The organism is Liquorilactobacillus capillatus DSM 19910, assembly GCF_001434915.1.
Taxonomy (GTDB): Bacteria; Bacillota; Bacilli; order Lactobacillales; family Lactobacillaceae; genus Liquorilactobacillus; species Liquorilactobacillus capillatus.
This window is the reverse complement of record NZ_AZEF01000042.1, coordinates 76,717-118,029: the sequence shown is the minus strand read 5'-3', so window position 1 is coordinate 118,029 and position 41,313 is coordinate 76,717. Positions and strand designations below refer to the sequence as shown.

33 protein-coding genes and 1 CRISPR repeat array are annotated in these 41,313 nt (G+C 39.4%); of the genes, 25 read left to right on the top strand and 8 right to left on the bottom strand.

Going from position 1 to position 41,313, the window contains the following annotated elements:
• Window positions 1–143: 143 nt before the first annotated feature.
• The 3 genes from FC81_RS09385 to FC81_RS09375 all read right to left on the bottom strand — a co-directional run bounded on the left by FC81_RS09385 (window position 144) and on the right by FC81_RS09375 (window position 5,123).
• Window positions 144–1,049 (bottom strand): proline-specific peptidase family protein, encoded by a 906-nt coding sequence (locus FC81_RS09385; RefSeq protein WP_057746178.1) that lies wholly within the window; start codon window positions 1,047–1,049, stop codon window positions 144–146.
• 90 nt (window positions 1,050–1,139) lie between these two features.
• A complete protein-coding gene (locus tag FC81_RS09380; RefSeq protein ID WP_057746175.1) occupies window positions 1,140–3,563 on the bottom strand; it encodes a Xaa-Pro dipeptidyl-peptidase in 2,424 nt (807 codons plus the stop codon).
• Between the two features lie 165 nt (window positions 3,564–3,728).
• Window positions 3,729–5,123: an APC family permease gene (locus FC81_RS09375; protein WP_057746173.1), complete on the bottom strand. Its 1,395-nt coding sequence runs from the start codon at window positions 5,121–5,123 to the stop codon at window positions 3,729–3,731.
• 337 nt (window positions 5,124–5,460) lie between these two features.
• On the opposite strand from FC81_RS09375, the gene FC81_RS09370 reads away from it, so the two are divergent.
• The 8 genes from FC81_RS09370 (at window position 5,461) to FC81_RS09335 (ending at window position 11,184) form a co-directional block, all read left to right on the top strand.
• Window positions 5,461–5,997 (top strand): nucleoside/nucleotide kinase family protein, encoded by a 537-nt coding sequence (locus FC81_RS09370; RefSeq protein ID WP_057746170.1) that lies wholly within the window; start codon window positions 5,461–5,463, stop codon window positions 5,995–5,997.
• Window positions 5,998–6,087: 90 nt separating this feature from the next.
• Entirely contained in the window at window positions 6,088–6,516 is a 429-nt protein-coding gene (locus FC81_RS09365; protein ID WP_057746167.1) for a Fur family transcriptional regulator, read from the top strand.
• A 75-nt stretch (window positions 6,517–6,591) separates the two neighbouring features.
• On the top strand, window positions 6,592–7,122 hold the full coding sequence (locus tag FC81_RS09360; RefSeq protein ID WP_057746164.1) for a hypothetical protein: 531 nt from the start codon (window positions 6,592–6,594) through the stop codon (window positions 7,120–7,122).
• Window positions 7,123–7,133: 11 nt separating this feature from the next.
• Entirely contained in the window at window positions 7,134–7,955 is an 822-nt protein-coding gene (locus FC81_RS09355) for a DUF6681 family protein (RefSeq protein WP_057746161.1), read from the top strand.
• A gap of 342 nt (window positions 7,956–8,297) precedes the next feature.
• A complete protein-coding gene (locus tag FC81_RS09350) occupies window positions 8,298–9,032 on the top strand; it encodes an amino acid ABC transporter ATP-binding protein (RefSeq protein WP_057746158.1) in 735 nt (244 codons plus the stop codon).
• A gap of 15 nt (window positions 9,033–9,047) precedes the next feature.
• On the top strand, window positions 9,048–9,878 hold the full coding sequence (locus tag FC81_RS09345) for a transporter substrate-binding domain-containing protein (protein WP_057746156.1): 831 nt from the start codon (window positions 9,048–9,050) through the stop codon (window positions 9,876–9,878).
• Complete coding sequence (locus FC81_RS09340) at window positions 9,875–10,513, top strand: amino acid ABC transporter permease (RefSeq protein WP_057746153.1); 639 nt, start codon at window positions 9,875–9,877, stop codon at window positions 10,511–10,513. The genes FC81_RS09345 and FC81_RS09340 overlap by 4 nt, the downstream gene beginning before the upstream one ends.
• A 17-nt stretch (window positions 10,514–10,530) precedes the next feature.
• The gene (locus tag FC81_RS09335; protein WP_057746151.1) at window positions 10,531–11,184 is read left to right on the top strand and encodes an amino acid ABC transporter permease; all 654 of its coding nucleotides are present in this window, start codon (window positions 10,531–10,533) and stop codon (window positions 11,182–11,184) included.
• A gap of 344 nt (window positions 11,185–11,528) precedes the next feature.
• On the opposite strand, the gene FC81_RS09330 is transcribed toward FC81_RS09335, so the two are convergent.
• Together FC81_RS09330 and hflX are read right to left on the bottom strand one after the other, a co-directional pair.
• A complete protein-coding gene (locus tag FC81_RS09330) occupies window positions 11,529–12,860 on the bottom strand; it encodes an APC family permease (protein ID WP_057746148.1) in 1,332 nt (443 codons plus the stop codon).
• 46 nt (window positions 12,861–12,906) lie between these two features.
• Window positions 12,907–14,166: a GTPase HflX gene (hflX, locus tag FC81_RS09325; RefSeq protein WP_057746145.1), complete on the bottom strand. Its 1,260-nt coding sequence runs from the start codon at window positions 14,164–14,166 to the stop codon at window positions 12,907–12,909.
• A 428-nt stretch (window positions 14,167–14,594) separates the two neighbouring features.
• Here hflX and FC81_RS09320 point away from each other — a divergent pair, with 428 nt between their 5' ends.
• The 6 genes from FC81_RS09320 to FC81_RS09295 all read left to right on the top strand — a co-directional run bounded on the left by FC81_RS09320 (window position 14,595) and on the right by FC81_RS09295 (window position 21,884).
• Entirely contained in the window at window positions 14,595–16,211 is a 1,617-nt protein-coding gene (locus FC81_RS09320) for a peptide ABC transporter substrate-binding protein (RefSeq protein ID WP_057746142.1), read from the top strand.
• Window positions 16,212–16,358: 147 nt separating this feature from the next.
• Window positions 16,359–17,288: an oligopeptide ABC transporter permease gene (opp3b, locus tag FC81_RS09315; protein ID WP_057746138.1), complete on the top strand. Its 930-nt coding sequence runs from the start codon at window positions 16,359–16,361 to the stop codon at window positions 17,286–17,288.
• A gap of 5 nt (window positions 17,289–17,293) precedes the next feature.
• Entirely contained in the window at window positions 17,294–18,319 is a 1,026-nt protein-coding gene (locus tag FC81_RS09310; protein ID WP_057746135.1) for an ABC transporter permease, read from the top strand.
• A gap of 8 nt (window positions 18,320–18,327) precedes the next feature.
• Window positions 18,328–19,371 carry an ABC transporter ATP-binding protein gene (locus tag FC81_RS09305; RefSeq protein ID WP_057746132.1) on the top strand — a complete coding sequence of 348 codons (1,044 nt, stop codon included), beginning with the start codon at window positions 18,328–18,330 and terminating at the stop codon, window positions 19,369–19,371.
• A 25-nt stretch (window positions 19,372–19,396) separates the two neighbouring features.
• A complete protein-coding gene (locus FC81_RS09300; protein WP_057746129.1) occupies window positions 19,397–20,347 on the top strand; it encodes an ABC transporter ATP-binding protein in 951 nt (316 codons plus the stop codon).
• Window positions 20,348–20,783: 436 nt separating this feature from the next.
• A complete protein-coding gene (locus FC81_RS09295; protein ID WP_057746126.1) occupies window positions 20,784–21,884 on the top strand; it encodes a glycosyltransferase in 1,101 nt (366 codons plus the stop codon).
• A gap of 176 nt (window positions 21,885–22,060) precedes the next feature.
• On the opposite strand, the gene FC81_RS09290 is transcribed toward FC81_RS09295, so the two are convergent.
• Window positions 22,061–22,732, bottom strand: a complete 672-nt coding sequence (locus FC81_RS09290) for a histidine phosphatase family protein (protein WP_057746123.1) — start codon at window positions 22,730–22,732, stop codon at window positions 22,061–22,063.
• 199 nt (window positions 22,733–22,931) lie between these two features.
• Window positions 22,932–23,534, bottom strand: a complete 603-nt coding sequence (locus FC81_RS09285; protein ID WP_420806356.1) for a VTT domain-containing protein — start codon at window positions 23,532–23,534, stop codon at window positions 22,932–22,934.
• 216 nt (window positions 23,535–23,750) lie between these two features.
• Here FC81_RS09285 and helD point away from each other — a divergent pair, with 216 nt between their 5' ends.
• The 3 genes from helD (at window position 23,751) to guaA (ending at window position 28,764) form a co-directional block, all read left to right on the top strand.
• On the top strand, window positions 23,751–26,045 hold the full coding sequence (gene helD / locus FC81_RS09280; protein WP_157054787.1) for an RNA polymerase recycling motor HelD: 2,295 nt from the start codon (window positions 23,751–23,753) through the stop codon (window positions 26,043–26,045).
• 134 nt (window positions 26,046–26,179) lie between these two features.
• On the top strand, window positions 26,180–27,100 hold the full coding sequence (gene coaA, locus FC81_RS09275; RefSeq protein ID WP_057746118.1) for a type I pantothenate kinase: 921 nt from the start codon (window positions 26,180–26,182) through the stop codon (window positions 27,098–27,100).
• Window positions 27,101–27,207: 107 nt separating this feature from the next.
• On the top strand, window positions 27,208–28,764 hold the full coding sequence (guaA, locus tag FC81_RS09270) for a glutamine-hydrolyzing GMP synthase (protein ID WP_157054785.1): 1,557 nt from the start codon (window positions 27,208–27,210) through the stop codon (window positions 28,762–28,764).
• A 468-nt stretch (window positions 28,765–29,232) separates the two neighbouring features.
• Here the strand turns inward: guaA and FC81_RS11285 are convergent, their stop codons facing one another.
• Complete coding sequence (locus tag FC81_RS11285; RefSeq protein WP_420806355.1) at window positions 29,233–29,436, bottom strand: transposase; 204 nt, start codon at window positions 29,434–29,436, stop codon at window positions 29,233–29,235.
• A 321-nt stretch (window positions 29,437–29,757) separates the two neighbouring features.
• On the opposite strand from FC81_RS11285, the gene FC81_RS09265 reads away from it, so the two are divergent.
• The 8 genes from FC81_RS09265 to cas2e are packed head-to-tail and all read left to right on the top strand — an operon-like array spanning window position 29,758 to window position 39,148.
• Window positions 29,758–32,532: a CRISPR-associated helicase/endonuclease Cas3 gene (locus tag FC81_RS09265; RefSeq protein ID WP_057746115.1), complete on the top strand. Its 2,775-nt coding sequence runs from the start codon at window positions 29,758–29,760 to the stop codon at window positions 32,530–32,532.
• Window positions 32,525–34,222: a type I-E CRISPR-associated protein Cse1/CasA gene (locus tag FC81_RS09260; protein WP_057746113.1), complete on the top strand. Its 1,698-nt coding sequence runs from the start codon at window positions 32,525–32,527 to the stop codon at window positions 34,220–34,222. Before FC81_RS09265 ends, FC81_RS09260 begins: the two co-directional genes overlap by 8 nt.
• A 17-nt stretch (window positions 34,223–34,239) precedes the next feature.
• Window positions 34,240–34,857 carry a type I-E CRISPR-associated protein Cse2/CasB gene (gene casB, locus FC81_RS09255; RefSeq protein WP_057746110.1) on the top strand — a complete coding sequence of 206 codons (618 nt, stop codon included), beginning with the start codon at window positions 34,240–34,242 and terminating at the stop codon, window positions 34,855–34,857.
• Window positions 34,858–34,859: 2 nt separating this feature from the next.
• Entirely contained in the window at window positions 34,860–35,933 is a 1,074-nt protein-coding gene (gene cas7e / locus FC81_RS09250) for a type I-E CRISPR-associated protein Cas7/Cse4/CasC (protein ID WP_083478810.1), read from the top strand.
• Window positions 35,914–36,627 (top strand): type I-E CRISPR-associated protein Cas5/CasD, encoded by a 714-nt coding sequence (gene cas5e, locus FC81_RS09245; protein WP_057746104.1) that lies wholly within the window; start codon window positions 35,914–35,916, stop codon window positions 36,625–36,627. Before cas7e ends, cas5e begins: the two co-directional genes overlap by 20 nt.
• 14 nt (window positions 36,628–36,641) lie before the next feature.
• Window positions 36,642–37,310 (top strand): type I-E CRISPR-associated protein Cas6/Cse3/CasE, encoded by a 669-nt coding sequence (cas6e, locus tag FC81_RS09240; RefSeq protein WP_057746101.1) that lies wholly within the window; start codon window positions 36,642–36,644, stop codon window positions 37,308–37,310.
• Window positions 37,311–37,313: 3 nt separating this feature from the next.
• Window positions 37,314–38,267 (top strand): type I-E CRISPR-associated endonuclease Cas1e, encoded by a 954-nt coding sequence (gene cas1e / locus FC81_RS09235; RefSeq protein WP_057746098.1) that lies wholly within the window; start codon window positions 37,314–37,316, stop codon window positions 38,265–38,267.
• Window positions 38,264–39,148: a type I-E CRISPR-associated endoribonuclease Cas2e gene (gene cas2e / locus FC81_RS09230; RefSeq protein ID WP_057746094.1), complete on the top strand. Its 885-nt coding sequence runs from the start codon at window positions 38,264–38,266 to the stop codon at window positions 39,146–39,148. The genes cas1e and cas2e overlap by 4 nt, the downstream gene beginning before the upstream one ends.
• Before the next feature lie 29 nt (window positions 39,149–39,177).
• Window positions 39,178–41,280: direct repeats of the CRISPR family, unit length 28 nt; unit sequence GTATTCCCCGCGCATGCGGGGGTGATCC.
• Window positions 41,281–41,313: the final 33 nt, after the last annotated feature.

Below are 41,313 nucleotides of genomic sequence, written 5' to 3'. Positions count from 1 at the left end.
TTACAAAAAAATCTGGCATTGATGATTTCCATCAATACCAGAAAGTTTAGACCCATATTTTTTAGCCAGGTACTCTTTTGAAGCTTGTTAGTTACTACTAAAGTGTAACTGATATTTTTATTTAGTTATACGTATTGCTGTTCTTAGTCGGTAAAAGTTTGGTTTTCAACATCCTGTAAAAACTGTTTCAAATGAGCAAAATAAACAGGAGCATTATCAATCATGTGATGGTGTCCACCGTTAGGAGTTGTTGCCAAGCGAGCATGTGGAATTACTTGGGCCATTCTTTTAGCTGTTGCAAGTGGCATAGTTTCGTGTTCACCATAAGTGATCAATGTTGGCATATTAATTTTATGGATGTCTTCACGACGATCCCACCCCTGCATTTTACCAGTAACAACAAATTCGTTATCGCCTTGGAAATAGTTGTAAACAGGAGTAGCCATAGTATCGATCAGATGCGAAATTGCTGGCGGCTGTTTCCGATCAACGTATCCACGGTTCAATGTATCGATCAGTTTTTGATAACGTTCATTGGCATAATCATTCTTGGCTTCACAATCTTTCATAAAGGCAAGATCGTCAGCTGAAAATTCTTTTTCGCGAATAGCATTAACATTAGCAACATATTCTTCAATATTATCTGTCATGCTGGAGATGATGATTCCTTTAAGATGATCAGGATACTTAAGTGCATATTCCTGTGTTAAGATTCCGCCCCATGACTGACCGATAAGGTAGAAGTTGTCTAGGCCGAGTTTCTGGCGTACTTCTTCAACTTCGTCAATAAAATAATCCATATTTAAAAACTTGTCGATATTTTCTTGTTTCGTAAAATCAGGCTGGTCTGAATACCAAGAGCCTAGTTGATCATACATTGAGACTTGGACACCGAGATCTGCAAGTTTTTCTGCAAAATTCTCGTAGTATTCATGATTTCCTCCAGGACCACCATGCAGACAAAGTAGTTGGATATCGCCTTGTCCCTCTGTATGTGTCCATAAATGATAGCCATTATCTAAAGTGAGAATGGTTGTACCTTGCTTCATAATTAAACACCTAGTTTCTTTAAAGATAATTTTATAATAGCACTTTAAGTGCATTAAACGGAATAAATATAGTAAAGAATAATAAAATTACTACAGTTCAGCAAAATTTAGTTTTAGATAACTAGCGCCAAGACTGATGGAGTAAGCCAAATCTTCATTTCCACGGACAGTCATTCCCATATCAGTTGCATAAATTACGAGTCCCAAGTGATGACCTTGTGGTAAGTGGTAAAAGGTCGGCTGCAACTTGGTTTTAACAGTGTAGAAACAGTTCGGCTGTAAGACATCATTTTGCCAGTTAGAAAGCCTATTTTGAAGATTGATATGACCCTTAGAAATTATTTTCCAAGGAGTCTGAGGAGCTAATGTAAATTCGACTAGATCGTCTTCACGCCATTGGAAACCGCAAGCAAGACTTTTTCGTCCCAATATTGTGGGACTAGTACCTAATCTCTTGGCGTTTCCATAATCAACAAGCATAAAACTCAGCATACCATGATCCTTATTGGTGGCAACGCTCATGCTTACTGTTGGTTCGCCTTGTATCAAGGTATCTTGCGTCATTGCTGCTGTTCTGAAGAGTAGGCGATTATGTTTGAGCGGCGAATGTTCTGGCATCAGTAAGTCCTTTGTCCAATCCGCTAAATGTTTTTGGTAATATTCGAAATCAGTAGTGGTTAATTTATCTTGGAAATTAGCTGCACCTGCTGCCGGGGCAAGTTTGGCTGAGACTAATTCATGTGGACGCAAACGAAGTTTTTCAACCGTATATTTTGGATCGATCCAGTCGGTAAAAGTATTCCACGTTTCTGGGGCAGTATTATCTTGCACGAGAACGTCAGGTAAAACTTCAGCAGCATGATTATCGACTGCATAAAGTTTGAAGGAAAGCCAGAGATTCATCATGTCGTTGAAGTCAAGTGAGCGCATATTATTGATATAGATATGCTGACCTTGGTGAAGAATAAGTTTACGTGTTACAGGTATCTGCGCCAATGATTGCCATAGATTATAGACATTTCGTAATTTTACATTCCAGTCATTCAGACCATGAACCATGATAATATCAGCCTTTATGTGGGCAGCATTTTTTAAATAGTTGCGTGCATCCCAAAAAGAATTATAGTTACCGCTCGCACGGTCTTGACCAGCAGTGATGTCAGCTAGTTGCTGAGCAAAGCGTTCCTTGACTTTTAGATAATCAGCTGGTTGTTTTTTACGGCTAAAACATTCCATTGCTAAAACATCAGCATCTTCACCGGGAAAGCCACCGGGAGCAACAACTAATCCGCCATCACGATAGTAATCATACCAGCTGGAAATAGCTGCTTCTGAAATAATCGTTTTTAAACCGGTAACACCGGTGGTTGCGGCAGCGGTTGCCAAAGTCCCTAGATATGATTTACCAGTCATTGCAATTTTGTTGTTGCACCACCAAGCCGTGATCGCCACTTGCTCAGTCTTATTTGTAAAAGCGATACGTTGACCATTTAACCATTCGATCACGGCAACGGCAGCGGCTGTTTCAGCAGGTGAACCGCACGTTTTAAGACCATCTGATTCTAAGGTCCCGATCCCAGCAGAATATACTGCAGCAAACCCCCGTGCCAATAAATAGTCATTCAGTGTATATGAGAACTCTCTTCCAAATGACTCCTCTGCTGTCTGTGTATGGTGGTTAACCTTACGTGGGGCAGGAATCGTTTGTTCATTATTTGAATGGTATTCGATGTCTGTATAAGTCATATCAGTGGGTTCTTTGTGTTCTAATGGAACGTTCATGCAATGCATCATTTTCTTGCCATCGTCATCATTTGTTCCCTGATTGTAGGGACTGGCTGTAAAAACTGCTGGGACTTTTAGACCGGCGGCTGTTTCAGCGGGGCGAATGATTTCTGTTTTTAGCAAATCACGTTGACCATCATGATCGGTATCTAAGTCAGCTTCGACATAGACGACTTCACGAATTAATTTGTGAGTATCAAAGACGGGTTGGGCTTTACCGTTAAAGAAGATAGGGTTAGAGATCGTTCCCCAAAAAGGCTTGAAGTAACCTTGTGCGGCTAAAGCATCTAATAGAGTTTGCCCATTTACCGTGTAAGTGCAGAGTAAGTCATACCAAGCACTTAAGACATCATCTCTTGATAAGACCTGTTTTTGATAAGGTAAATTACTTTTACGCATAGTTTTGAAAGGATCCGCAAGACTAAAGTCTTTTCCGGGTTCAAAGCCCAGTAATTGCAAGGCTACGTTATAGAAGACTTGTTCGTTAACAGTCCTTTTAGCTGCATAAGCGGGGAGCGATGTCTGAGTATCTGCCAAGAAGCCAGCTATTTTTTGCTGTTGGACAGCTGTTGAATGAGCTTGTGGGAAGGCCTTTTTGATCAAATATAGCCATAGAACGGTAGGGTCTGTAACTGAGGCTGAATTATGATCAAGGTAATGTATTTCTTTCAGTTCTTTGATTTTGGTACTTAAAGACATTTTGAGATGTGCAAATTGATTGTAACGCATAAGTTAATATCCTCCAGAAGTTATCTTTAGTTCCTAATTATAACGTAAAAGCCGATCAGTGAATAAAAAAAGAGTGTCTTTAAGAAAAGAAAAAAGTACAGTCTTGCGCTAGGAATGACCTAACAGCAAGACCGTACCTTTAGGAAATAGTTAGTTTCTTGAGTATTAGTTAATTTTAGTTATCTGACTGTGTTTAACTCCATAAGTAAAGTAAATAATCATACCGATGATGAACCAGATAATTGAAGCAATCCAGGTTTCTTTTGATAACTGTGTCAGCATTAAGATGCAGAGAAGTGTTGATACGATTGGCAAAACAGGGTAGAAGGGTACTTTAAAACCATCATTTGAGATATCTTTGCGTTTACGCAAAGGAATAATTCCAATTGAAACAAATGTAAAAGCAATTAGAGTTCCGATATTAACTAAATTGGTTAGCTGAGTTAGGGAGACAAAACCACCCATGAAGCTGATGATAATCGTAACGAATAACATACTTTTATTTGGAGTATGGTGTTTAGGATTGACTTCACCCAGAAACTTAGGCAGTAGACCATCACGTCCAATAGAATAAATCAAGCGTGAACTACTATAAATCATCGTCACCATCATAGTAAACATTCCAGCTAACGCACCAATTGAAATAATCCCCGCAACCCAGTTCAGATGGACAAGTTCTAATGCAAATGAAACAGGGTTAGCAACATTTAATTTTGTATAGGAAGTCATCCCTGTCAAAACAACTGAAACTAGGATGTATAAGACTGTACAAATTAATAAAGTGCCAATGATTCCAATCGGCATATTCTTACGAGGATTCTTAACTTCAGCTGCGGTTGAAGAAACAACATCAAAACCCAGATAGGCAAAGAAGACTAAGGAGGCACCCTTTAGTACGCCGTCATATCCAAATGGAAAGAAAGGTTGCCAGTTAGCAGGTTTAACGTAGAACATCCCCACCAGCAAGAAGAGGAAGATAATAACGATTTTAATAACAACGATAATATTATTGATGCGAATAGAGGTTTTTACACCCTTGGAGAGGATAAAAGATATAAAAAGGACAATTAAAATAGCAACGATATTAACATAGGTACCATGTGCCGGATCAAAATTACTACTAAGAGCTTTCGGAATATGAAGCCCGAAACCGGCGATAAAAGAATTAAAGTAGGCCGCCCAGCCGGTTGAAACGGCAGCGACGGCTAGCATATATTCTAGGATCAACGCCCAACCGAGAAACCAGCCGACAATTTCGCCAAAAACGATGTTACCAAAGGAATAAGCACTACCGGCAATAGGAAGTGCGGATGAGAATTCCGCGTAGCACATGGCTGCCGTTGAACAGATGATAGCGGCTACAACGAATGATAAAATAATACTCGGCCCACTGTGCAACGCAGCAACTGTTCCAGGCAGGATAAAAATTCCGGTCCCAATAACAGCGCCAATTCCTAAGGCGATTAGGTCGCCAGCCCCTAGAGTTTTAGCAAGTCGGTTGTCTTTATCAAGGTAACGTGATAGACTTTCTTTTTTGAAGATCCTTTGTTTTAAACTCAATGAATATTCCCTCCATTTCTTTCTAAAAAATAAAACATACAGTCTTGATAATATACAACATTAGAGTAAGATGTCAATTATATTTGAAAAAAAAGACTTTTTTAATAAAAGCTGAATGTTTAAAACCCGTCATAAAGTACAAAACAGAGCTAAATGTTAATGATAGGACATGTTAATTATCTTTTAAATAATTGGCCGTTGGTATCTATTATGAGTAAAGTTAATTATCTGATTGAAAAAATCTAAATTCATAGTCAAACAGTATTTTTAAAACTATAATAGCAGTGTAAAAGATGAAGGATCTTTGAAATTGACTACTAAAGTGGGGAATAAATACATGAAACACCTATTAGTTATTTGTGGTGCATCCGGAGTAGGCAAGACGACTATTCAAGATTACTTAGTAAAAAACTATGGCTTTAAACGTGTGCTGACACATACAACGCGCTTGCCACGCAAACATGAGGTAGACGGTCGCGATTATTACTTTGAGACGCGGTCCTCATTTTTTAAGAATAACTACTTGGAATACGTTGAGTACGATCACTGTTTATATGGTTCTTCAGCTGAAGGGCTTAACCGCGCATGGCAAACTAGTGATTGGGCGGTAATTGTGTTAGATACTGAAGGGGCAGCTGCCTATAAGCAGAAAGTAACTGCTGATTTGAAATGCTGGTATATTTATGTTTCTAGTGAAAGCACATTAGCAGCACGGTTAGAAGAACGAGATACTAATGCAGCTGCAAGGCTAGCAAGTTCTGAAGCCCAGAGGGATCTGCATGTTCCACCTAAACTCAAAGATTTTTGCAATCTTATTCGTAATGATGAGTGGCAGGAAACTAAAAAAATAATTGCAAAACTACTGTCAAAATAAGGCTACAGCAATTGATTTTTATTACTAAGCAGCTATGGTATACTGTGCTTAATAGTAATAATTATTATTTTCCGGAGGGATAGAAAAACTATGATAGATGTTGCCGTTAAACTATTGCAGAAAAACAACTATAAAATCACTAAGCAGCGCCTCAGTCTATTAGAATATTTAAGTCACTTCCAGGAGCAGTATATTAATGTTGTAGCTGTTGATAAATATATGCACAGTATTTACCCAGGAATGAGTCATAATACGATCTATAGAAACATAAAAGAATTTGAAGAAGTTGGAATCGTGGAGCAGCGGATAAAAGATGGTAATGCCAGTGTTAAATACCAATGTGACTTTGTTCACCAGCATCATCACCATTTCATTTGTACACATTGCGGTAAGGTTCAAGAAGTCGAGATGTGTCCGTTAGATTATTTTGAAAAACAGCTGCCAGGCTGTCGGATCGAGGAGCACCACTTTGAACTATACGGCCTATGTGCAGATTGTATAAAATTAAGCAAAGATTAGCCTAACTTATATCTTTTTAGGGCTTATTTTGGTTTAATAGTGTTAAGTTAAAGAGCAAGAAATGGAGAGATTTTAATGGCTTATCGAACACCGCCTTTTATTACACCGTTTGCTATTATGTCAGTTGTCTTGGCGTTAGGTGCAACCAATGTCGCGGTGAATAAAGCGACAAACACTTCTGAAGGTCGACCAGTGACCCAGAATGTTGAAAATACTAGCTCTGTTTCAAACGGAGCTGGCAGTTCATCTACATCAAGTAATGACGATAGTAAAAAGGATAGTTCAGACGAGGATAGTAAAGAAACATCTGCTAAGTCGACCAGTGAGACCAGTAGTTCAACCTCATCTGAGGAGAGCCAAACTGATGAAAATGATACTTCAGAAGGAAGAGATCAAAGTTCAGCGGAAGATGCAACATCAGCCTCACAAACAAGCAGTTCTACAAATGATGATGACTCAGCTACAAGTTCAGAGAACTCGAGTTCACAAACAAGTACTAGAAGTAGACAGTCTGAAAGCTCATCTACAAGTAGTCAGAATCAGACTAACCAGACTAACCAAACTAATCAGACTAATCAAAATACACAGAATAATACCGCGGAATAGGAGGAGACGACTTGTTCAGTATTATCGGGTTAATTAATAGTTACTTAGGTTACATCAATATTAATGTTAAGCTAAAGAACCGTGTTTACACGGCTTTAGGAACAGTCGGCAATTTCTATTTATTATATGTAGCCTACCGCTTTTTGGTTAACGGCTTTCTAGTTCGTGGCTTATTGTTTATCTTAGCCTTTTTTGTGATTGCCTATTTCTTATATTTGAATATTTTTTATTTCTTCACGTCTAAGAGAGCACGATTTGATTTTTCACCTTGGCTTGAAGCTAAGCTGGGAATGAAACCCAAGGAAGAGCCAGCAGATAAAAGACGGAGCGGGCCCCAAGCGGGCTTTGTTCAAACAAATGGTCTTTTTGAAGGCGAAACGACCTTACCAGCTAAATTAGAATGCAGTACAGCTGAGAAACAAGCTTTGAATGAAATCGTTGCACAGCTAGAAACGCAGGGTTACCTTAAGCTTAACTACGGCGGCTACAGTGACCGTGAAATTTTTAAATTAGCTAAGACAAAGAAGAAGAATATTTATGCCTTAAATGATCCTGTTGCACTACCTTATTTTGAATTGGTACATGAGGATAATCATTTAGAGTTATATGGTGGAATCAACCAAATTGAAGAACGAAAGCTCGGTCGAATTCAATCAGTTGGTTTAATGCCGGTTGCAGAAGTTGAACGGAAATATAGTTTGTTTGTTGCGGCAGCAGTTATCCAAGGCGGAGCATATAAATTTGCGGGACGTTCAACAGCAATGCATGAAGAGGGTCCTTATGATTTGAAGATCCAAGTTGCATATCGAAAGAAGAATGATTCCCAAGTTTGATAGTCAAAAAGCAAATAAGGGAAAAGATAATATAATATAATCTAGTAAGACTTTAAACTCGTTAAAGTCTTGTCATTTAGGAAAATACCTAAATGACAAGAAGCAGCAAAGCTGAACCAAAATTTAATTTTGGGTTCAGCTTTTTCTTTAGTTATAGAAAAACATTTGTTAATCATAAATAATATCTTAACTTTTTAGACGTTTAACTTTGTTTAACAAAGTTAAATGGGTAAAAAATAACATTTTAAATAAAATTAATTCTAAATTCTTGCGCAAAATCAAATTAAATTTTAATATTATAGTTACCGGAAATTAATGATTGCTCTCAAGGAGGAGAAAGAAATGGCAATGATTGAGTTTAAAAATGTACAAAAATACTATGATAAGTTCCATGCTTTGAATAATATTAACCTAAAAGTTGATAAGGGTGAAGTCGTTGTTGTTGTTGGGCCTTCTGGCTCTGGAAAAAGTACATTGATCAGGACGATCAATGGACTTGAAGATTTTACGGAAGGGCAGCTACTGGTTAACGGGTATGATTTAGCGGATAAGAAAACAGATTTGAATCAAATTAGAAAAGATGTTGGGATGGTCTTCCAACATTTTAATTTATACGATAATAAGACAGTGCTTGAAAATATTATGTTAGCTCCCAAGCTAGTTTTAAAACGTGATCCTAAAGAAAATGAAGAAATGGCGATGCGCTTGTTAAAGACGGTTGGTGTAGCTGATAAAGCGGGTTCTTACCCGCGCCAATTATCAGGTGGACAAAAGCAACGTGTAGCGATCGCCCGCAGTTTAGCTATGAAACCCAAAGCATTGTTATTTGATGAACCTACTTCTGCACTTGATCCTGAAATGATTGATGATGTTTTGAATGTTATGAAAAAGATCGCAAAAGAAGGGATGACAATGGTGGTTGTTACCCATGAAATGGGCTTTGCTCGTGAAGTGGCTGATCGAGTTATTTTTATTGATAATGGTCAGATCCTTGAAGATGAGAAAGCTGATATCTTCTTTAAAGCACCTAAAGAAAAAAGAGCACAGCAATTCTTGAGTAAAATCATTAAGCATTAAGAGGGGGAAAGAAGGATGAAGAAATTAAAAGCGCTCCTCGTCTTAACGGGGATGCTGTTACTGACCCTGACACTTAGTGCTTGTTCAGCTGAAAGCACGCAGCAAAATGCTTTAAAAAGAAGTCAAGCGAATAATACTCTGACTTGGGGTGTTAAAGCTGACACACGTTTGTTTGGTTTAATGGATATCAAGTCAGGGACGATCAAAGGTTTCGATATTGACATGGGAAAAGAGATCACTAAGCGGGTCCTTGGTAAAAAAGGACACGCGAAATTTGTTCAAGTTACCAGTAAAACCAGAATTCCGTTGTTAAAAAATGGAAATATCGATGCAATTATAGCGACGATGACGATTACACCAGATCGAGCTAAGGTGGTTGATTTTTCAAAAGTTTATTTTGCTGCTGGACAATCTTTACTTGTTAAAAAGGGGAGTCCTATCAAAGATGTTAGGGATCTGAACAAAGATGGAATGACTGTTTTGGCAGTTAAGGGATCGACCTCAGCTGTTAATATCCAGAAATATGCACCTAAGGCGAAGGTCTTAGAATTAGAGGATTATGCACAAGCATTTACCGCTTTGAAGTCTGGTCAAGGCGATGCAATGACAACTGATAATGGGATCTTATTTGGGATTGCTTCGGAAAATCCAAGTTACCATGTCGTCGGTGGAGCATTTACCAACGAACCGTATGGGATTGCGGTTGATAAACAGCAAACACAGTTAAAAAATAAGATCGATCAGGCGATTGCTGAGATGAGAAAAGATGGCACTTATGAACACTTATTGCAGAAATGGTTTGGCGGAATCGCGGGATTTGATTTGAAGGAGGCGAGCCAACAATGATAAATGTCTTTACGCAACATTGGCAGGAGCTACTGGTTGGTTTTGGAAATACGCTTCTTTGCAGTGTGATCGCATTATTCTTTAGTTTAATTATTGGGTCAACTTTTGCAATTTTTGAAGTCTTGCCCTATAAGCTATTACACATTATTGGACGTATCTATATTGAAGTGTTTCGGAATATCCCGTTATTAGTGATCGGTATGTTCTTTTATATTGTTGTTCCACAATTTATCGTTACATTAGATGGTTTTACAGCAGGAACGATTGGATTAACATTATATACGTCATCTTTTATTGCAGAAACTGTACGGGCTGGGATCCAAGCCGTTGATGATGGTCAGATGGAAGGTGCTCGGGCAAACGGGCTGACATTTATGCAAGCAATGTGGCATATTATTCTTCCACAGGCATTTAGATATGTTATTCCTCCGTTAGGTAATCAGTTTATCAACTTAGTGAAGAATTCTTCTGTTCTAGCGTTTGTAGCCGGTTTTGATTTGATGTATCAGGGCGATACGATTGCTTCGACAACTTTTGATACTTTTAATACGTATATCGTAGTCGGGATATTGTACCTGATCATTACTTTACCGTTAAGTTACTATATGCGTTACTTGGAGAAAAAATTAGCTTAAGGAAGGAGAGTGCTTAAATGTCAAGTTTAGCTGAAGCTTATTCGTGGATTAACCTGCGTTATTTACTGCAAGGTTTATTGGTAACAATTGAAGTCTCGGTTATTTCAATTATCTTAAGTTTTATTCTAGGTTCAATTTTGGGAATAATTCGTTATATCCGTTTTCCTTTTGTCTCAGCCATTGTTGGTTTTATCATCGATTTGATTAGAAACCTGCCGTTGCTGCTCCTATTGTTCTTTACTTATTTCGGTCTCCCACAAGTGGGGATCAAGATGGACCCTTTGACGGCTGCGATTGCAGCGATGACGGTCTTTGAATCAGCGATGATTGCAGAAATCGTCCGCAGCGGGATTCAAGCAGTCGATCTAGGGCAAATGGAAGGTGCGCGTTCGGTCGGGATGACGTACTGGCAAGGTTTACGTGTGATCGTTTTACCACAAGCAATGAAAAAAATGATCCCACCGTTAGTTAGTCAGTTTATTTCACTGATAAAGGATACTTCACTTGCTACCATTATTGTCCTGCCTGAATTGTTATATCGGGCTCAAATTATTTACGGGCAAAATACACGTTACATGGTACCGATGTTTATTGCACTAGCAGTGATGTACTTCGTAGTTTGTTATGCCTTATCGTTGGTGGCGAGTGGTCTGGAGAGACGGACTAATTAAATTATTAAGAAGCATTCGTAATAGCTGGTCGACTTTGAACGTACTGTAGATAAGTTAAAGCAAAAGAGGGACTGTGCCAAAAGTTAAATTTTGGCACAGTCCCTCTTTTATTACGTATAAACGTGTTCCATAAGTCAAAATGCTTCGTCTAACTTCGAATTATTCAAATTTTCCCGGCTTTGTACTGCCTTAAAAAGTTGGACATGTAAATCAAGTTTTGGAAGGCACTTCACTTATGTCACACGCTCTTCTTTGCTAGAATAATTTTTTAAACTAAGAAATACTTCCAAACTTAGAGTCAGTACGTAATTCTGACGGTGAGATATGAGAGGTGCTTGTATATCTTAAAGCTTATCAAGTCGGTTGAATTTGTGTTTGTAAAAGTAAATTGGGATCCCAACAATAACGATGACAAGTGAAACGAAGACACCCTGTGTATCAAAGATAATCTCACTAATTAAAACAAAGATCGCCCCGCCAATAGCAATTAAAGGAATCCACGGATATAACGGGACTGAGAAGGGGCGTGGCAAACGCGGTCGAAGTAACCGCAGCTTGAAAAGTCCAAAGAATGCCATCACATAAAAACAATAAACTGTGAAAATACACAGTTCAGTTAGGCGATCGGCGTCAACTGTCAGGATCATTAATACGGCGATTGCAAAGATTGTCAGAATTGCAAAAACCGGGCTATGGGTCTTAGCATTCAGATAGGATAATTGTTTAGAAAACGGTAATTCATTATTTTTAGCCATCGCATACATAATCCGGGGGAAAGACATGACTTTACCGTTTAAACAACCAGCAATTGAGATGATAATACCAATATTAAGCAGTTTACCGCCTAGGTCGCCAAATGCAATTGTCGCAAAGTGTGGTGTCGTATTTTCAGCAAAATGATGGATTTGAGAAGCCGACATAACGCTAAAGACGCCCCAAGTTACAAGTACATAGGCAAGTAGGACAACTACTAAGCCCCAGATAATAGCTAATGGTAGCAGCTTTTGGGGGGTTTTAATTTCACCACCCATGTTAGCGATCAGAATCCACCCATCATAAGCGAAGAGTGTTGCTAGAATAGCAACACCAAAGTTACCACCAGCACTAGTCGATGCTTGAGAAGCGACTTGCCCTAAAGCGTTGTGATCACCGAAAAAGAGACCAAAAATAATGATGGCGATAATCGGAATGAATTTGCCGATAGTAGTTATAATTTGAAAGGCTGCACCATACCGATTCGATAAGAGGTTGAAAAGTGTAATCAGCATTACAGAAAAAATAGCTAGCGGATGCTGCCAAGAAGCCGGTAAGTCAAAGAATGCAACCAGCAAAATCGCAAGATATGAACCTAGAGCAGCAATCATTGCCGGTCCATAAATAATAATTTGCATCCAACCAGAAAGAAATCCCCATAATTTGCCATAAATCTTCTCCATATAAACATAAAGTCCGCCTGTATGCGGCATCTGAGCTCCTATTTCAGCAATAGTTAGCCCAGACGCTAAAGTAAGCAAACCTCCCAATAGCCAGGCAAATAAAGCCATTGTTGTGGAGTGTGAGTAGTCGAGGACAGATGCTTGTTTAAAAAAAATTCCAGAACCAATAACAGTTCCAATAACGAGTGCAAGCGACGACCATAAACCAAGTGTGCGTTTGAGCGTTACCTGTTTTTTCATTAGCTAAATCCTTTCATTAAAGGAGAACGTTTAAGAATTAAAAAGGTCATTCTGTTAGAAAACGTGCGAAATACTCTTCTTGTGCAGGGGAGATCTCAGCTGTAATGATTGCACCATTTTCGTTGTAGGTCGTGTCTGTTACCAACGCGAGCTGATTGATTTTCTCTAAGTAACGTCCCTGTTCAAAAGAGATAAAATACTTGTGTGTTTTATAATCTTTAAAGAGGACACGTTTTATCAGGTCGGCTAGCGCATGCAATGATTTGGCATCACGTGCACTATAGGTGATCTGTTGACCTTCTATTACAGGATAGCGGCTGTCAGTTTTATCAGCTTTATTAAAAGCATAGATCGTTGGTGTATTTTCAACCCCTAGTTCTTTAAGTGTTTCAGTAGTAACCTTGACCATTTCAGCAGAATGCTTGTCAGAAAGATCGACGACATGGAGTAGTAAGTCAGCATTTTTAACTTCAGCTAAGGTCGATTGGAAAGCTTTGACTAAATTATGTGGCAGTTTGCTGACGAAACCGACAGTATCACTTAACAAGAATTCTCTTTTATCTTGAAAGCGCAATTTACGGACTGACGTATCGAGGGTGGCAAACAACATATCTTTAGTCATAACTTGCTTAGCTGGTGGAATATCAGTATCACTCAGCAAATTGAGTAGACCGTTCATAGTCGTTGATTTACCCGAGTTAGTGTAACCGACTAGAGCAACACTTGGGAGGCCTGATTCACGTCTGGAACTACTTTGGATCTCTTGTTCCTTATCAAGATTTTTCAAATCACGGCTTAACTGAGCGATTCGTTTCTGGATCGTCCGTCGGTTAATTTCAAGCTTGGTCTCACCAGCACCACGGTTAGCAAGGGAACCACCAGAACTTTGCTGATCCAGTTTTTCATTTGAAGAAGTCCGTAAACGTGGCAACTTATATTTAAGCCGCGCGATTTCAACTTGAAGTTGAGCCTCCTTCGTTCGTGCACGAGATGAAAAAATTTCGAGAATTAGTTCTGTCCGGTCTAAGACAGCTAAGGCCGTTTCTTTTTCAAGATTACGAATCTGAGTTGGCGAGAGTTCATCATTGAGAATAAGCATCTCGGCTCCCTTAACCTCTGCAAGTCGGGAAAGTTCTTCGATCTTGCCTTTACCTAAATAAGTTGCTGCTACAGGGCGTTGTAGTCCTTGGCGGATATCTGCGACAACTTGCATGTTATTTGCATAAGCTAATTCTGCTAATTCTTGCATTAAGTAGTCAAAATTAGACTGCTGGTTTTCAATACCGGCAATAATAACCTTAATCATAAGAAAATAACCCCTCCTTTGAATACCTAAATAGTATAACATTTAAAGATACTAGTCATAGTACTAAGATGTAAACATATTTTTGCAGATAACAAGCATTGATCAACTATAAAGATAAAGAAAGTCGTTTAGGCATACAATATCTAAAAATAACTAAAAAAGCAGTGAATTTGATTATTATTTGATTAGAAACACTTTTTTGTGATTGGAAAAAAATTTAGTGTTTTACTTTAAAAAAGTAACTAAAACTAGAAAAATGTTAACAAAAATAAGTTGTAAGTGCAGATATGACGATAAAACTGAGTGAAAATTTACTTTTTAGTAAGAATATAAGAATTTTTTCTTGTATTTAATTTAAATTTCATATAAAATTTAGTCACTGTAATAAATAATGTTTCGTAAGAGACAAAAAAGGGAGTAGTTTTGCGATGAAAATAAATAAATTCGCTAAGCTTGGAGCAGTTGCAATGCTGTCAGCGGTTTTCTTGGCAGCTTGTGGATCAAAAGACAGCTCATCCAAGCAGGTTTTGAATTGGGATGAGACGGCTGAATTGCCAACAATGGACCTTTCCAAGGCAACTGACCGTGTCAGTTTTGATGCTTTGAACAATACAAATGAAGGTTTGTATCGTCTGGGCAAGGATAGTAAGATCGAACCTGGAATTGCGACTAAGACAACTGTTGCCAATGATGGGTTGAAATATACGTTTAACCTGCGTAAAGATGCTAAATGGAGCAACGGAGATAAGGTAACTGCAAAAGATTTTGTTTATTCATGGCAGAGAACCGTTAAACCTTCAACCGGCTCACAGTATGCGTATCTCTTCAGCGGAATTCAAAATGCTGATGATATCACAGCCGGAAAGAAATCAGCTTCAACTTTAGGGGTTAAGGCAGAAGGCAATTATAAATTAGTAGTTACTTTAGATAAGAGAGTTCCATATTTCAAATTGTTAATGGGTTTCCCAAGTTTCTACCCGCAAAGTCAAAAAGCTGTTGACAAATATGGCAGCAAGTACGGAACTGCTTCAAAATATATGGTTTACAATGGACCATTTGAATTAACAAAATGGACTGGATCTAACTTGAGCTGGACATTGAAGAAAAACAATGATTACTGGGATAAGAAAAATGTTAAATTGTCAGCTATTAATTATAAAGTTAACAAAAGCAACTCAACTGGTTACAACCTATATCAATCGGGTAAACTTGATATGACTTACCTTAACTCAGAACAGGCAAAACAGTTAGCTGATTCGAAAGAATTAGTTATCCGTCATGGTGCTTCAACTTTCTACTTGGAGTACAATCAAACGAAGAAAGAATTCCAAAACAAGAAGATTCGTCAGGCGTTATCCTTGGTTATCAACCGTAAACAATTCACAGGCAAAGTTTTAGGTGATGGTTCAACGGTCGCAAAAGGGTTAGTTGCTTCTGATATGGCTAAACATAACGGCAAAGACTTTGCAGATGATGCTTATGTAAAAGATGCGACTGCAAATGATGTCACTAAAGCTAAGAAACTTTGGAGTGAAGGCTTGAAAGAACTTGGCGTGAAAGAATTGAGTTTTGCTTTACTAAGTGATGATACTGATAAAGCTAAGGATTCAACTGAATTTCTCCAAAGTCAGATTGAAGAGAATTTGGCTGGAGCAAAGGTTTCTGTTTCTAACGTACCGTTTAAGACTCGTTTAGATCGTTCAGTCAAAGGAAACTTTGATGTTGTTGTTACGGCTTGGAGTGCTGATTTTGCTGACCCAATCAGTTTCTTAGACTTACTTACTTCAGATAACTCTTACAATAATGGTAAGTGGAAGAATGCCGAATATGACAAGTTGATTGAATCTTCTAAGTCAACAAATGCGGGCAATACAACCAAACGTTGGAATGATTTGGTGCAAGCACACAAAGTTCTGATGGAAGATCAAGGAATCTCACCACTCTATCAACAAGCAAATGCAACTATGCTCAAGTCTAAGGTTAAGGGTGTTATCTACAATGCTGCTGGTGTAAATTACAACTTTAAGGATGCATATATTAAGTAAATATGTTTGTCTATTTTAGAATTTAAAATCGATTGGGGGATTAACAGCAAATGTTAACCCCCAATTGCTGTTTGACGGTATATAATAGTGGAAGCTGCAAAAAAGCAGTTAGTTAATTATCTTGTTTTTAGAATGTGAGGAAATAATATGCGGAAATATCTTCTTAAGCGCGTTTTCTATATGATATTGACGTTATTCCTGGTTGCAACAATTACCTTCTTCTTGATGAAGTTAATGCCAGGGACGCCTTATTCAAATCAGCAGAAAATGACGGCACAACAGATTCAAATCATGAATGAACAATATGGTTTGAATAAACCTATGTGGATGCAGTATTTAATCTACTTAGGCGGAATGCTCCACGGTGATTTAGGAGTTTCATTCCAGTTTAGTAATCAACCCGTATCATACTTAATCGCTAGTCGGATCGGAGCTTCGGCTCAGTTGGGGATTCAAGCAATGATTTTCGGGGTAGTCTTAGGGATAGTTATTGGTTCAATTGCAGCGGTTAATAAGAATACATGGATCGATACACTGTGTACTATCTTATCGATTATTGGTAAGTCAGTCCCTAACTTTGTTTTAGCCGTTTTACTGCAGTTTTATATTGCATTAAAACTCGGTTGGTTCCCTATCGCGGATTGGGGTGGTTTCAGCTACACGGTTCTGCCGACGATTGCACTCGGAGTTGGACCGCTTGCTGAAACAGCTCGTTTTATCCGAACTGGGATGGTCGACGTGCTTAATTCTGACTATATTGAGTTGGCTAAGGCTAAGGGGATGAGCCGGTACGGTATCGTCTGGCACCATGCACTTCGTAATAGCTTGATTCCTTTAGTGACCCTGATTGGACCATATACAGTTGCGTTAATGACAGGTTCAATGGTTATTGAAAATATCTTCTCGATTCCAGGGATTGGGGAACAATTTGTTAAATCTATCCTGACCAATGATTATCCAACGATCATGGGTGTCACGATGCTGTTTTCTGCTGGATTAGTAGCTGTTATTTTATTAACAGATATCATTTATGGAATAATTGATCCGCGGATTCGACTTAGTGGAAGTGGGGATTAAATAAAATGGAAGAAAAATTGAAATTAGGTCCAGAAAACTTTGAGGCTTTGCCCAAAGCAGAAGAATTGGACAATGAAAAAATTGCTGCACCATCACTAACGTTTGTCCAAGACGCATGGCGCCGTTTAAAGATGAATAAAGGTGCGTTGATCTCATTCATCATCATTGTTTTGATGATTATCATCTCATTTGGTTCAACCCCATTTATCAACCATGATTCGTTGGTTAAGTCAGCACCAAAATACGCCAACTTGCCAGCTAAGATACCTGGTGTTCCTATTAATGGATTAAATGGCAAGCTGAAGGTTTCTGGTGAATGGGTCGATGAATACAAACAAAATAATGTTCCCGATAACAAGTATTTTGTTTTAGGAACGGATTATTTAGGGCATTCACTTGCTGAACGGATTATTTATGGGACGAAGATCTCATTGATCGTAGCGCTGGTCGCAACCTTCTTTGATCTGACCCTCGGAGTCGCGTACGGTATAGTTTCTGGCTGGCGTGGCGGGCGAGTCGATAATGTTATGCAACGGATTATTGAAATTATTTCGTCTATTCCTAGTTTGGTAATCGTTGTGTTGATGTTGATTGTTTTGAAGCCCGGAATGACTTCAATTATTGCCGCAATCGCTATTTCCAGTTGGACGACAATGGCCAGGATGATTCGAGCCGAAACGCTGCAGCTGAAGTCGCAGGAGTATGTGCTAGCAGCGAGAACGTTAGGCGAATCACCATGGAAAATCGCTTGGAAGCATTTAGTGCCTAACTTATCCAGCATTATCATTATTCAAACGATGTATACAATTCCAACAGCAATCTTCTTCGAAGCATTCTTGAGCTTTATTGGAATCGGGATCAGTGCCCCGCAGACTTCACTAGGTGTGTTGTTGAATGATGGTCAGAAGAACTTTCAGTTCTTACCATATCAGATGTGGTATCCCGCAATCGTATTGTGTGTCTTGATGATTGCCTTTAACCTGCTGGGTGATGGATTACGTGATGCATTCGATCCGAAAACTAGGAGGTAGATGAGATAATGGCTGAAAGAATTTTAGATGTAAAAAACTTAAAAATCGATTTTCACACGTATGCTGGAGATGTCAAAGCCATTCGGGATGTCAGCTTCCACTTAGATAAGGGTGAGACCTTAGCAATTGTTGGTGAATCTGGTTCAGGGAAATCTGTTACGACTAAGAGTTTAATGGGTTTGCTGGCTAATAATGCTGAAGTTACTGGCGGATCGATCATGTTCCATGATCAAGACATTTTGAAGAAGTCTGAAAAAGAAATGCAGAATATTCGTGGAAAAGATATCGCGATGATTTTTCAAGATCCAATGACGTCACTTGACCCAACGATGCGTATTGGGCAACAAATTGCTGAACCACTGATCAAACATAAACATGTTGATAAGAAAAAAGCTTGGTCGCAAGCTTTAGATTTATTAAAGTTAGTTGGGATCACGGATGCTGAAGAGCGGATCAAAAATTATCCGCATCAATTCTCAGGCGGACAAAGACAGCGGATTGTTATTGCGATCGCACTGGTTTGTTACCCAGAGATCTTGATCGCTGATGAACCAACAACCGCACTAGATGTTACTATCCAAGCTCAAATTTTAGAGTTGATGAAAGAATTGCAAGAGAAGATCGAGACTTCAATTATCTTCATCACCCATGATTTGGGTGTTGTTGCTGGAATGGCTGATCGTGTTGCTGTAATGTATGCAGGGCAAATTGTTGAATATGGAACGGTTGATGAGATTTTCTTCAACCCGCAACACCCATATACATGGGGCTTATTAAATTCAATGCCGACACTATCGAGCACAAAATTAGAGGCAATTCCGGGAACACCGCCAGATTTGTTGGATCCACCTAAGGGTGACCCATTCGTGGCGCGTAATCCGTACGCGATGAAAATAGATGCTGAACAGAGACCGCCATTCTTCAAGGTCTCAGAGACACATTATGCTGCAACTTGGTTGTTACATCCAAATGCACCAAAAGTTACACCGCCAGATGAGATCATCCGACGTAGACAAACTTTTAAAGACATAATGGCTCATAAAGCAATTTGAGAGACTGAGGAAGGAAGAAGACCATATGTCAGAAAAACAAAGAAAAATTTTGGAAGTAAAACATCTTAAACAATACTTTAATGTGGGTAAAGCCGATGAAGTCAAGGCGGTTGATGACGTTACCTTTGATGTTTACGAAGGTGAAACCTTTGGTCTTGTTGGCGAATCCGGTTCTGGAAAGACAACCACAGGTAGAAGTATTATCCACCTCTATGAACCAACAGCTGGGAATATTTTATTCGAAGGAAAAGATATCAGTAAGCTAAAAACTAAGACCGATTTTTTGAGCTTCAGAAGAGAAATGCAGATGATCTTTCAAGATCCATATGCTTCATTGAACCCGCGGATGAAGATCAAGGATATTGTTGCTGAAGGGATCGACATTCATCACCTCGCTAAGAATGATGCAGAACGTAGCAAGGTGGTTGAAGATTTATTAGAGACCGTTGGGCTTAACCGTGATCATTCAAGCCGTTATCCGCATGAATTCTCAGGCGGTCAGCGACAAAGGATTGGGATTGCGCGTGCACTAGCTGTACAGCCTAAGTTTATTATTGCTGATGAACCAATCTCAGCTTTGGATGTTTCGATTCAAGCTCAAGTCGTTAACTTGTTGAAGGATTTACAACGTGAACATGGTTTGACATATCTCTTTATTGCGCATGATCTTTCGATGGTTAAATATATCTCGGATCGTATTGGAGTTATGCATTACGGCAAACTACTTGAAGTCGGAACTGCTGATGAAGTCTATGCACACCCGCTGCATGATTATACAGCTAGTTTAATTTCAGCCGTGCCGGTTCCTGACCCAGAGTATGAGCGGACCCGTAAACAAATTCCTTATGATGCTGCAGGCGAGCAAGATCATCCAGGCAATCCACGTAAATTGCGTGAGATTGTTCCCGGCCATTTTGTTCGTTGTACAGAAGAAGAAGTTGCACTGTATAAGAAAAAGGCAGCTGCTTATAATTAGTTGAGTATTTTCTATAGACGATCCATTAGCCTACTTTAGGGGCTTTTGGGACCGTCTATTTTTTATGCGTAGGGTATTGGTATAAAAGCACATCTTTTGACAACGTTTACGTAAAAGAATATGCTAGCTACAACTTTAACCTAGAATAAGTAAACTATCATAAAGTATTCATTTAAGTATAGAACAAGACAGGAAGTCTCTTAGACACGAAATAGTTATCAAGAATTACCCACAGATGAAATCTAGATTAAGGGGGTGAAAGAAGAGATAAGCAAATTATGCTAGTTATTTTAAGGTGCTAAACTGATTAAAAAGATGGCATTCAACAATATCAGCTCAGTTGTTATTAACTATGAAAACTTGAAGAACGTTAGCTAAGTCAAAGAGGATTTATGAGAAGCTGCAGTCAGTTTTACTAGTTAAGGGGCGTAAAATTATGAATATTTTAATTGGTGTTGAGAACCTACAAATGGATGGGGTTAAAAGAGTAGCAACAGTTGTCGGAAACAAGTTATCACAGAAGTATAATTTGTATTACTATTCGCTTGCAACTACGGAATCGTTCTTTATCCTTGACGCACCACTGATCAAGGCAAAGCATCCAGTCAACACTGGAAAGAGTTTTCGTGAAGGAAAGCCGCTTCAGAAAAATAGTCAGCAGATTGAGGATCTGGTAAATATCATCAAGAAAATGGAGATTGATGTTGTTGTTCTCAATGCTGGATTATTTACTAGTTTTGCACCGCTAATTAAAAAAGAGGTACCAAAGATCAAGTTGGTTGCTTGGATGCATAATAACTATCAGACGTATTTGAAAAAATATTATAAAGATATGCGAGCTGAGTTTATTGCAGGTCTAAAAGCGGTGGATACAGTGGTGACCTTAACTGAGAATGATCGAATCGGTTTTTCAAGATATAATAAGAGCACGATAAAAATCCATAACCCCATTACACTGCAGAATAAATTAAAAAGTAAGTTAGATCATAAGAATATTGTGGCTGTTTCACGCTTAGACCTTAAACATAAAGGGTTAGATTATTTGGTTGAACTAGCCCAGTATTTACCGCAAGGGTGGTGTATCAAGCTGGCGGGTGATGGTCCAGATAAAGAGTGGCTGAAAACTGAGATCAAGAATAAAAAACTGCATACCAAGTTACATTTATTAGGAAAACTAACGGATAAGGATCTGCGAACTTTATATCGCAAAGGGGCAATCTTTGTGACCACTTCCAGATGGGAAGGTCTTCCCTTAGTGATCGGGGAAGCAATGAGTTTTGGTTTACCGGTGGCAGGAATGTGGAACACGGGAATTCAAGAGTATTTACAAGATGGAAAGTATGGGTTATTAATTAAAAACCATGATGCAAGTGATCTTGCTAAAGTGATCAATCCATTACTAAGAAAAATGGCATGGCGGCGTTATTTCAGTCATCTCTCTATTCAGCGATCGCAGGCTTTCTTACTCAACCGTGTTATCAAACAATGGTACTTACTGTTGGATGGACTAGGTAAGACTGAAGTCGAAATGGTTTGAAGAAGGCTAATATAATATGAAAGAGGAATCTGATGGAAAAGCTATTAGTAGTTAATAGTTCTATTCAAGTACACAAAAAGGCTGAGTCAAAGATAATTTGACCCAGCCGCTTGTTTTAATATCATAATAAAATATATTTTGTGAGTTACTAGCATAGCTTTTTGTCTTTTTAAAGATCAATAGGTCTGTTCATCAAGAAAATGATTGTAATAATCAATTTCAACATTATCCTGGTTGACGAGCATCTTGGTGACAGAACCATTAGCCGGCCCGTGAGAAATGATGTCAATGTCAGGCGCAAAGCGATGGACAATACTGCGAATCGTTGTACCATGACTAACCAGCAGGACTTTATCGTTATCTTTTTGCTGTGCGCGTAAGAAGTCGAAGCCAGCATCGATACGTGACCAGTATTCAGTGTTATTTTCAGCATCGTGGAAAGGGTCAGTTTCTTTCATGAAATCACGTGATTTTTCAATGGAATATTTTGTGATCAATTCTTCAAACGTTTCACAACCATGCATTGCTCCAACCATCAACCACGTTTGGCTGGAATCATTACCTTCAAAATAACCATAACTCTGTTCGCGGAAGTTGCGGAGGATCCGCGGTTGCGGCAAAGCAGCTGACGCAACATTTTCATCAATGATATAACCACAAGTCCGTTTGGCTCTGGTTGTATCACTGTGATAAACGTTAGAGAAGTTGATATGTGCAAGGTGGCGCCCCGCACGATGCCCGTCTTCAATCCCTTTCGGAGTTAACGGAGAATCACACCAACCTTGCATCCGGCGATAATGGTTTAAAAAAGTTTGCCCGTGACGTACAAAATAAATAGTAAACGACATCAATTTGCCTCCTAAAAGTTAGTTACGAAATAATTAACGCTACATCAAACAGTATACCTTGAATTGTGTTCTGACTGAAATTAATTTGTTTAAAAAATAAATTAATTTGAGAAAAGTGAGTGCAGGGGAACTATCAAAACAAAACTACATAAAAAGACTGGTACCAAAAAGCTTTTGTGCCAGTCTTGTGAAAATTAAATTAATAGTTTGGTGTAGCTCGATCTTTCATGAAACGGTAGAGGAACATTATCAAGCCAGGAACAGCAGTCAATGCCGCAAGCCCGATAAAGATCAACGAAAAGTGTTCTTGAACATAATCAATCTGCCCGAAGAAATAACCTAAGGAAGAACCGCTAGTTACCCATAAGAGAACTCCTAGTAAATTGTAGATAGAGAAACGTTTATAGTTCATCTTAGCACTACCAGAGATCAAGGGAATAAAAGTTCTGATTAATGGGATAAAGCGCCCGAAAACCACCGTTTTTCCACCGTGCTTATCAAAGAAGCGCTGGGCCTTGGCAAGTTTTTCCGCGGATATCAAACGTCTAAAAAGGGGAAGCCTATGCAAGTTGCGTCCGATTTCGAAGTTAACAGTATCACCGATCAATGCAGCAAAGAAGAATACCGGGATAAGGATGCGAATATCCAGCGTTGAGCCGGTAATCGCAGCGAGTGTACTGGCGAAGAAAATCAATGATTCTCCTGGGAGAAAGGCAAAAACAACGAGCCCGGTTTCCATGAAAACAAGCGCGAACAAGGTAAGATAAATCCAGCCACCGAGCATGTCGATCATTGGTGTCATATACAAATGAAAGTGTGAGAGAAAAAATAGAGCCTGACTGACCAAAGCAACACTCCCCTTACAATAGATTTAGTTAAATTCTAACTGGTTTCGGTAGAAATTACTAGTAATAGAGCCGTTAGTTAAACTAATTTTAAACTTTTTTAAATAGCCTTTAATTGTCGCGATACGGCAAAAATGATAGAATTATATGATTAGTAAGCGAGAGAGCGGGGGATTGATTTGACGGTCAAAAAACAAGAACAACAGCGGATGGATGATGTTATCAGTAAGATAAAGATAGCAGAGAGGGAACACCATAAAGAGATTAAGAAAGCGGAAAGTGATACCCACGCCATAAAAGATGATTTTTCAAATAATTTACGGCTGAAAACTGAAACATATTCAGGGATTTTTGAAACAGCAGCCACAGTACGGCAGCAGCAGCAAATGCTGCAAGAACGTGAGAACAGTTGGCAGCATGCGACTAAACGATTGGATATATTAAAAAAGTTAGAGAAAACACCGTATTTTGCCCGTATTGATTTTCAAGAAAAAGGTGAAAAAAAAGCCGAATCAATTTATATTGGGTTAGGTTCATTTGCTGACCGACCAGATAACTTTTTGATCTATGACTGGCGGGCTCCGATCTCAAGTATCTATTATGATGGTGGAATTGGTCAGATCACATACCAGACGCCTGACGGACCACAACAAGTAGATGTAACTTTGAAACGACAGTTCGTCGTTGAGAACGGTAAAATTAAAACCGTTTTTGATACAGATGAGGCTGTAGGCGATCAGATGTTACTGGATGTCTTAGATGAATCATCTGATACCAAGATGAAGAGTATTGTTACGACGATTCAAAAGGAGCAAAATCAGATTATTCGTGAAACAGATGCTGAGTTATTATTTGTACAAGGAGCAGCTGGTTCAGGAAAAACGTCGGCTGTTTTGCAACGAGTTGCCTACCTGCTCTATCGTTATCGGGGCAAGTTGAGTTCTAGCCAAGTCATCTTATTTTCACCCAATCAGTTGTTCAATGACTATATTGACCAAGTCTTACCTGAATTAGGTGAACATAACATGGTCCAGATGACGTACTACCAATATGCTCAACGCCGCTTACCGCGGATCAAGGTGGAAACGCTGCAGGAAAGATTTGAAGCTCAACGGACTGCGACCCAGCAGAAAATCTTGAACCTAAAAAACAGCCTGTATTTCTTCGATGCTGCAACAACATATACACAATATCTGGAGAAGAAGGGGATGCACTTCAAGAACATTATGTTCCGGGGCAAACCATTCTTTAGAAAAGAAAAAATAAGTCAGATCTACTATAATTTTAATGAAAACTACCATTTGCGTACTCGGTTGAGCGCAACCAAAGAGCGCTTGTTGAAGACACTTAACCGTAGGGTCGAAAGTGAGTCACGGACAGAGTGGGTTGAAAAGGCGATTCAAGATGCAAGCCAACAGCAATTAAATGAGTTGTATGGTGACCATCCGCGCAATTTTGAAAATGGTGATAAAGAGATGCATTACTTGGCGCGGCAGCTGGTGATGGAACAGTATAAAAAAATCCATGCAGACATTATCCATACTCGGTTTATCAATATTAATGCACAGTATGTACATTTTCTTAAAAACGTGCCAGAGCTGATTGACCTGGATAAATATGGAATATCAGAAGCTGAATGGAAGGACAGTGTGTTAGATGTGATAGCCCGGTTTAAGGCGGGAAAAATGCAACTGACAGATGTTACACCCTATCTACGTTTATATGACCGTATTACTGGTAAACGCGGTAATACAGAGATGCGCCATGTCTTTATTGATGAAATTCAGGATTACACGCCATATCAGCTGGCTTTCTTGAAAGAGAACTTTCCCCGAGCACGATTTACGGTTCTGGGAGATTTAAACCAAGCGATTTTTACTAAGATGAACAGCTATAACCTTTTAGAAGATGTAAGCACAATGTTCCCCCAAGATAAGACCAAGGTCGTTCAACTGACCAAGTCTTATCGTTCAACCAAGCAGATTACAGATTTTACTAAGCAGATCCTAGTTGACGGTACGGCTGTGGAATCGTTTGAACGTAGAGGAGATCTGCCCCAAATTATGGTGGATAAGACGACTACGGCTCTTGCCAAAGATGTGGCTTTACAGGTCAGAAAGAATAACGAAGACAAGTTAACGACGGCGATTATCTGTAAGACATTAGACGAATGTGAAAAGCTGCTGAAAGCTTTACGAGAAGATGATGTCAAAGTAACGCTGATCAAGACGGAAAACCAGCGTTTAGCAGCAGGAACGATCATTGTGCCCGCCTTCTTAGCGAAGGGGCTTGAATTCGATGCTGTAATTATGTGGAATGCGAATGATAAGAACTATGCGCTTGAGAGTGAACGACAACTAGTATACACGATCTGTTCGCGGGCAATGCACCGCTTAAATATCTATGCAGAGGGACGATTATCACCGTTATTCAACCAAGTTCCAGCGGAATTTTACCAGCTTAAATAGTAGAAATAATCTTTAGAATGACTAACTGATGATAACGAGTATTAGTTTAGGAAAAGACTGCTAATTTATAATTGGATTACTAATAAAAAATGTTATAATCGACTTAATTATTTAAGCAGATATAGGAGCCGCTAATGTATAATCAGATGAATTACTACAAGATTCCGCGTGAAGAATGGCGTGAATTTTATCAGGATCACATCTCACCATTACGTGCAGCCGAACTGGCGCGGATAAAATCATTAAATGACCGTATTTCACTCCAAGATGTACAAGATGTTTATGTTCCTCTCGTCCATCTTTTGGGATTGCATATGGATGCGCGTCGTGAGCTGTTGCAGAGACAAGCTGGCTTTCTGGGGATTAAGCCACATAAGATCCCCTTTATACTTGGGATCGCTGGCAGTGTTGCAGTTGGTAAAAGTACGATCGCACGTCTTTTACAAACGATGCTGCGTGGAATTTACCCGGACAAGAAAGTCCAGTTGATTACGACGGATGGTTTTCTTTTTCCAAATAAAGAACTGAAGCGCCGGCACCTAATGAAGCGTAAGGGATTCCCTGAGTCATATGATATGCGGCGGTTACTGCTGTTTACGAATGACGTCAAGAATGGGTTGCCTGCTAAGGCTCCAGTCTATTCGCATAAGGTCTATGATATTATTCCGGATGAATATGAAGTCGTTGATAATCCAGATATTTTAATTGTTGAAGGGATCAACGTTTTACAGCTGCCGAGTAAGCAGCAGTTATACGTTAGTGATTTCTTTGATTTCTCCATCTACGTGGACGCCCAAGAGAGCTTGATCCAAAAATGGTATTTGGAACGATTTGAGATGCTGCTGGATACAGCTTTTCAAGATCCAACAAATTATTATTACCCATATGCTATCGGTGATCGAACAACGGCATTTAGGATGGCTAAGCGTGTCTGGCGATCGATCAATCGGCCTAACCTACACGAATATATTGTTCCAACAAGAAATCGCGCAGATTTAATTGTGCGTAAGACCAAAAATCACCTAGTAAACGAACTATTTCTACGTAAATATTAAAGAACTGTCATAATGTACGGAATTACTGTAATTTGATTTGACCAGTCTCTTAACTATCTGTAAAATAAGTGAGAGAGTAGTAGTAAAAATAAGACGAGGTGAATGCTTTGACAAATATTGACATGCAGGCTTTTGATAAGATCATCGTTCTTGACTTCGGAAGTCAGTATAATCAATTGATCACACGCCGAATTCGTGAGTTCGGTGTTTATTCAGAATTACTATCACATAAAACAACAGCGGCAGAGATCAAAAAGATGGCGCCTAAGGGAATTATTTTCTCCGGTGGACCTAATAGTGTTTACGATGGCAAAGCCTTCCATGTTGACCCAGCAATCTTTGAATTAGGGATTCCGATCCTGGGGATCTGTTATGGGATGCAGTTGATGGCGACTGAATTACCAGGTGGAAAAGTTGAAGGTGCAACCAATAAAGAATACGGTAAAGCTGTCATTAAGGTAACTGATGATAAAGCCGTTCTTTTTCATGATCTACCACAAAAACAAACTGTCTGGATGAGCCATGGTGACTTGGTTACCCAAGTGCCCGATGGTTTTAAGGCAACAGCAACGAGTGAGAACTGCCCAATTTCCGCAATGGCAAACGATGACAAGAAGTTCTATGGTCTCCAATTCCATACGGAAGTTCGCAACACTGAATACGGTAATGAGATTCTGAGTCATTTCGCCTTCGATGTCTGCGGAGCCAGCGACAACTGGTCAATGGATGACTTCATTGATATGCAGATCGCTAAGATTCGTGCGACAGTCGGTGACAAGAAAGTTCTTTTGGGGCTGTCAGGCGGGGTTGATTCATCCGTTGTCGGTGTTTTGCTGCATAAGGCGATCGGTCCGCAATTAACAAGTATTTTTGTTGATCATGGTCTGCTACGCAAAGGCGAAGTCGAACAAGTGATGGCGAGTCTAGAAGGCAAGTTTGGCTTGAATATTATCCAAGTCAACGCCAAAGAACGCTTTATGAATAAACTTGCTGGTGTCTCTGATCCAGAGAAGAAACGTAAAATTATTGGTAATGAATTCATCCGTGTGTTTGATGATGAAGCTGCTAAGTTAGACGGCATCGATTATCTTGCACAGGGAACACTGTACACGGATGTAATTGAATCTGGAACAGATACAGCTCAGACGATCAAATCGCACCATAATGTTGGTGGGCTACCAGAAGATATCCAATTCCAACTGATCGAACCCTTGAATACTTTATTTAAGGATGAGGTCCGTGAACTGGGTGAAAAACTGGGGATGCCATCTGAATTGGTTTGGCGTCAGCCATTCCCAGGTCCCGGTCTAGGGATTCGCGTTATCGGCGAAATTACAGAAGAGAAACTGCAAATCGTTCGTGACAGCGACCTGATCTTACGCGAAGAGGTTGCCAATCATGGCCTTGAACGTGAAATCTGGCAATACTTTACTGTCTTACCCGGCATCAGAAGTGTTGGTGTCATGGGGGATGGTCGGACTTACGATTACACCGTCGGCATTCGTGCTGTAACCTCAATCGATGGTATGACAGCCGATTTTGCCAAGATTCCATGGGATGTCTTGCAAGCAATCTCCGTCCGTATCGTTAACGAAGTTGCACATGTTAACCGCGTAGTGTACGATATTACGTCGAAGCCACCGGCAACGATTGAGTGGGAATAAAGAGCCAACTTAACTTGAAGAGGCAATCCCAATTTATCAACGTTTTAAGAGTAATAACTAGGCAAAAAATATTCAAATAAACAGACTTGTCTACCAAAAGTCTACTTTTTTATGGCTCTTTGTCAACGGGTGTTGATGAGAAATTTTCACGGGAAAATCAATTCATTTTCGAATTGGTTTTCTTTTTTTATTCGAATCATAAATTCAATTATAATCTGGGTGTAAAAATGTGACCAGTTTCTGTAGCCGTATGCCGTGCGTTTAATTTATTTGATTTTGCGATAGCACCTTCTAGTGGACCATTCGAGTAGTTACTCGCCATTATATTCTTAATTAGCGGTAAATATTTATGATAGATTTTTATTGCCGTTTCAAGCTGTGAGCTGATGTTGTCAGCTTGATTTAATGTTTGAATGAACTTTGAATGATCATGATTTCTTAAGGTATCAACTAGAGAATGCGATATTTTTATGAGAAGTGATGTATTAATTGGACGCGTGTCTGATTCAATGCTTGGAGTCCCATTTGAACTAGATGAAAGTTATTGGCAATCATTTTTGCTTCTGGAAATATGGATTGATACTGTGCATCGAACTCAATAACTACGCGTTTAACTGTTCTGTGTTCGGACAAGGAACAGTTATTTTCAAAGTGTTTCTTTGATACTTCAATTAAGTCACTGTTTATGAATGGTTGGATGCTATCAAGAGTATGAAGTGGGTTATACTATAATTAAATGTTTACACTCTTTTTTAAGTATCTAGAACATGTGATGGGGGACGATTTTTTTAGACATCTATACGCGTGAAGTTTCTAAAAATGTTGAAGATCGTTGTGGAGAGGAGTTAGTAGCGAATTTTTTTTATTGCTAGCCTGATTTAACAGCTAGATCTGATGATTAGCGTATTTTATATAGAACGATGATTTTAACTAGGCTAATTAAGATATAATAATTACATAGAATGAAGCTATATATGGAGGTGACGATTTTTGATGTCTTTATCAAAACAGGTAACGACTCTGTGGGCCAAAAAACGTTCTGAAGAAGGAGAACATTATTGGTTACCATTAATTACACATCTACTTGATACACAAAATACTATTAACTGGCTTTTTAACCACTGGTTTAGTGAAGGCCAAAGACAATTACTCGCACAACGATTAGGCGAGGAAAATGTTGAAAAACTGGTTAAATTTCTTGGGTTTGTCCACGATATCGGTAAAGCAACACCTGCGTTTCAAGTGAAGAGATCTTTTGATGGTGATAGTGAATTAGATGTCGAACTATTGGAAAAGCTCGTTAACAACGGCTTTACAGGGTTAGATGAGTTAACTTTAGCAGCACCTCAGGAATCCCAACATGCACGCGCAGGGGAAGCTATTTTAGATCGTGAGGGTGTTCCTGAATCGGTTACTGCGATTATTGGGGCCCATCATGGTAAACCAGAGGAAAGATCACAGAACAAACAGATTGCAATTTATACTGCAAATTATCTACAAAGGGATATTGGAAAAAGTTCTACAGATAAGAAAATTCAGAAAAATTGGGAACAAGTACAGAAATCCCTTTTTAAATATGGGTTAAAATTAGCTGGCTACGAAATAGTCGATGAAATTCCAAATATTAATCAACCTGAGGCTGTTTTATTAGAAGGTCTACTCATCATGGCGGACTGGCTTGCTTCAAGTGAATATTTGGGTAAGGATACTGAAGTACCGCTATTTCCACTGATTAGCCTCGATCAAACTTTTGAAGAGATAGATATGAAAAAGCGATTTAGAAGTGCCATGATGATCTGGTATCAAACGGGAGAATGGGTACCAGCCCAGATTGCTACTAAAGGTGATCCCTATAAGAAATATTGGGGATTTGATGCACGACCAGTTCAACAGATTATGACAAAAGCGATAGCTGATACAAAAGATCCTGGTGTAGTGATTATAGAAGCTCCTATGGGGATAGGGAAAACTGAAATTGCACTTTTAGCTGCCGAGCAATTAGCATTTAAAACTGGACAGGATGGCTTATTTATGGGATTGCCAACTCAAGCAACAACGAACGCAATGTTTGCACGAGTGGAAGACTGGCTGGAATCATTGGCTAAAATGCAAGATGAAAACTTTGCTATTAAATTAATGCATGGCAAAGCTGAATTTAATGAAGATTATCGACAAATCCCTAATGCTTCTAATATAGATGACGAAGGTGCAGTAGTTATCAATAATTGGTTTTCAGGTAAAAAATCAATTTTAACTAAGTTTGCAGTTGGGACTATCGATAATTTGCTTCTAATGGGGCTTAAGCAAAAGCATCTTTTTTTAAGGCATCTGGGATTTAGCAATAAAGTTGTGATTATTGATGAAGTCCATGCATATGATAGTTATATGAATCAATATCTATATAAAGCAATCGAGTGGCTAGGTGCGTATCATGTTCCTTTGATAATTTTATCTGCAACCCTTCCCAAACTAAAGCGCAATGCACTGTTAAAAGCCTATTATAAAGGAAAGTATGGGAAACATTTTAAAAAGAACGTTATTGCTCCAACCGGATGGCAGAATCAGCAAGCGTATCCCCTGCTCAGTATTCTTGATGATAAAGAAATTAAGCAGATAACTGATTTTAATGTCCAAAGTAATCAGGAGTCTGTCGAACTTCAAGTGAAGCGACTTCAAGTTACTGATACAGAGGTAATTCAAGTCGTTTTGCGGAAAATATGTAGTGGTGGTATTGCAGGTATTATTGTTAATACTGTTAAACATGCGCAAGTATTGGCCAAATTGGTACCAGACGATGTTAAGTTAATAGTACTGCATTCAGCTTTTTTGGCAACAGACCGTGTGTCACTTGAGAAGATCCTTGAAAAGACTATTGGGAAAAACGCTAAGCGGCCATATAAAATGATTGTAATTGGGACACAGATTTTGGAGCAATCATTAGATATTGATTTTGATGTCCTGTTTACTGACGTTGCACCAATGGATCTTTTGCTTCAACGGGCAGGACGCCTACATCGACACTGTATTAAACGTCCTGAAATGCTAAAGCAACCATTGCTCTATGTTATGGGAATTAATGAATTTGGTGATTATGGTTCTGGAAATGAGGCGATATATGAAAAGTATCTTTTAATGAAGACAGACCATTTTTTAAGTGATAAAATTCAATTGCCAAATGATATTTCAAGGTTGGTGCAAAATGTTTATGATAATAACACCGATAGTGAAATTGAGCAGTTAACGGAGGCACGGGATAAGTTCAACACTGACTTTCAATGTAAAAAGAAAAAAGCTAAGATTTTTCAAATTGATAATCCAAATTTAGAGGTATCAGCGATGGATGATGACATGACGATTCATGGTTGGCTAAGTCGAGGACAGAATCACGTTGATACTGACGAACGAAAAGCTGCTGCCGCTGTACGTGATATTCAGGAGACATTAGAAGTTATCTTAGTTCAACATCTTGAAACAGGTAATTTTTTGATGGATGGACAAAATTTAAAAGATTGTTCACCTATTAAAATCGCCCAGCAAGTTATCCAAATCCCCCAAGCTATTACGCCAAATTACAAAATAGATCAAGTGATTTCTCAACTTGAAACACAAACAAGTCATTATTTTTCAGATTGGCAAGATAGTTATTGGTTAAGAGGAGAATTAGTATTGCTCCTTGATAAAAATTTCTCGGGAGAATTGGATGGCTGGAAACTACATTATTCCCCAATACTAGGCTTAAGTTATGAAAGGGAGGGTAAAGATGAGTGACAAAGTTTTTAATTTAGTTACTGATCCATGGATTAAAGTAATTGATAAGACAACAAATCAAGATAAAAAAGTGTCCCTAACTGAACTGTTTGAGAATGCACAACATTATAGACGACTGGCAGGGGAAATGCAGTCACAAGATTTAGCTGTCCTACGCTTTTTATTAGCAATCTTGACAACTGTTTATTCGAGAGTTGATGTTGGTGGCGAGGAATATGAATGGTTGGAGATTGATACAGAGACCTTAAAAGTAATCAATTTAGTTGACGAGGATGACTATGACCAAAAGGATTTGCAAAAGACTTGGCAACAACTATTTCAGCAAGGCCATTTTTCAAGAATTGTGATTCAATATTTAAAGCAACACCAAAAACGGTTTGATTTATTTGGGGAACAGCCGTTTTATCAAGTGACAGCGGATGAGTATGATGCTGTAGTATCTGAAAAAAAGAAGGTTGCAACAGGGGCTGGGACAGTTTCAGTTAAACAAATCAATCGCCTTATTTCGGAAAGTAATAATACACCAGATATTTTTACACCCAAAACGGATAACCAAAAAAATCAAGTCTCGTTAGATGAATTGGTACGCTGGCTAATTATGTATCAAAACTTCACGGGTGTAACTGACAAAACAAAGGTTGACACCAATGAAAAATTTTCGACACCATCAGGGTGGTTATATAAATTAAATCCAGTCTTTGCAAATGGGTTCACCTTATTTGAAACTCTGATGTTGAACCTTGTTTTATTTACTAAAAAAGAATATGTTATTCAAAAACCAGTTTGGGAGTACAAAAATTTCCAAGACTATGTAGCGAATCGTAAAAAGGTAATCCTACCAGATGATTTAGCAAGTCTATATACAGCATGGTCACGGGTACTACATATTGAATGGGATGAGCAAAATCAGCCGACTATTTTCAGTGCAGGATTGCCAATGTTTAGTAATAAAAACGCGTTTATTGAACCGATGACGACTTGGAAAAAAGATTCACAAGGAGGCGAAGGGGATCATAAGCCGGCTGTAAAAAGTACTCGTTCTCTGGGAATTGCAATGTGGCGTAATTTTGGTCAATATGTCAATATTGACAAGAGTAAGTCTCATGAACCTGGAATCGTTTCGTGGTTACACACACTGGAGAAAACGGGGCTGTTAGCACCAAACAAACGACTGAATCTAGCAACTGCTGTTTTAGTAAGTGATGGTAATGCTACGTCTCAGACACCTGTCGCAGAAATAGCTGATGATTTGGTTATTAAAGCGGAGGTATTATTTGATAGTAAAGAGACGCAGCGGTGGCCTGAACGAATTGAAAATATTATTGAGCTAACACAACAAGTTGGTAGAGATTATTGGCAATTTGTTGCAAGTGTAGGACAGATTAGAAATCTTGATTCTCGTCAATTTGCAAGTGAGTACAGTACCAAGTTCTATGATCGATTAAATGAACCATTTAAACAATGGCTAGCAGGATTATCAAATGATGATAATCGTGATGAAAAAGAGCTTGAATGGCAACGAACTTTGAGAAAAATTGTATTGCGGTCGGCAGAAGAATTTATGAATTCAAGTACTTCAAGAGACATTAGAGGTATTACGACTACTAGGAAGAATAAGCCAATTATTCAGAACATTTTTACGGTAAATAATGATTTGAGGTATAATTTGAAACGGCATTTAAACCTCTAGGAAGGGTGGTCAAATATATGGAAAATTCAATTGTTATCTCCGTTAATAATATCATTTATAATTTGTACAGAAATGGAAATATTAATAAAGCAGTTCTTGCAAGTGCGAGACACGCTGTATCTATGGCAAGCCCACAAGCGCAATCAGTTTGGCCAGTAATGATGGCAGAACTGCAAAAGCCGATGTTGAGTCAAAATGGTGAACCAACATACGCGGAAATAGCAACTTATGCGGTAGTTCGACTATATGCAATTCATCAACAGAGTATCGATACTTGTGTTTATTCGCCATCGGTTAATCAATACAATGAGAAGTCAGAGGGAGTTTCGTTATTCGTGGCTTTAGCTGGTTTACGACAAAATGAGGATGTTAAAGTTGCGTTAGACAGGCGGGTACAGCCACTGCTTGCGACAACGAATGTTAATAGTGTTATTAATTCACTTACACATTTAGTTGCTATCCTTAAGGGGAGTCAACGTACATGTAAAGTTGATTATGCCCGTTTGGCAAATGATCTTTTTCAATTTCAAATTAGCTACGAACAGGCCAATCGCGTTCGATTGAATTGGGGACGCCAATATTTTTATTCAAATAATAAATCCAAAAAAGAGCAAAATGAAGGGAAGAAAAATTAATGATTACTCCAAATTTATACATTGACTTACATGTTTTACAGACTGTACCTTCTGCAAACCTTAACCGTGACGATACAGGTGCACCTAAAACCGCATTGTACGGTGGCGTGACTCGAGCGAGGGTTTCTTCACAGAGTTGGAAACGAGCAGTTCGTCAAGGGTTTAAGGCCGAAAATATAACAGCTGGTATTCGGACAAAAGAAGCTGCTCAATTATTAATTGACCAGTTGATGAAATTAGATGGAGACTTAGATGAGAAAAATGCACTCGAAAAGGCAATTGAAGTTTTTAAAGCTGCAGGTATCAAAATTGATAAGAAAACAAATGAGACAGGTGCATTGCTTTTAGTGAGCCGTGGGCAAATTGAAAAATTAGCTCAGTATGCACTTAGCAATGTCGATCTAAGTAAGAAAGAAATCAAAAAAGTTTTAAAGAGTGACCAATCTCTTGATCTTGCATTGTTTGGACGTATGGTGGCCGATAATCCAGAATTAAATGTTGACGCCTCTACTCAAGTAGCGCACGCTATCTCTACGCATGAAGTTGTTCCAGAATATGATTACTTTACTGCTCTAGACGATTTACAACCAAAAAATAATGCGGGGGCTGCAATGCTTGGCAGCTTAGAATTTAACTCATCAACTTTATATCGTTACGCAAATGTGAACGTAAATGAGCTGATATATAACATGGATATCGATAGTGGCATAACAGGTGCAGTTGCTTTTATTAAAGAGTTTCTGTTGACGATGCCATCAGGAAAGCAGAATACATTTGCTAACAAAACATTACCTAGTTATGTCATGATTAATCTTCGGACTGATACGCCAGTTAATTTAGTTTCTGCTTTTGAAGAACCAGTAAGATCAAAGGATGGTTATCTTAGAAAATCTATTGAAAAATTTGAAAAGGAATTTGAAGCAAGTGGGCAGTATCTTGATATGCCAGAATTAAATGTTGTTCTGAGTAAGTTTGAGACGAATACTGGGGTAAGAGTTGCTAATTTATCAGAGCTTTTACAACGAGTTACTGCTGGACTTAAAGAGGCGATACAAAATGAAGACGTTAACGATTAGATTAAATGCACCTTTGCAATCTTTTGGCAATGAAGCTACATTTGCACGTCGGACTACTTGGAAATATCCTTCAAAAAGTGCTGTTATCGGAATGCTCTCAGCAGCAATGGGGTATCGACGTAATAATTCACGAATTGCTGATCTTAATAGATTAAAATTTGCAGTCCGCATTGATCAACCTGGACAAACAATGACTGATTATCAAACTGTTGAATGGAAATCTGATACACGAAAAATAACCTATCGTGATTATTTGCAAGATGCTATTTTTGTAGTAGCAGTTGGGAGTGAGGACGAGAGGCTGATTGACACTTTAAGGACAGCACTTCGACATCCAAAGTTCCAGTTGTTTATTGGGCGCCGTGCAAATACTCCGGCTGGGCCACTTCAACTATATTTATTTAACCATCAAAACCCGGTTCAAGTTTTGACGGATTTTAAGTGGCAGGCATCTGAATGGTTTCGTAAAAAAACAAAAAAAGAGTTTGTTAGTCTGGAAATGATTGCGGATGCTGAACTATTGTCGGATTCTAATGGAGATCCCGAACTAGTAAAAGACCGTATTATTTCTCTTGACCAGCGATATCGGCAAATTGGATTTCGAGCTGTTTCACATACACAAGTTCAACTCAACAATGATAAGTTTAAAAAACAAATAGTAGGTACTGAGCATGATGTCATGAATTTTCTTTAGAGAGGAGTTGCCCTATGTACTTAGCAAGGGTCGAAATAGCAACTAAAAATCGGCAAAAAATTAAGGATTTAACGCATTTGGGCGCTTATCATAATTGGGTTGAACAAAGTTTTCCAGATGAGATCAACCTTAGTGAACGAAAGCGCCATCTGTGGCGGCTTGATCAGTTAGCGGGTAAAAATTATTTGCTAGTATTAAGTGAAAACCGACCAGATGAAGAGTATTTGAAAAAATATGGTGTTTCAGGCACTGTTAAAGTTAAACCTTATAATCAATTTTTGGATGCAATTAGAAATGGTGAAGTAATGCAATTTAGATTAACTGCTAATCCAAGCTATTCTGTTTTGCAACCAGGAAAAAAACGAGGGCGAGTGTATCCACATGTTACTGTTAAACAACAGCGTCAATGGTTAAAAGAAAAAGCTAAAAAGGCAGGGTTTAAACTCGTTCAACAGCGATTGTTGGACAGTAAAGATGATGACGGTCTTGCTTTTGATATCGTCAGTCGTGATCATCCAGTTCTATATCGTGAAAAAGGACGAGCTATGCGATTGAGCCGCGTAACGTTTGAAGGGCTGTTACAAGTTCAGGATGTGACTGTATTTAAGGAAACACTTACCAAGGGTTTAGGTCGTGAGAAAGCTTTTGGGATGGGATTAATGACGGTAATTACCGAGGTGTGAGGAATGAGTAAGAACATAGGTGCAAAGAAACCTGAGCGGTCTGAATTAGGGCGGGTAAGAGACCGACTGACTTTTCTTTATTTAGAGCATGCAAAATTGAATCGTCAAGATAGTGCTATCAGTGTAATAGATAATAGGGGAACGGTGTATGTACCGGCAGCAGTTGTCAGTGTTTTAATGCTTGGGCCGGGTGTTGACGTAACTCACCGTGCCATGGAACTGATTGGTACATCAGGAATGGGTGTTGTTTGGGTCGGTGAATATGGTGTAAGACAGTATGCCTATGGGCGTCCGTTAAATCATGCTTCAACACTGTTAGAAGCTCAAGCAAAACTGGTGTGCAATTCAAAGACTCGAATAGCAGTTGCACGAAAAATGTATCAAATGCGTTTTAAGGGTGAAGATGTCTCAAATTTATCCATGCAAGAATTAAGAGGAAAAGAAGGTGCAAGGGTTCGTCGGGTTTATCGGGAACATTCGAAGCAGTCAAAAGTAGACTGGTCACGTAGAGAATATAACCCAGATGATTTTAATGCAGGTACACCAATTAATAAAGCTTTGACTGCAGCGCATCAGGCTCTCTATGGGTTAAGCTACAGTGTTATTTCTGCTCTAGGTGCGTCAGCAGGATTAGGATTCGTACATACGGGACACGATTTATCTTTTGTGTACGATTTTGCAGATTTATATAAAGCAAAATATTCAATTCCAATTGCTTTTAAAATGACAGCGAAGTTCGGTGATGATAAAAATATTGCCTCTAAAACACGCTTAGCAATGCGAGATGCTTTTAAAGATGGAAATCTTTTATCTCAAATGGTTGTAGATTTAAAATATCTTCTAGGTGAAGTAAATTTAGAAAAAGATGTTGATTCTCTAAGTCTTTGGGATGATAAACTTGGTTTACAAAAGATGGGCGTTCAATATCATGAGGTTGAAGAGGATGAATCGGTATGATAGTGATTACTTTAACCAAAGTTCCTAACTCTCTTCGGGGCGATTTAACCAAATGGTGTCAAGAAATTCAAACTGGTGTTTATGTTGGCAATGTTAGTGCTAAAATCCGTGATAACTTATGGGATAGAATTATGCGTGATATTGGAAATGGTCAAGCGACAATGGCTTATAATATGAACAACGAACTTGGATATACGTTTAAAACGACTCGTTCAGACCGTGATGTGATAGATTATGATGGAATTCCGTTGATGATGCACTTGAATGTGCCCAATAGGGCAGTTAAACATGGTTTTAGTGATGCAGCGAAATTTCATAAAGCTAAGGTGATGTCACATAAAAGGCTGAAAGTGAAGGATAAATTGGAGAAAGATTTAAGTGAGTCAATTGTATCGATAGACATTGAAACAACCGGTTTGGATGTTACGAAAGATCAAATAATTGCTATTGGTGCAGCTAAAAAAGATAGTTGCTTTTATTCCTTAATTAAGACAAATACCATAGTACCTAAAAAGATATCTGATTTGACGGGGCTAACTTCCACGATTTTGTTAGACGAAGGTTTGGATTTTAGAGTGGCACTAGTCCAATTGAAAGAATTTATTGGAAGTCTACCAATAGTAGGGTATAATGTTCGCTTTGATGAAGCTTTCCTGAAAAAAGGGTATAAAGATGTTCAAGAAGTTGGTCTATCGAATAAAATAGTTGACTTAATGCCTGTGGTTAAAAAGACAAATAAGTTTTTGGATAATTATCGTCTTAAGACAGTTTTAGAAGACTATAAAATTTCAAATCAGCATCCTCATCGTGCGGATTCAGATGCAAAAGCAACACTTGAATTGGCGACACAACTCATAAAAAAACAGTGTTTGAAAATCTAAAGATGCCGGTTTAATAGGATTAATTTAGTGTATTCCCCGCGCATGCGGGGGTGATCCCTTCTGTAGATTCACTTACTCAGACTGTTACTAGTATTCCCCGCGCATGCGGGGGTGATCCTACCAAGATCTTCATTGACAATTTTCCCTGTCGGTATTCCCCGCGCATGCGGGGGTGATCCTTGTATTGCTCGCGTTTCGTTTCACTGCGATTAGTATTCCCCGCGCATGCGGGGGTGATCCTATGCTTACTCCTTACGCTACTCAAACTTATACGTATTCCCCGCGCATGCGGGGGTGATCCTACGTGTTTTCAGTGCTTCATACTTATCTTTTGGTATTCCCCGCGCATGCGGGGGTGATCCTTAAGCTACTTAGTGCTAAAAATGATGAGTACAGTATTCCCCGCGCATGCGGGGGTGATCCTATATAATGTGATAGTTACCATCTTTGTCGATAGTATTCCCCGCGCATGCGGGGGTGATCCCTAGCAGTAGATGTTTGATCGGCTTTGGACACTGTATTCCCCGCGCATGCGGGGGTGATCCTACGGGTGTTACTACAACAATTAAAATTACAGCGTATTCCCCGCGCATGCGGGGGTGATCCCGGTGGGCATCTATCAAAGGACCCTCCAAAGCAGTATTCCCCGCGCATGCGGGGGTGATCCCCACTTCAAGACATGACGGGCAAAGTTATTGGAGTATTCCCCGCGCATGCGGGGGTGATCCTAAAGCACTAGATAATCCGGCCACACAAGAAGCGTATTCCCCGCGCATGCGGGGGTGATCCCGAATCGTTACGGTATTCTTATCTTCACTATCAGTATTCCCCGCGCATGCGGGGGTGATCCTAGTGACGTTGTCACCATTTGAAATTGCATTGAGTATTCCCCGCGCATGCGGGGGTGATCCTTGAGGTGATTAAAGAGTGAGAAGAGGTGCTAGGTATTCCCCGCGCATGCGGGGGTGATCCTTCTTGTTTCTTTTCATCTTCTCTAGTCTGTTTGTATTCCCCGCGCATGCGGGGGTGATCCTTGAATAGACACCATGCAATCCTGATTCTTTTAGTATTCCCCGCGCATGCGGGGGTGATCCCTTTTACTTGGCGGTTAAAGTTAATTGGACTAAGTATTCCCCGCGCATGCGGGGGTGATCCTACTTGTGACTATGCTATTTCAAGCCATTTTGGGTATTCCCCGCGCATGCGGGGGTGATCCCACTGGTAAGATGACTGAAATGATAAAAGTTCAGTATTCCCCGCGCATGCGGGGGTGATCCCTATCCCGCTCGTTGAGTCATAGGTTAGCTTGAGTATTCCCCGCGCATGCGGGGGTGATCCTCTTTGACCAGTGCATCGTGCTGATAAATTCTAGTATTCCCCGCGCATGCGGGGGTGATCCTCATTAGTTGCTCATTTGAATTAACCCCTGCAGGTATTCCCCGCGCATGCGGGGGTGATCCTATAAAGGCAGCTGCAGGCTATACTGCCTATCAGGTATTCCCCGCGCATGCGGGGGTGATCCTAGATGAGTTTGGTGTGCCGTACAACTATTTTGGTATTCCCCGCGCATGCGGGGGTGATCCTCAATCACGAAGACACGGTGGGGAGCGGCAACAGTATTCCCCGCGCATGCGGGGGTGATCCCATGCAATATCCTTTTGCTACTATGTCTTTTGTGTATTCCCCGCGCATGCGGGGGTGATCCTAAACGGACGTGCTGGAATATTCGCCGCTTTAAGTATTCCCCGCGCATGCGGGGGTGATCCTACCAAGTGACATAATACAGTCTTTGATTTCTGGTATTCCCCGCGCATGCGGGGGTGATCCTGTACTGGACTCCGTACAGTGGTTCGTGCTTGAGTATTCCCCGCGCATGCGGGGGTGATCCCCTTTGTGACAAAATAAATAATTGGCTAAAAGAGTATTCCCCGCGCATGCGGGGGTGATCCCAAATGAAGTTCTGCCAAGCATTCGAAAAAACGGTATTCCCCGCGCATGCGGGGGTGATCCCAACTGCCGATCCATCTTTTTGACCATCAATATGTATTCCCCGCGCATGCGGGGGTGATCCCTACAATTTCATGATATTTATAAATCTCTGCTCGTATTCCCCGCGCATGCGGGGGTGATCCTAGACTATCTCATGACAAGATAAAAGCTGCTGA

Bases quoted from the DNA above. Each gene is read 5' to 3' on its own strand.
- FC81_RS09260 (WP_057746113.1), top strand. From the start codon at position 32,525: ATGAGTGACAAAGTTTTTAATTTAGTTACTGATCCATGGATTAAAGTA.
- cas2e (WP_057746094.1), top strand. From the start codon at position 38,264: ATGATAGTGATTACTTTAACCAAAGTTCCTAACTCTCTTCGGGGCGAT.
- hflX (WP_057746145.1), bottom strand. From the start codon at position 14,166: ATGATTAAGGTTATTATTGCCGGTATTGAAAACCAGCAGTCTAATTTT.
- cas1e (WP_057746098.1), top strand. From the start codon at position 37,314: ATGAGTAAGAACATAGGTGCAAAGAAACCTGAGCGGTCTGAATTAGGG.
- FC81_RS09380 (WP_057746175.1), bottom strand. From the start codon at position 3,563: ATGCGTTACAATCAATTTGCACATCTCAAAATGTCTTTAAGTACCAAA.
- FC81_RS09360 (WP_057746164.1), top strand. From the start codon at position 6,592: ATGGCTTATCGAACACCGCCTTTTATTACACCGTTTGCTATTATGTCA.
- FC81_RS09265 (WP_057746115.1), top strand. From the start codon at position 29,758: ATGTCTTTATCAAAACAGGTAACGACTCTGTGGGCCAAAAAACGTTCT.
- FC81_RS09370 (WP_057746170.1), top strand. From the start codon at position 5,461: ATGAAACACCTATTAGTTATTTGTGGTGCATCCGGAGTAGGCAAGACG.
- FC81_RS09290 (WP_057746123.1), bottom strand. From the start codon at position 22,732: ATGTCGTTTACTATTTATTTTGTACGTCACGGGCAAACTTTTTTAAAC.
- FC81_RS09300 (WP_057746129.1), top strand. From the start codon at position 19,397: ATGTCAGAAAAACAAAGAAAAATTTTGGAAGTAAAACATCTTAAACAA.
- coaA (WP_057746118.1), top strand. From the start codon at position 26,180: ATGTATAATCAGATGAATTACTACAAGATTCCGCGTGAAGAATGGCGT.
- casB (WP_057746110.1), top strand. From the start codon at position 34,240: ATGGAAAATTCAATTGTTATCTCCGTTAATAATATCATTTATAATTTG.
- FC81_RS09295 (WP_057746126.1), top strand. From the start codon at position 20,784: ATGAATATTTTAATTGGTGTTGAGAACCTACAAATGGATGGGGTTAAA.
- FC81_RS09320 (WP_057746142.1), top strand. From the start codon at position 14,595: ATGAAAATAAATAAATTCGCTAAGCTTGGAGCAGTTGCAATGCTGTCA.
- cas5e (WP_057746104.1), top strand. From the start codon at position 35,914: ATGAAGACGTTAACGATTAGATTAAATGCACCTTTGCAATCTTTTGGC.
- FC81_RS09310 (WP_057746135.1), top strand. From the start codon at position 17,294: ATGGAAGAAAAATTGAAATTAGGTCCAGAAAACTTTGAGGCTTTGCCC.
- FC81_RS09335 (WP_057746151.1), top strand. From the start codon at position 10,531: ATGTCAAGTTTAGCTGAAGCTTATTCGTGGATTAACCTGCGTTATTTA.
- FC81_RS09350 (WP_057746158.1), top strand. From the start codon at position 8,298: ATGGCAATGATTGAGTTTAAAAATGTACAAAAATACTATGATAAGTTC.
- FC81_RS09365 (WP_057746167.1), top strand. From the start codon at position 6,088: ATGATAGATGTTGCCGTTAAACTATTGCAGAAAAACAACTATAAAATC.
- FC81_RS09345 (WP_057746156.1), top strand. From the start codon at position 9,048: ATGAAGAAATTAAAAGCGCTCCTCGTCTTAACGGGGATGCTGTTACTG.
- opp3b (WP_057746138.1), top strand. From the start codon at position 16,359: ATGCGGAAATATCTTCTTAAGCGCGTTTTCTATATGATATTGACGTTA.
- FC81_RS09285 (WP_420806356.1), bottom strand. From the start codon at position 23,534: ATGACACCAATGATCGACATGCTCGGTGGCTGGATTTATCTTACCTTG.
- FC81_RS09385 (WP_057746178.1), bottom strand. From the start codon at position 1,049: ATGAAGCAAGGTACAACCATTCTCACTTTAGATAATGGCTATCATTTA.
- cas6e (WP_057746101.1), top strand. From the start codon at position 36,642: ATGTACTTAGCAAGGGTCGAAATAGCAACTAAAAATCGGCAAAAAATT.
- FC81_RS09340 (WP_057746153.1), top strand. From the start codon at position 9,875: ATGATAAATGTCTTTACGCAACATTGGCAGGAGCTACTGGTTGGTTTT.
- FC81_RS09305 (WP_057746132.1), top strand. From the start codon at position 18,328: ATGGCTGAAAGAATTTTAGATGTAAAAAACTTAAAAATCGATTTTCAC.
- FC81_RS09330 (WP_057746148.1), bottom strand. From the start codon at position 12,860: ATGAAAAAACAGGTAACGCTCAAACGCACACTTGGTTTATGGTCGTCG.